This is a genomic window from Cupriavidus taiwanensis LMG 19424 (assembly GCF_000069785.1).
Lineage (GTDB): Bacteria > Pseudomonadota > Gammaproteobacteria > Burkholderiales > Burkholderiaceae > Cupriavidus > Cupriavidus taiwanensis.
In genome coordinates this window covers 345,238-402,908 of record NC_010529.1, presented here as the reverse complement: position 1 = coordinate 402,908, position 57,671 = coordinate 345,238, and the positions used below count along the sequence as shown (strand labels likewise).

Here is a 57,671-nt window from a genome sequence, read left to right as displayed (position 1 = left end):
CCATTTATAAAGACGCCATGTTCAGGGGTTGGATGTCTTGCCCATGCTAGACGAAAGATCCACTATCTCTCCTGGCACGCAGGAACGACGCTGACATCCGCGAGAAGCGCCCTACGAGCGAAAGCGTGTCCGACAGGAACGGGCGTAAGCCTTCGAGGTCTGGCTACGCTCGGCGCTGAGCAAGGTATCGTCCAAAAGCGATACCACGAAGCCGATGGGCTGCGCATTAAGTCAGTCGACAACGGACGTAGCAGCGAACGCGGCGCCGCCGTCTATTCGGCGGTGGCTCTAGCCAACCTGAATGATCTCGATTCGGAGGCTTACCTGCGGCGTATTTGCTCGCCTCCCACTTCACCCGCGTCGCCGAACTAACGCCATGGGGCAAGGTTGTACAGATCCGCTCGGACGCCGCTTGAAAGTAACCTTCCTGTCACGAACGGGTCGAGCGGTTGTCCTGGCCCATTGGAGCACTCGAGAGATTCAGGCCGTTGCCAATGAGCTGAATAGCAGACCTCGAAAAATCGCTTGGTTGGCGACACCCGCCAAAGCCGTAGATGAAAATCTGCAATCTGCCCAGTCTTCTGTACTTGCGACGACCGGTCTAAGCTGCCCGGTAGGTGAGCGATGAATATTAAGCCATGCACAGGTAGCATCAGGAGATTTTCAGCATCAGCCGAAAGGGAAATTGTTGGGGCAATGCGGTGATGAGGCGGCTCTTCCTGAACTTCAATATCGAGCATGTGTGGGAGTCAATAGGCTGATCACGACGAGGGTCGACGCGGCATGATTTAGTAGGTCGCTTCAAAGCTCGCAGAGCAAGCTAGCCGATCGAACGGGGATTCGACCACGCCAATAACTGACGTTGTAGGACTATTCGCTTTCAGGCTGTAGAGGCGGCGCAATGTTGGGTAGGCAGTGGGAATCGAAAATACTTGACATGCTTCGTGTGAGGCGGGTGCTGCATCGATAATGAGCGAAATATCCCTGACGTTGACCTTATGTCGCCGGAGCGCGTCAATAATATAGCGATTACTCAATTCTTCAACGATCCCATCCGACATCCCGGGGGGGAGAAATCAATCCACCCAAGTTACTGTAAGCATCAACAAGCCTTATAGGCAGCATGATGAGGCTTCTGGCGAGGCGGACGGGGCTTGGCGCGATCCGGTCGCACGCGATGGATACGTGTTGCGATCAAGGCCAAGGTCTCATTCAGAGCAGCCCTGGCCCAGCGCAGGCCGAGCAGAACCGCAGGCAGGACAGGTTTGAGCGCGGTAATGGCGTAGGTACGGTTGATCCGATGGTCCGAGTCAATGTCATGTTCCTGCGCGGCGGTGAGGCAGCATAGGGCGTGCAGGTTGTCACATAGGATTTTGGCGCCGAAGTCCTGCCTGGCGGCCAACTGCGAGAGGCCGGACAGATGTTCGAGTGCCATGCGGTGTTTGAGGCGTTTGAACGCCTCCTCGAGGCGCCAGCGCTGGTGATAGAGATCGCGGAAGGTGGCAGCCGGATAGTGGTGCATGTCGAGCAGATTGGTGATGAGCACGCGCACCTTGCCGGCTGGCGAGATCTGCCGGATCAGCCGGACGGTCTGCGGAGTAGCCGCACACTCATAGTCGCGCGCGTCATTTCGGGCTGGAGCCGGGAGCGTGACGATGGCCTCGTCGCGACCGGAGCGGACGAAGTGCCGCACGGCAGCAAAGCCGCTACCGTCGGCGCGCATGCAGAAAGGGATTTTTCGTTGGTTGAGCACGGCCACCAGCCAGCGGGCGGGGTAGCCGCGATCGAGCAAGAGCAAGTCGTCGGATTGCAGGCGGTCCAGATGCTCGAACAGGATCTGGCGTTCGTTCTCGTGCACGCTGTGCAGTGAGGCGGCGAGCATGATCTCGGCCCCGGGCAGGTATAGGCCGAAGGCGAGTTGATCGCGAGTGGCGGCTCGAGGCAGATGGCTGTGGCGGATGGCGAAACGCAGGTGTGAGGCGTCCGCGGCGACTAGCCGAAAGCCATGCCAGCGCGGCAAATGGTCTGACACCTGCCGAAGCAGCCAGTCATTGAGGTGAGCAAAGACATCGCCGCTGAGTTTGCTGCGAGCCTGGGCGAAGGCTTGTTCACTGACGCAACGGCGCAAGATGTTCTGGCGCGCGAGCGCGGCGAAGAATTGATCGAGTTCGGCTTGTACGCCCATGCGCAAGTTGCCAAGCATGAAGGCGATCAGTGTCGGCAGAGTGAGCTTGCGCTGACGGGTGAATGCGGAGGGTCGTTCGGGATGGCGAGCAAGATCGTGAAAGACCTTGGTGTGCAGATATTCGGTAAGCGAAGCGAACAAATCGGTCAGGGGCATGAGAGCCAAGCGAAGATCGAGAAGCGATCCTCTATTGGCCGCCGCCCTGCTTGCGCTAAACAGCCAGCGCAAGCAGGGCGGCGGCCGCTCGAACCTCGTCACATGTCAAGCGTTCGCGGGGGCAAATCGCGATTCTATTGACGGCTAAACTTGGGTGGATTGGGTCCGCACCTGGTGCATCGGGAGCACCTGCGCGGTTTCGCTCAAGGAGGCCTGCAAATATAGAAGTCGTAACTGCCGAGCCGAGCTGTCAGCGTACGCTCGAAAACCCGTTGGACTCTTCCAGGCGCTCTGCGGTACGGACAGTACCACCGACAGCGCGCAAGGCGCTCGTCTTCGGCGAGTTTCTCCAGGACGTCGATAGGAGCGCCGGGCGCCATAGAAGAAGTGGACGCGCCTCGAACCGCCGCTGGCAGGTCATGCCGGCGCGCGGGGCTGCGCAGCAGAGTGTCTTCTTCCGCGTCTACGGTGAACGTCGCGCCGCCTTCGGATCGATCTGGCATTTCATAGGGCTCCAATGCTGGCTGTCGAGTCGCATCTCCCGACACTTCTTGCGTTACAGGCCCGCCAGGCCGATGATGTCCCAGAAATCGCGCACGGCCGCGCAGGCACGTGCCTTCGTGTTCGGCGCGTCGGGCAACGCCGCGCCGTAGGCCGCAATCGCATCGTCCGCGAGCCCCGCCCACCGGGAAATCGAGCCGGCCAGCACGTCACGATTGCCTGGGGTCTCCAGGGCCATGCGGACGAGCGCGCCGGCCCAGCGCCGGTGCCGCTGGGCGTCGGCAAGCTGCGCGTCAGTCAGCAAGCCGAGCAGGGTGTCGCCGTTGTGGCGCGCCGCCTCGCCAAGCCCGCGCAAGACCACTTCCTCCATCGCCGGCTTCAATACTAGACTGCAGGCGACGAAGGACTCTGCCCAGTCCCATGCAACGAGCGCGTGTTCGGCCAGCTTGCGCCAACCCTGCCAGGCCGGATCTTGCTCCCAGCATCTGCGCTCGTCGGTGCCAAAGCCCACGTCGCTGAAGATCTGAGACAGCTCTCGCGTTCGATACGCGGTGTGGGTGAGCCAACGCAGCGAGTCGGCGGTCTGGTAGGCGGCGCAGTTCGAGATCGTGGAGGCGGGGGCCATCTGCGTCACGTAGGCCGATCCCATTTGCAGTGTGTGGAACAGATAACGTGCCGGCGTGTACAGTCGCGCCAGCGTGCCGGCCCAGGAGTGCTCCAGCATGGAGTCGTGGCCGCGCTGGGAAAATTGGTCCAGCAGACCGGACACATAGGTTTCCTGACCGTCCTGCAGAATGTTGTAGGTGCGGTAGACGAGCTCGTCGGGGTCCCGAAAGGCGTTCCAGTCAGCGTGTTTCAGCGGCGAGGCGTTGCGGTGACGCTTGAACCACTGCGCCATCTCGAAATTCGGATCGAGTTCGAACGGCGCGTGGGGGTTGTCGGTCGTGTAGTGCAGATTCGTCGAGACGATCTCGTACTCGCTTGGTTTGCGCCGCCGCGCGGCCAGGTGGCTCCAGGTCTTTAGCGGCTTGAGGACGTCCGGTTGAGTAGTCATGCTCGTCTCCGGTTACAGCGTCTTTTTGTAATAGAAGAGGACGTAGTCGTCCGTGGTCTCGATGCGGCCCGCGAACGAGCTGAGGTTGACCTCCAGCTCGGACATCCTGAACGGGCGGCCCAGCGTATCCTCCAGCGTAGCTCGGCGCAGGATCAGTTCGCCGTCGGTGTCGATGCGCACGTATGCGAGCTTGTCGTCGACACGGATCTCCTTACCCGGATTGTCTTCCCGCGCGGCCTCGATGACGCCGGACGTGATGCTGCTGGCGCGAAGCACGGGGCCGACGCGGTTATTTCGGTACGCCTCGGCGGTGTTGTGATCCCTGCTCATGATCGATTCCTTTGCAATATCAGCAATTGGCGAACAGTGGTTCGACGCCTTCGACAGCGATAAGTATGTCGTCACCATCTACCCTGATGGCATACTCTGCGAGACGGGATCCACTGGGGTTGATGCCCCTGCCTGTGTTGGCGTCGAATGTCCACTGGTGGGCCCGGCACATCAGTACGCGCCCGTCGAAATTTCCCTCTACGAGCGGAATGTCCTGGTGCGGGCAGATGCCTTGGAATGCGCGTGGCGTGCCGCTTCGTGGGCGGACAAGTACGATGACGTGGCTGTCCACCACGACCTCGGCCATGTCGCCTTCCCACAGCTCGTCGAGTGTGGAGACTGTCTGGAAATTTTTGGTGTCCTTATGCATCGCAAAAAATGAATTCGAGTGACTCCATCGGCTTGATATCGGTGTCGCCGAGCCGGGCGTCGCGGGGATAGAAATGGTCGCTCCCCTGGCGCCGCACCCGCAAGACCTTGCCGGGCTGAGGCGCTACGCGACGGCCGACTGAATGGTGCGCGGCGGCCGCCGCTACCTCGTCCATCGAGTTCTCCGTATCGACGGCGACGAGCTGCAGCACGAAGTCGTATTGAAAATTCGAAATCACTGGAAACAGTGCCATGTCATTATCCATCTGATGGCCGCATCAGGCGGTCTTGTTCTGTTCGCGCTGGCGGCGGTATGCCGCCACCCATGCGCAATGGTGTGCGTCGTCGCCAATCTCGCCGGGGGCGAGGTTCATGTACAGGAGTGCCCCCCCCAGGTCGGGCGGCTGGATGTGCCCGGCGAGGAAACGGTCGACCAGGGTCAGGTGGTCGCGGTAACGCACGGGGTCCTGTTGGAAAACCCAACGGTCGATCTCGGAATTGAAGTGGTACGTGCGGCCGTTGTACTCGAGCGGATAATCCCTGACGTTCCAGCCACTGCCCGGCACCGCGCAGATTGGCAACTGGCTCATGTTGCACACAATGGGCAACGTCTCGGGGACGGTGAGCTCCTTCCTGCCCGCGAGCAGGTTGTCGATGATGACGTCCCAGGCCTTGCCAAACGTGTCATTCCAGCCGGAATACTTTTCTTCGAGCCAATCACGGCAGTCCGGCGTCATGCCGGCGGCCGGATTCCACCAGATGGTTGGCCTCCAGAACCAGATGCTCAGCTGGTAAGCATGGTGCTGGTAGTCGAACTCATTGATCATCTGGTCCCAGTACCAGGGCAGGTCGAGACCGAGGTCTATCAGGGTGCGCTCGAACTGGCCGACGATCCATTCCGTCACGAACGCCTTGAATGACTCCTTGCGATGCTGCAGCGGCGTAGCGTAGTCCATCGACGTGCCGGTCAGCAGGGAGAACAGGCGCCATGCGCGTGCAATGGCCACGTCCACGAGCTGCTGCGCCTGCTCCTTGCGCCCGTTGGCCAGCAGGATCTGCAGTGCCGGGCCGCCGATCTGCGCGTGCCGTGACTCGTCCGTCTGGATGCTTGAAATGAGGCTGGCGAACGTAAAGTCGCCGGCTTCCGCCGCATCGGCCGCCAGCCCGAGGAACTGCATGTTGGTGAAACCGGTTTCGAAGGCAAACGTAAGCATCACGGCGATCTCGATCGCGCTGCGCGACATGAATAGGTCGTCGAAGGTACTGCGGGCAGCGATCGCGGCCCATTCGTTGGTGTGATAGGCCTTGTGCGCCCAGTCAAACTGACGATCCTTTGGGCAGTAGTCGTGCGGAAAGTAGAGTTGCAATTGCCCGTGACGGTTCTCGTCAAGCATGCCAAACGTCGCCATGTTGCGCATCCCTGGCGCGCGGCCGAAGCGGGCCATTCGTGCCTCGGCGCTCATCGCTGCGTATTCGCCGAGCGCGATGGCGCCGTAATGTGCCTTCAGGATAGACAGCCAGCCGGGATCGGCGTTCTCGAACATGCGGCTGCGCTCCAGCGCGGCCTTCACGGAGTAGGCGCCAGCGTCCTTGTCGCGCTGAATGCGGACATATTCTGGATACGATGTCTTGTAGGGCTCGTCATAGGTTTCCCAGACTTCCATGGGCACGCCCTGTGCCCCTGCCATGACCTCCGGGAAAAGGTCGGACTCGGCGACGTACGTCGGCGTCCAGTTCGTTGTGCGGGCAATGTCGTACCACGCTGCGCGTTCCAAAAGCGCCATGGGATATTCTCCTTGGTGGATGTCATGTCCTTCTTGCTTTGCAGTCCCGGTTGCGAAAGGCCGCAGATCCGGAGCGCATTCCCTTGTGCAAATGTAATGCCAGCGGGCATGGCGATATAGTCATGCTGCACTGCAAAGCAGTGGGAGCGTAAGGAATGGCGGGTACTCCATTGGATTTCGAGGCCCGGATCTGGGCGTCGCAACAAGGTGCCAGTTCCTTGTGGATTTCCCTACGACACCTACGAAGGCATCAAAATCCACCACTGGGACAAGGGGAAAGACTCATTCGGCCCAACCATGGACGCCTACTGGAAATACCAGGTGCATCGAATTCAGCCGAACTTGAGGAGCGCTTCATGAATGTCAGCTCGACGTTCGAAGCGAATGCGAAGACGACGAAAGTTGTGAAGCCACGCTTGGGTACGTTCGACAACCCAGCGGAACTTGCCCAGACCACTACCGTGCTCAGTCCGGCGTTTGGCAAGCACCGGCTTGATGCCGCGCTCGCGAAGCCGCTGACGATGTGGCTCGGAGTCATAGCCTCGGTCTGCGTAGATGACTTTTGGCTTCTGAAGCGGTCGGCCGCGCACGCCGCGAATGGGCGGGATCGCGTCGACGAGCGGCAGCAATTGGGTGACGTCGTTGCGATTCGCCCCGGTCAGGATTGCGCTGATTGGGACGCCATTTGCATCGACGAGGATGTGGTGCTTGGAACCTGGTCGCGAGCGATCCGTGGGGTTCGGGCCAGTTTTTCGCCCGCCCCAACGGCTCGCACCGACGATGAATCGACGGCTACTCGTGAGAAATCGAGTTCGTGGGCCTCGCGAAGCTTCGCCAGCAATAGTTCGTGCAATCGCTTCCACACGCCAGCCTTCTGCCAGTCGCGCAAGCGCCTCCAGCAGGTCGGACCCGAACCGAATCCCAACTTGGTCGACAGGTCGCACCAGCGTATGCTGGTCTTGAACACGAACAAGATGCCGTTCAGCGCAGCTCGATCCGAAACCGGAAGGCGGCCTGGATATTTCTTGCGTCGCGGCTTCGGCGGCGGCAGCAAAGGTTCGATCAGTGCCCACAGCTCGTCATCGATGATCGGCGCGCTCATCCCCTCGGTTCCCATCGTTCAGATGGCCAAGGTTAACAGCTTGCCGAAAAGGTTAACAGCCCCCTCGGGGTCTTTTTGAAACGGTCTCTAAGCATGCGCGAGATTGACAGGCTCAAGACCGTCCAGGCGGTCATGGATGGTCAGTTGCGGCCTGGCGTGGCCGCCGAACGATTGGAGATCACTGACCGGCAGCTGCGGCGGTTACTGGAGCGCTACCGGCTGGAAGGCCCAGCCGGGCTGGTCTCGCGCAAGCGCGGCCGACCCAGCAACAACCGTCTGTCTGGCGAGCGCGAAGCCGCAGCGCTCGGCCTGATCCGGGAACACTATGCCGACTTCGGCCCGACCCTGGCGGCCGAGAAGCTGCGCGAAGCACACGGGCTCACTCTGGCGAAGGAAACGGTCCGGCGGCTGATGATGGTTGCCGGCCTGTGGGTACCGCGCAAACAGCGCCCGCTCAAGGTCTATCAGCCTCGTAATCGGCGCGCCTGCTATGGCGAACTGATTCAGATTGATGGCTGCGATCACCGCTGGTTTGAGGAACGCGCGCCTGCCTGCACGCTGCTCGTTTATGTCGACGACGCCACCAGCCGGATCATGGAGCTGCGCTTTACCCATTCGGAGGCCACGTTCACGTACTTCGCGGCGACCCGCGCCTACCTGGAGCGCCACGGCAAGCCGGTGGCGTTTTACAGTGACAAGGCCAGCGTTTTCCGGGTCAACAAGCAAGGAGCAACTAGCGGCGACGGCCATACGCAGTTTGCGCGGGCCTTGTTCGAACTGAACATCGAAGGCATCTGCGCCAACAGCAGCCAGGCAAAAGGCCGCGTGGAACGGACACACCTGACCTTGCAGGACCGGCTGGTCAAGGAGCTGCGCCTGCGTGGCATCAGCACCATGGAGGCGGCCAATGGCTTCATGGCGGAGTTCATCGCCGACTACAACGCGCGCTTTGCCAAGGTGCCGCGCAACAACCACAACGCCCATCGACCGCTGCGACCGGACGAGAATCTGGATCTGATCTTCGCGTGGCGCGAGCCACGCTGCGTGTCCAAGAGCCTGACGATCCAGTACGACAAGATGCTCTACCTGCTGGCGGACCCGCCGGAGCATCGCAAGCTGGCTGGCTGCTACATCGACGTCTATCACTACCCAGATGGCAGGATCGAGCCGCGGGCTAATGGCGCCGCCCTGCCCTACACCACCTATGACCGGCTGTCGGAAGTGGACCAGGGCGCGATCGTGGACAACAAGCGCCTGGGACATGTGCTGCAGTTGGCGCAATACGTGCAGGAGAAGCGCGATAACACGCGTTCGCTCTCTGTGCCTGGCACGGAGGGGGTTCCGCGCAAGCGTGGACGGCCGCCCGGCAAGAAATCGCAGCGGTCGCTCGGCCAGAACGATATGTTGGAAGCGTTGCAAAGGCTGCAGGAGCAGCCGTGGCCGCTTAACGGAACGGAAAACTGATTCAGCTTGCGCTGGCAGTTCAACAGGGCTCAGGCAGCACGGCTTGGACTCAGTCACGTCAGGACAGCACTACCGCCCTACGCTCACCCCAATAGCCGATCAACCGGACATTTCAACTTAGCCAGAGACCGGACATTTCAATTTAGCTTTGACAGCACGTGTTGGCCCCAAATAGTAATGTCGCATTTGAGCCAAATAGAAATGACGTACCCCCTTGCCCAGGCTGGCATGCTGGCGGCTTTCCGTCTGTCCGAGACTGGAGGCCGCGATGCGCAAGCCCGAGACCATCACGACGACGATGCGCGAACTCGATCGGCTCAAGGTGATTCAGGCCGTGGTCGACCATGGCCTGGCGGTCTGGCGCGCCGCCGAGAAGCTCGGCTTGTCGCGGCGCCAGGTGGAACGGCTGGTGCTGCGCTACCGCGAGGATGGTCCGAGTGGCCTGGGCTCGCGTAAGCGCGGCCGTGACAGCAACCGCCAGCTGCCGTCGGGGCTGGAGTCCCGCGTGCGCGGCCTGATTCGCGGCAGCTACGCCGACTTCGGCCCGACGCTCGCCGCCGAGAAGCTGCGCGAGCGCCATGGCATCGACCTGGCCACCGAGACGGTGCGCCGGATCATGATCGACGCTGGTTTCTGGGTCCCGCTCAAGTGCCTTGACGACCAGGTCAAGCGGAACTGTCGCAGCAGCTTAAGGAAGACGACAACGCTCTGCGCCTGCTTGCCATCCCGGGCATTGGAGCCATTACCGACAGCTTGTTGGCCGCTGAACTGGGGGATGCAAAGAATTCTCGCTCCGGGCGTGACATTGCCGCATCGATAAGGCTAGTGCCGCGGCAATACAGTACTGGCGGTCGCCCGGCTCTGCTCGGTATCAGTAAGCGAGGCGACAAAAGCATACGTTGCCTGCTGATTCAATGCGCATGCTCTGTAATGACACGTCTTCATCGACGAACGGATGGGCTTGGGGATTGGCTTCGGAAGATGCTCGTACGGCGCCATCCAAACGTCGTCGCGTGTGCCTTGGCCAATAAGCTTGCAAGCATAGCGTGGGCGTTGCTGTACCGCCGCAGTGATTACCAAATCCCCGTGGCCGCGGCGAGCTGAAGGTGGGCTGACCGCGCAGGATTATTTGTTAATTCAGGCTTTGCGACGTTGACATTGATGACCCAACGGCCCAGTGGCCCGGTGGACACCCTGACAAATTGTATAGCTACCACAAAGTGCGGACATTTTTAATACTACCGGGCGCGACTTTCATCGTGGAGCGGGAGAGCAATCTCCAAGCAGACTCTGGATAGATTTAGGCAAGCCACAGATCATCGACCTCAACCTTGCAAAGATCGGGCTGACCATAGATTTCAATTTAGCTTTGACAAATGGTGTTGGCCTTTCGCGGACATCATGCCGCCGCTCTCCGCAATCGTGACTGGGCGGACCCGGACGACCGTGACAGTTCCGGCAATATCCAGCCACAGCGCTTCGAAACCCCGACAGGTATTCGGCGAGGTCGGCTGGGCGGCGCAGCAAGCGAAGACGGCACAGCAAAGGAAAAGCAAAGACTTGGCGAGCCTCAACGTACACGAGGCTCGGCATCACCGCACAGAGATTGCTGGCGTCCTGGCTGGTAAACATCGGGACAGTAAAGCCGTTCCACATGGTGCCGTTCCAATACGCCCACACAAAGGCATGGTCTGGCAGCCAGCTGCCCCTCACGCGAATGCGACGCCATGTGCGTTTCGTACCGCTTTGTTTAAGGGATTCGATCATAGTGTGCTCCAAAGAGAGAAAGCGGTCTTTTGAGGCATCCCCTTATACGGAAGTAGGACCGTCTCCGCGGCGAGGCTTGGAGCTTGAAGTCCCGGGAATTTCGAGGTAAGGGGGTTGTTAACTTCGCCAGACTCGCGTTTACTCTCGGATTTTCGCGCAGCAATGAGCAACGAGTCGGGGGCATGGGTGGACGAGGAATTCGAGAGTCTGGATCTTGGTGATCCGGGGCGGGATCGGCGCGCCAAGGAGCTGCTCAAGCGGTTTGCGGCTCTGCCGACGGCGAGCATCCCCGGCGCATGCGATGACTGGTCGCAAACCATCGCGGCATATCGGTTTCTCGGCAATGAGCAGATCGATTGGCGGGACGTAATGCAGCCGCATTGGGAGCGCACTGCAGCGAGGGCCGCGCAGTTTCCGGTGGTGCTGTGCATCGCTGATACAACCGAATTGAACTTTAATGGCCAGGAGATCGACGGGCTGGGTCCGTTGACCTATGAAGCCCAGCGGGGCATGTTTTTGCATCCGACCTACGCGGTGACGCCTGACCGCGAGCCGCTGGGGGTGATCGATGCCTGGATGTGGGCTCGGGAGCCCAAGGACGCCGATGGCAACCGGGGCGGGATCAAGGAAAGCGTACGCTGGATTGAAGGATATGAACGGGTTGCGGAGCAAGCCGCGCTATTGCCGCAGACACGGCTGGTGTATGTGACAGACCGCGAGGGTGATATTGCCGAGTTGATGGCGCGCGCCCAGGAACTTGGCCAACCGGCCGACTGGTTGATCCGCAGCCAACACAACCGCAACCTGGCCGAGGGCGGCAAGTTGTGGGATAGCGTCGACGCCAGCCCGGTACTCGGGGAAATCACCTTTATCTTGCCAGGGCGAGCAGGCCAGAAGGCGCGCGAGGTCAAACAGGAACTACGCGCCCAGCGTATGAAGCTGCCGGGTCTGGTCGGAGCGGAGTTCACCTGTGTGGCGGCAAGGGAGATCGAAGCGCCCGCAGGCGTCAAGCCAGTGGTTTGGCGATTGGTGACGAACCGAGAAGCGCAGGACGCTGATGCGGTCAACAAACTTGTTGAATGGTATCGGGCAAGGTGGGAGATCGAGATGTTCTTCCATGTCCTGAAGACCGGCTGCAAGGTCGAGGCGCTACAGCTATCGCACATGGATCGTGTGGAGCGGGCCTTGGCGTTGTATATGGTGGTGGCATGGCGCATTGCCCGCCTGATGCGGTTGGGCAGAACCTGTCCGGATCTGGATGCGTCGCTGTTCTTCGATGCCGACGAGATTCGGGGGGCATACGTGCTCTCCAAGAAAGCTCGCCCGAAGACACCGGTCACACTCAATCAGATGATTCGGTTGGTTGCTTCCCTGGGCGGGTTCCTTGGGCGGAAGAACGATGGCGAGCCCGGCGCCAAGACGATCTGGATCGGCATGCAGCGAACCATGGACGCCGCGCTCACTATTCAAACACTGAGGGAAGAGTCATGACTTCCGTATAAGGAAATGGGGTAGACGTGGCCATTATTATTTCGCCATGCCTGCAGGGGCGAATCTCCGTCTCAATGCAGTTCGTGGTCGCGCGCGTCAATTTCAAGCGGTGCATCAAAATAGCCAAAGGTCGCAATTTCGGCTAGGTATGCAAGGAGAAATTTCTCAATTGAACCAGCCTTTTCATACTGATGAACATGCCGGAACTCATGTGTAAGCAAGCGCCGTGTAGCATGACCTTCCGCAATCAATATGGCGTATCCCAGTGTCAATCCAACCGTATCCGGACCGAACAATCCTGTTGAGCAGACTACGTTTCGTAGTGTTTCATCTTGGGGCATCGGGAGACTATCGACCATTGCGATATGGATGCGTTCCGGCATAGCAACACCAACGGCACTAGCGACCGATAGACCTTGTTCGGTTAGAGCGCTCCCGTTCCGAATTACAGGGTCGGTCATGCTCTTTGCCCATGCTATTGCCGCGGGCAATAGTGATGGCAGTAAAGCTAATATGTTGTATGTCATGTTCCACCTTCTCGGATTGTGCGGAATTTTTGTATCTTGCATTGCGTAAGCCGCTTTTTCGATTCCACTTGGATGTTGAACGCAGAACTCAAACATCGACTCACCTAGTACAACGAATATGCTGGCATCGACAGCAGCGACATAGCTTGACAAGCGTCAATGCGCGCCTATTTATCGAGTTTCCTCGTGCGAAACGGGCCAAATCGATGCCTACGAGACCCCCGGTAATTGCGCGTCACGAAATGAACAAAGTGATGGCGCGAATTGTCGGCTTGAATTCCAATTCTACCGCATTGCGAAAAAATTCATACACCACTTGCAGAGTGGCAATCACAATTTGCCAATCTACACTGAGTGGCATAGATTTCGCTGGATGCTACTACATGCTAACATGACGTGTCTCACCACGGTCGAATGACATCTCATACTAAATTCAGAAATATATAGAATGACAGTCGGCATCATTGCGTTAGGAATTACCCGCAAATGCTACAAAAAACGCATCGCGAAAGGAGCGAAGATATATGACGTACAAGCAGCGCGTGTTGCATTTTTTTCGGAGCATAGCTCAGGCAGCGCTGATATCTATCATGCTAGCCTCTTGCGGTGGTGACGGTGATGATCCCACGGCCTCGCCCGACCCGCAGACGATGACCACCACCACCTCGGCTCCGGTCGAGAAGAGCTGCTCGAACTGCAGGGCGCTGGACGCACACACCAATTCTGGTAGCGGCATAGGTGTTTGGGAAAGCGTTAATAGCACATCCTCGGCTGTGGAAGTTCCCATCAGCATCTCAGGGCTGAACGGGCAGGATGTAACGCTCGTTTTCACTAATCAAACCGGAACTCCACAAGTTATGCCGACAATTGCTGTGGCGGCGCGGAACTATTCCTTCGTGGCCGAGCAACTACGATTGGATGACAGCACGGAAGCGCTTAAGAGCAGAATATCGAATTTTAATCGAGACGGATGGAGAGTGCACGCCAAAGAGCAAAGTTATGCTCCACGCTATTCTTTGTCGCCTAGTAGACTGGATAACGGTAGTGTGAAAATCTGGTATCTAGCGGACGATACGACTCGCTCCACAACATTGGTTCGTAAACTCATGACAGCTGACGGCACCATTGTCAATTTCTGGGTAGAGACAACTGAAATCGATCCAACAAAGGTGAGTCAAGCGGTTCTCGACACGCTAGCAGGCGATTTCGTCTCCCCTGGCAACGGATATTCAATCTGGGGATCGCTCGGTGGATCTCTCAACCGTCATCTCGGACTGCGCTTTTACAAGCATCTTCTTACCAACGTTAGCAGCACTGATTCGATGGCGGTTCTCGAATCTTCAGTTCGAGACACGGCAGCAACCTCCGGCTTCCAACAGGAATTTCGCCACTTTGCCGCGACATCAGGTGCACTAATGAAGGAACCCGCCCCAGTCGGCTTTGGCTTTCCTTTGCGGGAGGAAGACGGATTCGTGTTGCCTGAAATTAACACGGGCGCATTTCTAAATGATCGTAGTCAGTTCTCAATGGTGCCCGCGGAGCTCCACCCCTATGCCAACGTGCCAGTAGTCCGGGAGCATGTGAAAGGTATGTATAGCGAAACGGTGAAGATTCCGCCCCACTCCTCACTGTCCGTCGTGATTCAATGATGCGAAGAGAGTGCCGTCAACCACATCTTCTATGGACCTATGACTCACATGATTGCTTTGCTAGTTGCCCTTAGCGTTGCTGCATGCGCTGTGGGACCAACCGAGGGACAGCATCTGACGTTGGTCGGTGAGATCTACATCAAGGGCAATGAGCCCTTCCCAAAGATCATACTTGAGACAGCGACCCATGAAAGCTGGGAACTGGAAGGTGTACCATTGACTGAGGCGCGATTGGTAAGTCGTCGCCACGTAACGGTACGTGGCGTCGTAATAAGATCGCCGTCCCGGGGAGTGTGGTTACCTTCGTTACGAGTAAAGAGCCCGCCACAAGTGGCTGGGCCATAACGATCTTTATCCCACTTTTGCTTTAGTGTATCCCCTCAGTAATCTGTCGCGGTAAGCAACAAGAGCATCTGATGCCGGTTAGTAGAGGCGTAGCACCAGTTTTCATCGTCAAATTACAGACCATTAGCGCCATTACTCGATGCCGCTCTACTTGTTTGATTGTGTTTATGATCGATTCAATATAGAAAATTTACCAATCATTATCGGAAGCATTGGAATGGCTTCGCGCGATCTTGAATCTATCTTTGGAGTATGTTTATCTTGGCCCCAATTACCACCACCTCGAATTTCGATCTCCCCGATGACATCGCGAAGCTTTTGGTTGACCCAAAGACTTACTCAGACCGTGAGCTATTGCACTCCGTCTATACGTGGGCTCGTGCCAACAATCCATTCGGTCGTGCCGTTATTGAGGGCTTCGACCCATTCTGGGTTGCAACGAAGTATGCCGATGTCAGCGCCATTTCACGTGACAGCAGCCTATTTCGCAACGGTGACTATTCTGTTGTTTGCCGACCAAAAGCCGCAATCGACTATATAATTTCGGTCACTGGGTCTCCGCATATTGTCAAGGCGCTAGTTCAGTTCGATGGTGATGAGCACAAGAAGATGCGCGCGCTGGCGCAGTCATGGTTTATGCCTGACAGCCTGCTCAATCTGGATGAGCGTATCCGACGACTGGCCCGTTGCTGTGTTGACAAACTTGCGCATTACGAAGGGGAGGTCATAGATTTTTCTAGAAATATTGCGCTATATTATCCTTTGCATGTAATAATGGACATTCTAGGAATTCCCTCTGAAGATGAGGCCAAAATGTTGGTCCTGACGCAAGAATTGTTTGGTGGGGAAGATCCAGAACTCAATCGAGGGAAGGCAGAGGTCGCTTCGGGTAAAGATGTCTTGGCAAAGAACCTACTAGCAGTAGTAGAAGACTTTCGGCATTATTTCGATAAGCTGACATCGGACAAAAGGACGAGTCCACGTAACGATATGGCAACATTGCTTTCCAACGCGGTCGTAAATGGTGAACCGATTAGCGATGCCAACCGCTTGGGCTACTACATTATTATTGCCACGGCGGGACACGATACCACATCATCGTCCTCCGCGATCGCAATGTGGGCACTTAGCCAGTTCCCTGATCTGCTTCCTCGACTACAAGCCGATGCGGCGCTGATTCCGCAATTTGTCGACGAGGCGGTGCGCTTTGCGTCACCGGTGAGCCACTTCATGCGTACCGCGTCTGCGGATACGGAGATCCGAGGACGCACAGTTCACAAAGGCGATTGGATAATGCTGTGCTACGGCTCGGCGAATCGAGATGAAGATGTCTTTGATAAACCATTCGAGTTCAGCATTGATCGAAAGGAAGTCCACCATCTGGCATTTGGAACAGGGCCTCATATTTGTCTGGGCCAGCACTTGGCCAAGATGGAAATGCGCATCCTGTTTGAGGAAATGATACCGCGCCTTGAACGCGTGGAGTCAGCTGGGGAGCTCGAGATGGTCGCATCCAGCTTCGTCGGTGGGCCTAAGCATCTTCCTTTGCGCTGTTTCATGCGATAGAGTGATTTTTTGGTTCATCGAGGAATAGCGAGGAAGGCTGCGCCGGATCTTGAGGAAGAAGTATTCCTCGTCGCGATATCCGTAGGCCCGGCGCTTGATCATTTTGATAGTGTTGTTAATGCCCTCGACGACGCTAATGTTCAGCGCATGGCGGCATCGGGCCACAATGCCGTGCCAATACGCTCAGGCGTTGCGCGAACTGCTGTAATGGGTCGACGCCGCTTTGCTGCGCTTGTTCAAACCAGTCGCTCCATGCCCGCTGCGCCCATCCAGGCCGACGGTAAAACCACAGGCGCTTGAGGTCGTCGCGCAGAATGTAGACGGTCATCAGCGACCGGGTCGCGGCCAAAATCTCATTTAGATGGACCGCCTGGCCGGCGCTCAGATTGCTGCGATTAGGCAGCAGCAAGCGTGTGGACTTCAAGAGACGTCGGGTGGGTCGGTCATGCCTGAGTTGATTGGCCTGATCGACCCGGACCTGATCGATGACCTCGCGTCTTTGGCAACAACGTGGAACAGGTCGTAGAGAGGTGGCGGCGGAAATTCGGACAGTCGGCTAAGTGGAAGAGCTGGGGCCTGAGCCGGCCATAATGGCGGGCATAAAGGATCCAGAAGATGACGAAACGAAGCAGACGGACCCACTCGGCAACCTTCAAGGCCAAGGTGGCCATGGCCGCGCTCAAGGGCGACAAGACGCTGGCGGAATTGGCCCAGCAGTATGACGTGCACCCGAGCCAGATCACGGAGTGGAAGCAACAGTTGGCGGAGCACGCCGCGGACGTGTTCGGCGGCGGCAAAACCAAGACTGCGGCCGAGCCGCCGGTGGACGTGAAGGCGCTGCATGCAAAGATAGGCCAATTGACACTGGAGAACGATTTTTTAGAGCACGCGCTCGGCAAGGCGGGATTGCTGAGCGGAAAGCGATGATTGACCGCGATCACCCGCTGCCGGTGAGCCGCCAGGTCAAGCTGGTCGACATTTCCCGATCGAGCGTCTACTACCAGCCGCGTCCAATCAGCGACGCGGATCTGAGGCTGATGCGCCGGATCGACGAACTGCATCTGGAGCATCCCTTCGCGGGCGCACGCATGCTGGCCCGCCTGTTGCGACGGGAGAGCATCCCGGTCGGCCGCCGGCACGTGCGCACGCTGATGAAGCGCATGGGCATTGAGGCGCTGTAGGCTGCCCGTGTCTTTTACCCTGAGCTATTGGCAACAGTGGTTTTCATCCTCATGGCCATGGTACTGCTCGTCCGGCCTTCCGGGTTGTTTGGCAAAGAGAATTAATGGAGCCTCATATGATTAAGAAACTCGTTCTTGTGGCGGCCCTAGCAGGCCGCTGAAATACCTCCAGCGGACGTCAGCGCGACGACTGGCTGAAGCGTTGCTTTGAGGATCCCATCCAATCCCACATTCATGCGCGGCGCAGATACCTTCACGGAAAGCTTGTTCACTATGCGGAGGCTGGAGGATTTCGTGCCGCAGTCCCATCCGCTGCGCTCGATCCGGACTATGGCCAACCAGGCGCTGGTGAAGATGGACCGGCTGTTCGCGCAGATGTACGAGGCCGATATCAAGGGTGGCCGCCCCAGTATCGCGCCGGAGAAGTTGCTGCGGGCCATGCTGCTGCAGGTGCTCTACAGCATTCGCTCTGAGCGCCAGCTCATGGAGCAGACGCAATACAACCTGCTGTTTCGCTGGTTCATCGGGCTGTCGATGGACGACTCAGTTTGGGTGCCCACGGTCTTCACCAAGAACCGCGAGCGACTGATCAAGCATGATGCGGTGATCCAGTTTTTCAACGAGGTGCTGGCCATCGCGCAGAAGAAGAACTGGCTGTCGGGTGAGCACTTCAGCGTGGACGGCACGCTGATACAGGCGTGGGCAGGCCACAAGAGCTTCGTGCGCAAGGATGGCGACGACCAAGACGATGACGCCGGCGGCAGCTTCAAAGGTCGCAAGCGCAGCAACGAGACACACGAATCCAAGACCGATCCCGATGCCAAGCTCTACCGCAAGGGCAAGACATCCAGTGAGCTGCGCTACATGGGTCATACCCTGAGCGACAACCGCCATGGCCTGGTGGTTAGCGCCATGGTGACCAAGGCGGACGGACACGCCGAGCGGGAGGCCGCAAAGGTCATGCTTAACGATGCCAGGCAGGTGATTGAAGACCTGAATGTGGAAGTCACCGTGGGCGCGGACAAGGGCTATGACGCGCACGAGTTCATTGAGGCCTGCCTGGAAATGAAGGTGACGCCCCACGTGGCGCAGAACACATCGGGTCGTCGCTCGGCCGTTCCTGATGCCATTGCTTCCAGCGCCGGTTATGCCGTCTCGCAACAGAAGCGCAAGCTGATCGAACAGGGCTTCGGGTGGGTCAAGACCGTGGGGCGCATGCGTCAGGTGATGGTGCGCGGTCTGAAGAAAGTCGATCAGATGTTTGTGCTGAGCATGGCCGCCTACCACCTCGTGCGCATGCGCTCGCTGGGACAAATCCGTCCGCAGTTGCAGTAATCGCGCTAATGAGGCCGGAATGGGCGCCAAAACGCGGAAAAAGTCGAGGCAGTGACGTCCGGCTTCCGGATTGTGAAAAACAGCGCTCCCCGCCTTGCGGGGAAAAACTCATCGCTAGCGCGATGAGTACTTCAGCAGCCTGCTAGGCATCGCTTTGCTCCTGCCCAACTTCGTTTATCCCGTTCTCCTTATGAAGATCATGTGCTTCGCGCTTTTTGCATGTGCATTCAATCTTCTAATGGGATTCACCGGTCTTCTTTCTTTCGGCCATGCAGCACTATTCGGTGCGGCCGGGTATGTGACCGGATACGCAGCCCGCGATCTTGGCATCCCAATGGAAGGAGCCATCGTACTCGGTATGGTGGTTTCTGCCATTCTTGGATTCCTGATGGCTAGTCTTGCGATCAGGCGGAAAGGGATTTACTTCACGATGATCACGCTTGCGCTGGCTCAGATGGTTTATTTCGTCTGTCTCCAGGCGCCGGTTACTGGGGGTGAAGACGGCATGCAGGGGATCCCGCGTGGCAAACTCCTTGGCGTTCTTGATCTTGGGGACGATACGACCATGTACTTCGTTGTACTGGCAATATTCGTGGCCGCCCTCGCATTGATTACCCGGATCGTCCAATCTCCGTTCGGGCAAATCCTCAGGGCGGTCAAGGAAAACGAGCCTCGATCCATCTCCCTTGGCTACGATGCCGATCGATACAAGCTGATGGCCTTTGTCCTGTCTTCCGTCCTGACCGGTTTGGCAGGCTCTGTCAAAGCGATCGTGCTCGGCTTCGAGACCTTGGTCGATGTGCATTGGGGCCTGTCAGGCATGGTCGTACTCATGACGCTAGTTGGCGGAGTTGGCACCCTGATAGGGCCCATTGTCGGCGCTGTTGTCATCATGGTGCTTGAGAATGAGCTAGGCGAAATTGGTGAAGCGCTGGCAACAGCTACTCATATCGAGTGGTTCGATGCCCTGGGCGAATCCGTCACGATAGTCACCGGCTTGACGTTCATTTTCTGCGTGCTCCTATTCCGGAAGGGTATCGCCGGCGAATCCAACGCATTCGTCGCGAGAAGGCAGTCGCATGCGATAAGGTCACACGTCCGTCGACGGCGTGACTTGGCTCATAAGCCGGTCAACACGAGGTAGCTGCTGCTGCTGAGATTTTCTGAAGGGCTATCGCATGGTAGGTGCGAGCACCAAAGCGTAGAGAGGAACATACGATGCGTGTATTCCAAGTTGAGCAGGACTGGTCCATCGAGCATCTCCAGATGGCGTCCAAACCGATGCCTCAGCCAGCCACAGGGGAGGTGCGTCTCAAGATGCGGGCTGCGGCTTTGAATTATCGCGATCTCATTATTCCTAGCCACGGTTACGGGAAGCGAATGAAAGATCTGCCACTCATCGTTCTAAGCGATGGTGTGGGTGTCATTGATGCCGTAGGCGCTGGGGTAACTCGGTTTCAGGTAGGTGAGCGTGTATGCCCGATCTTTTATCAAACGTGGGTGGACGGTGCACCAAACGCCGAACGAATGCAATCTAGCTTGGGTTGCGAGCAGGATGGAACCATGGCGACCCATTTGGTGATACCCGAGGAAGGGGTATGCCGTGTGCCCGCCTACCTCTCTGATTTTGAAGCCGCAACGTTGCCTACTGCGGGTGTAACGGCGTGGCGAGCCCTGATCACCGAGGGGCGACTGAAGCGAGGGGAAACCGTCCTCGTGCAAGGGACTGGCGGAGTCTCTCTGTTTGCGCTCCAGATTGCGAAGTCACTGCGCGCGGTCGTGATCATTACGTCTTCCAGCGACAAGAAACTTGCCAGCGCGAAGTCGCTTGGAGCGGACTACCTGATTAATTACGAGAAGGAGCCACAATGGTGGCGCACGGTGAGAGAGCATACGCGGGGCGTCGGCGTCGATCACATTGTTGAAGTCGGGGGGGCAGATACGCTAGCCCAGTCCGTGCGCGCTGTCCGGACAGGAGGAACAATCAGCTTGATCGGTGTCCTTTCCGGTTCTGATCCAAAAATTCCACTCGGCCAGGTTGTAACGCGGCACATCAGGTTGCAAGGCATCACTGTCGGCAGCCGTGCCGACTTGGAAGCAATGCTAACCCATTTCGAAGCGACCAGATTGCGCCCCGTGGTCGATCGCATATTCCCATTCGAGGCGCTTCATTCAGCAATGCATTACCTCGCTTCAGGCAAGCATTTCGGAAAAATCTGTATTCGCCACTCGGTGTGATGTCGTCGGCTCGAATGCGCAATAGCAGGCTGCTGAAGTACTCATCGCGCTAGCGATGAGTTTTTCCCCGCAAGGAGGGGAGCGCTGTTTTTCACAATCCGGAAGCCGGACGTCACTGCCTCGGCTTTTTCCGCGTTTTGGCGCCCATTCCGGCCTCATTAGCGCGATTACTGCAACTGCGGACGGATTTGTCCCAGCGAGCGCATGCGCACGAGGTGGTAGGCGGCCATGCTCAGCACAAACATCTGATCGACTTTCTTCAGACCGCGCACCATCACCTGACGCATGCGCCCCACGGTCTTGACCCACCCGAAGCCCTGTTCGATCAGCTTGCGCTTCTGTTGCGAGACGGCATAACCGGCGCTGGAAGCAATGGCATCAGGAACGGCCGAGCGACGACCCGATGTGTTCTGCGCCACGTGGGGCGTCACCTTCATTTCCAGGCAGGCCTCAATGAACTCGTGCGCGTCATAGCCCTTGTCCGCGCCCACGGTGACTTCCACATTCAGGTCTTCAATCACCTGCCTGGCATCGTTAAGCATGACCTTTGCGGCCTCCCGCTCGGCGTGTCCGTCCGCCTTGGTCACCATGGCGCTAACCACCAGGCCATGGCGGTTGTCGCTCAGGGTATGACCCATGTAGCGCAGCTCACTGGATGTCTTGCCCTTGCGGTAGAGCTTGGCATCGGGATCGGTCTTGGATTCGTGTGTCTCGTTGCTGCGCTTGCGACCTTTGAAGCTGCCGCCGGCGTCATCGTCTTGGTCGTCGCCATCCTTGCGCACGAAGCTCTTGTGGCCTGCCCACGCCTGTATCAGCGTGCCGTCCACGCTGAAGTGCTCACCCGACAGCCAGTTCTTCTTCTGCGCGATGGCCAGCACCTCGTTGAAAAACTGGATCACCGCATCATGCTTGATCAGTCGCTCGCGGTTCTTGGTGAAGACCGTGGGCACCCAAACTGAGTCGTCCATCGACAGCCCGATGAACCAGCGAAACAGCAGGTTGTATTGCGTCTGCTCCATGAGCTGGCGCTCAGAGCGAATGCTGTAGAGCACCTGCAGCAGCATGGCCCGCAGCAACTTCTCCGGCGCGATACTGGGGCGGCCACCCTTGATATCGGCCTCGTACATCTGCGCGAACAGCCGGTCCATCTTCACCAGCGCCTGGTTGGCCATAGTCCGGATCGAGCGCAGCGGATGGGACTGCGGCACGAAATCCTCCAGCCTCCGCATAGTGAACAAGCTTTCCGTGAAGGTATCTGCGCCGCGCATGAATGTGGGATTGGATGGGATCCTCAAAGCAACGCTTCAGCCAGTCGTCGCGCTGACGTCCGCTGGAGGTATTTCAGCGGCCTGCTATGCGCACACAGCGCGGCCAGAACGGGTGCGAAAACGCGAGAAAGACAGCTTGAATCGGCCTATCTCTCCCGCATTGCGAAAGCTGAAGTCCTTGGCTTGTGCAACATCAAGCGCAAACCTCATTGATCAGATGGTATGGACGCCTTCCCCCTGGCAACGGCGCACCTAGTTGCAAGAGCCCTGTGAGGATCCTCCGCTGGCGATAGTTCCTTTGTGCCAAAGTGGGGGGAGACGTCGAGTGGGCAGCGACCCTAAGCAGGAGGCGATCCAAAATGGAACTTACCGTCATCGGCATGGATATTGCCAAGCACGTTTTCCAACTACATGCTGTGAATGTCAGCACCGGCGAAGTTGAGCGTATCAAGCTGAAGAGAAGCCAAGTCACAAACTTCTTCACTAGGCGTGAGCGTTCGCTGATCGCCATCGAGGCTTACCGACAAAGAAATCGCTACGCTCGAACGGAGAGGTGGCGGCGGAAATTCGGACAGTCGGTTAAGTGGAAGAGCTGGGGCCTGAGCCGGCCATAATGGCGGGCATAAAGGATCCAGAAGATGACGAAACGAAGCAGACGGACCCACTCGGCAACCTTCAAGGCCAAGGTGGCCATGGCCGCGCTCAAGGGCGACAAGACGCTGGCGGAATTGGCCCAGCAGTATGACGTGCACCCGAGCCAGATCACGGAGTGGAAGCAACAGTTGGCGGAGCACGCCGCGGACGTGTTCGGCGGCGGCAAAACCAAGACTGCGGCCGAGCCGCCGGTGGACGTGAAGGCGCTGCATGCAAAGATAGGCCAATTGACACTGGAGAACGATTTTTTAGAGCACGCGCTCGGCAAGGCGGGATTGCTGAGCGGAAAGCGATGATTGACCGCGATCACCCGCTGCCGGTGAGCCGCCAGGTCAAGCTGGTCGACATTTCCCGATCGAGCGTCTACTACCAGCCGCGTCCAATCAGCGACGCGGATCTGAGGCTGATGCGCCGGATCGACGAACTGCATCTGGAGCATCCCTTCGCGGGCGCACGCATGCTGGCCCGCCTGTTGCGACGGGAGAGCATCCCGGTCGGCCGCCGGCACGTGCGCACGCTGATGAAGCGCATGGGCATCGAGGCGCTGTACCGTCGCCCCAACACGAGCCGCAAGCATGCGGCGCACAAGATCTGGCCATACCTACTGCGCGACCGGACGATCGATCGCGCCAACCAGGTGTGGGCGCTGGACACGAGCTACATTCCGATGGCGCGGGGCTTCGTGTATCTGATGGCGGTGGTGGACTGGGCGAGCCGCAAAGTACTGGCCCACCGGGTGGCGATCACTCTGGAGAGCTGCCATGCTGTCGAGGCGCTGGAGGAGGCCTTTGCGAAATACGGCACGCCGGAGATCGTCAACACCGACCAGGGCAGCCAGTTCACCGCGACGGGGTTCACAGACGCTGTGCTCGACCGCGGCATCCGACTGTCGATGGACGGCAAGGGCAGTTGGCGCGACAACGTGTTCGTCGAACGCCTTTGGCGCAGCGTCAAATACGAGGAGGTCTACCTGAAAGCCTACGACTCGGTCAGCCATGCGCGCCGCTCTATCGCTAACTACCTAACTTGGTACAACCAACGACGGCCCCATTCCAGTCTGGCGGACCAGACCCCGGATGAGGCATACTTCGCCACGCTGCCAGCGATCAAATCGGCAGCCTGACTGCCCCAGCGCTTCCACTTAAAAACTCCGGATCTCTGTCCGAACAAACGGCGCCACCTCTCGGCGGCTCAAGGTTGCCCTTCGCGACAATCACGAATGCCGGATGATTGCTGAAATCCCCGGCGTGGGATTGCTGACCGCAACGGCGGCGGTAGCTGCCATCGGCGATGCCAAGACTTTCCGCTCTGGGCGCGAGTTTGCCGCGTGGCTAGGCTTGGTGCCCAAACAAACTGGCACCGGAGGTCATGTACGCCAACTAGGGATAAGCAAACGTGGCGACACCTATCTCCGCACCTTGCTCATACACGGCGCCAGATCCGTGGTCACTCGAGGTGCGGGAACCGCCTGGCTCGACGAATTGCTCAAGCGACGTCCCTTCAACGTCGCGGTCGCTGCGGTAGCTAACAAACTCGCCAGGACCATCTGGGCAGTATTGGCCAGGCAAGGGAGATATGAGGCACACCTGCCCATAGCTGCATCATAGCCTCCCAAGCGGATACACCAGGACTGATCAACCCTTCTCAAGGAGCGCAAGCAATGATCGCATGATGGCTAACAGGTTGGACCGGGACGAGGAAGACCCGATAGGGAACGTGAGCCGCAAGGCTCGATAATCAGCTGGGGACCTCGTCAGCGAATTCCATATGGGCCAGCAGGCCTTAAGGCCTGCAACAAACGGGCCGGACATAAGCGTGCTGCCTCTACCTGTCGACCACCATGTCAAATCGAGCTTGCTATCCGGGAGGCGTCCACATAAGCACTTCCCTAGCGCTTGACCAACGCAACGAGATAGATGCACGGGTTGTTGCCAGGATTGATGAAGGTGCATGGTGCGGGAGGACCGAGTTGCAGACAGTCGCCGACTTCTAGCTCATGTACCAGTTGACCTTCCTCAAACACCAGGGTCCCTTGCTGTACCCAGATCTGCTGGTGCTGGAAGATGAAGGCCGATGACGGGTAAGAAATCCGAACATTGGCTGGAAGCATGATTTCCACGAGTTCCAGCATGCCACCATTGCGCGGCGACACCGCGCGTCGGGTATAGCCAGTCTCGGGATCGGTCCAGACTTGCTGATCGGCGGCACGGCAAAGGCGATTGCCAAACTGTTCGGCCAGTGCCAGCAACATCGAGAGCTGCAGGCCAAAGGCTCCGGAGAGCCGACCCAGGACTGTTGCGGTCGGACTCGCTTCACCACGCTCGATCTTGCTGATCATGGCCTTTGACACGCCGGCGCGCTCAGCGAGTTCGCCCATTGACCAGCCTCGCGATTCGCGCTCGATGCGCACGCGCGCTGAAATCGCGCCTGTTGGGTCCACAGGCGACCGGGTGGAAGAGGAGGAGGTATCAATCATGGCCGCCATTATACCGACCTCGCGATCGCGTCCTTCTGTCCTAGGTTGCAAATCGGCCTCGCCAAGTGTGGCGGTTAAACACTGGGGCTATTTGGTGTTCTATCGTCCTCTATAGTAAACCTATTCGGCTTTCCCTGCACAAGCTGGCTCTGCTTCTGTCAAGTGAGGGTTCCTCCCCAGATTCGGTCATCTGTTCTGCAACAAATCCCTGAGCATTGCACTAATGCTAACCCCCCGCCGAACGTCGGAAGACTTTGGTTTCACGCATGTCCTGAGCCGTTCGACAAACAACTATTGTGGATTTCAGCACCCATCGTATGACTGTACCGCCATGTCATTTCGTTGGCATCCGGTACTGAGTGGCGCTTGCAACTCGCTACTTCGCTATGCGACTCCGTTGCACGGACGGCGCGTCAGTCGTAAGAGATCAACGCCTCTCGGGGCGTCCCTATGGCTGAGTGGCGAAATTTAAGCAGCTCGCGAATCTCGATCTTCAGCAAAACCACTGCGCTACGGCTGATGAAGTGACCCGCAGCATACGGCGGCATCCATCGATGCCGCATACCCCTGCATGAGAGCTTCCTCCGTGTTGGGGCCGTCGTCAGCCGGTTGATTGATTGCCTTCTCAAATACTGCAATTTCCGTGGCGCCCGTAAGTTGTATGTCGATACACCTATCGAATCCGAGTCGATGACCCGCCTTCATCATCATCGCTGGCGTGGCCCATTTGACTTTCACGCTTCTCGCTCAGCGCGCTTTCCAAGTCCCTGGACGAAATGTCCCGAGCGAGGCGTTGTTGGTCGTCAAGGCAACGTCAATCGTGCACGAAAGCAGTTGCTCAGATCGCGCCGAAAGAACTGAATGCTTAAAACATACAGAACGCCGGATCTCGCGCGCGCTTCCGCGTGAATGCCATTACAATGATCCTACAGTTCCATGGGTGATGGTGAGGTTCCGTATCGAATCGCCTGATCGGCTACACTCAGAGGTCACGGGCTCTTTCGCACGCCAGTGCATTTTCTCAAAAGGGAATGTGAGGGACTCAGTGCCATCATTCGTTAAAGTCGGCGACGCCCAATCTCGATGAGATACTCATTGCCACATCGCGTACGGGTTTCGCAAAAGTTTCCGAATAGCGAGACGTGGGCATTGTAAGTGTGACGGCGCCAGCGAGTTCTCTTGCAGCATTGAAAACAGGAGCTGATATGCCGCTGAGCACCGGTACGCGATCTCCGACTAGCATAGCAATGCCATCTTTACGAATCCGATCGTAGATTTCCCCTTGCGCACCGGAATAGGCCAGCAATACGCGGCCGCCAGCGCCGCGATCAATTGGGAGAATCTCACCCGCCCGTATATGATCGCGAACCAGCTGTGGGGAGTCAACTCGATAGAGGCAGAGACGGAACTCCTTTTGTCGTACATAAAATGCAGCGCTCTCCTTGGTTTTTTCTGTGAGTTCACGCAGCGCCGGCATAACGATTTCTTCGAGCGAAAATGACGACGCGTAGATTGCATAAAGACGCGCGATTTGTGGGCCGAGGCAGTAGGTTCCATCTGTTTTACGTTGAACATAGTCCTTGTGTTGCAAGGAGGCTAGCAACCTCAGTACGGTGCTTTTATATAGCCTTGTCTGTTTCGCTATCTCAGTCAGTGAGAGCGAAGCAAATTGTGGTGTGAACACGTCAAGCAAGGACAAAGCGCGGTCCACACTTGAGGCACCTCCGGGCGCAGAATTTTGGTCAGAAATTGATGTGTTTTGTGGCTTGCGTGGCATCGTTGGATAAAGAGAGATACAGCTGTTGACCTCGTAAAGGCGGTACCTTAAACTGAATCAAGTCGTCATCATTACATACGGAAAAAACTTGCCGTGTCAACAAAATGACGCTCTTATTTAGGTAGAAGGGTGGTGGCGCCATGGCTTGAGGCTATCTGTCGACACGCACTCAGCAAATTTCGTGCTCACCTTCATGAGCGAAGAAGCTAAGCGCTGGAGCGAGCTTGCAAAGGAACCTACAAAATGTGTGGCAACGATCTTGAAGGGAATCGCTGATCAATGAGGTTTGCGGTTGATGTTTTACACGCCGTGGCTTTTCTTGCTTGCATTCTGCAGACTTGTGGGCCGATGGCCTCACTATGGACGCGCGTAGGGCCCTTCAGGCTGCATTCGGTACTTAGCACCAAAGGAAAGCCGGAACGGATTCTGGTAAGCCTGACTGGAGCGATCCCGACAAATCTCACATTTTGTCCGACAGCGCTGGCGGAGGTGCCGTAAATCTTTTGTGACTGAGTCGGAAACTGGACTGACCCTTCGGGATCACACCGTGAACTGACGTAGCTTCCTCAAAGGGTTACGATCGCTCCATGATCAAGCTTTGCCAGCCGTTCGGGCGTTGGAGGTGTTGATTCCTAAAGCCTTTGCAGACTGGGGGCATTGTTTAACAGGTTCCCGCCGGCACCGACCAGAAAACAATTGCAGATGGGAACGAGGTCATTAAGCGCCAATCGATGGCAATCATCCGCGTCGGGTGATGTGCTTGACGCATGAATGCGAGCAAAAGCAAGAATTGAGTCGACGCACTTGCGGTGCTGTGGACCATAGCAAGGCGCTGTCGAATAATGGAAATGTAATACCGACCCAATGCTCATTAAAAAAGGAGAGTTTGGATTCAAATGAAACGCTATAAATTGTTCATCGACGGCCGTTACGTCGATCCAGTAAGACTGGAGTGGTTCGATACGGTCAACCCGTACACCGGCGAGGTATGGGCACGCATCCCTAGAGCTACAAAGGAAGACGTTGATATCGCGGTAGCGGCAGCTTCGCGTGCCCTGAAGGCGGGACCTTGGGCGATGATGACAGCCACGGCGCGCGGCAAACTAATGCGACGTCTCGGTGATCTGGTCCTTGAAAACGCCCAGCGCCTGGCAGAAACTGAGGTACGGGACAATGGCAAGGTGATGACTGAGGTGCTGAACCAGCTTCGGTCGCAGTCGGAGTGGTGGTGGTACTTCAGCGGCCTAGCTGACAAGATAGAAGGCGCTGTTGTTCCTTTGGATAGGTCCGATGCCTTTGCTTTTACGACCCACGAGCCAGTTGGCGTGGTCGGTGCCTTGACGGCCTGGAACTCGCCTTTGCTTTTCGTAGCGATGAAATGCGCGCCCGCCTTGGCAGCAGGCTGCACCGTGGTCCTGAAGCCATCAGAATTTGCTTCGGCGAGCACACTGGAGTTCATGGAGTTAACCCAGCACGCCGGCTTCCCGAGTGGAGTATTCAACGTTGTCACTGGATTTGGTCCGGAGACCGGGGCTGCGTTGGTGGAACATCCTGACGTCGCCAAGGTGAGTTTTACTGGATCGGATGCCACCGGGGCAAAGGTATACGCGGCTGCTGCAAAGTCTATGAAACGGGTTTCAATGGAATTAGGTGGCAAGTCGCCCAATATTGTGTTCGAAGACTGCGACTTCGCACAGGCAGTAAGTGGAGTTGTGTCGGGGATCTTTGCAGCGACCGGTCAAGCTTGTGTGGCAGGGTCCCGCTTGCTGGTGCAGAATAGTATCAAGGACCTTTTCGTCGATCAACTTGTCAGCATGGTTGCATTGGCGCGAATCGGTGATCCAAACGCACCGGAGAATAGCATCGGTCCTCTAGCAACACCGGAGCAGTATAAAAAGGTTTTGCGGTACATCGACATCGCCAAGTCAGAAGGTGCTCGCTGTGTAATAGGAGGTGAGGCTATGCGGGATCTCTCTGGTGGGCAGTTTGTACAGCCCACCGTTTTTATCGACGTAAAGAGCGACATGCGCATCGCGCAAGAAGAGGTATTCGGCCCCGTGCTCTCGGTCATGGGCTTCGATGACGAAGCGGACGCAGTGAGGATCGCCAATGATGTTATTTATGGGCTCGCCGCCGGAGTATGGACAGCTGATATCTCCAAGGCGCTTCGTGTTTCAAAGGCGCTCAGGGTCGGCACAGTGTGGATTAACGCCTATCGCGCGATGAGCTTCAACCTCCCTTTCGGTGGCATGAAGCAATCCGGTATTGGCCGTGAGAACGGTATCGAAGCTGTGCGCGAGTTCCTCGAGACCAAAAGTGTCTGGGTTTCAACTAAGGCAGGGACGCCGGCTAAGAAAGTCAGCGCAAATATGCAGTAGCAAATTGGCCCCGCAGTAGGAAATTGGCCTATACATAGGGAATGAGGGTAAGATAAAGGGAGAAAACAAAAATATCGATTTTTTTGTTGATCGTTTAGGTGACGCGATATTTTTTCATTTTGAAGCTAATGGTAAACTCTAACAGGGCCATCACGAAGCTGAATCATGACCACAAACGCTTTTACCCGCCAGCAATTAGGCAGCTATTTTGCGTCTTTTCTCGGCATGGAAGGAGGAAACCCGTCCGCTGCAGTTTGGTTTTGCAATTATTCGCCGAGAAGGGGCTGCATATCGCTAGTCTCGCCTCTGATGCCGAAGCTTGAATGTCCAGCTTGGGACGCCGCCTTTCGAGCTCAGCATGCAACGGCGATAGTCCGGTGGCAGACACATCAGCGGATCGCTCGTATTATGTCAGCTGCTCGTCAAATGGTGCTGTTTGGCGACGAAGATGGTGGTGACTGGAAGAAATATCTTTCAGATCTTCTGTACCGACCGCAAGGCTGGGAATTCATGCTCAGCCTATTTCCGCTCCCAATTCGTACAGACGATGGCCAGAGCTGGAGGCGACGCTTTAGCATGCAACCTGAACTCACTTCGAAAGTCGCTTACATGTCTCTTTGCCGTGATGGAGGACGCTTTCGCTTCATCGAGGCGTTACGTCGGCGCGAGCAGCCGAAGGTGGTGGTGTGTCTAGGCGAGCGTCATGAAGATGATTATGTGCATGCCTTCGGTATGCGCGGGCTTTCATATAAAGAGCACACTCTGAAGCCGGCGGACCAGGTCCGAATACTTCATGTCTACGACGACACAGGCACGCAGCTCGTGCTTTGCCCTGCATTAGCCGGTTCCGCTGGTATGTGCTCTGATGCCCTTCTGAAGGCACTGGGAGGATACATTAGCCAATGGCTGGCGAAGGAGGATTTTGAGATGTGACGTACAGATGTATAAGGAAATCATTGCTGACACGCCTAGCTTCACGACCAACCAAAGGCCAATGCGCGGTTAGGCATAGACCAATTCAAAATGAGCCAGATATTCCGACTAAGCATGCCGCTATATTAGCTGTAAGCCTGTTCCGTTCTCCGGGGGTAACCCAATTATTAGGCCAATCGATCGCGACAAACTGATGGGAAATTTTTTCATCATCATGACGAACATTAGTCGTTGCGGCTAGCTAGTCTGTCTTCCATCTATTCATTTTCCGTGTGAGGCAAAAAAATGATATCGAAGCGACGCATGCTTCGATAGTGCACGGCAGGTTTTCTTCAAAATCGGGGCGGATGAGGGGAGTTGGAATGAACCGCCCATCTAACGCTAAGCCAAAGCCTCGAAGGCAAAAGGGGCTCTCGCTTGATCGGCGGCGTCGCTGTGCCAGAGTGAGAACTGGATCCAACACTCAAGGTGGAGGAGAGTACGCGTACCCGGCAGAGCAACCAAATGCCGGGGCTGCTGGGGTGAGGCTTGCACTTCGGTACGCTGTCCTTCCGGGCCAAGAGCGCTGGGCCGTAGTTCGCTCGCGTCGTACCGCTCTTGCTGACACGGCGCTGGAGCGGCAAGTCCGTGCGCTTGGCGAATTCGATGAATAGAAGATCCTACTGGTTGCGCGTGACCTACATAGTGGCTAAGGTCTGATCCGGCCGCGCAGATTGTGGACCAGATGTCCGGCTTGGGCCCTATTACCGCTACTGCCTTGGTCGCACCATTCTCTGCCCAGCCACTCGCACAGGCAGGGCATTCGCCGCAAGCCTGCGGCTATTCCGGCACAGACCGGCACGGCGGTCATGTATCGCTTGGGCACATCAGCAAGCGCGCGGCAACGCTTCTGCGACGACAGGTGGTCAACGCAGGACAAACGATGCTCACGCGCACCAGATATCCTTAGGCACGGGCACTGCCCATGCTGCAGCGGCGCCTCAAGGACGTCGTGGTGGCACTGGCCTACAAGATTGCCGAAAAGCTTTACTGGCCCATGGGCGCCAATGGCCTGAGTTGGGGGCGTCGCCCGCCTTCACCAGCTCTTAACAGGCCGCTGAAATACCTCCAGCGGACGTCAGCGCGACGACTGGCTGAAGCGTTGCTTTGAGGATCCCATCCAATCCCACATTCATGCGCGGCGCAGATACCTTCACGGAAAGCTTGTTCACTATGCGGAGGCTGGAGGATTTCGTGCCGCAGTCCCATCCGCTGCGCTCGATCCGGACTATGGCCAACCAGGCGCTGGTGAAGATGGACCGGCTGTTCGCGCAGATGTACGAGGCCGATATCAAGGGTGGCCGCCCCAGTATCGCGCCGGAGAAGTTGCTGCGGGCCATGCTGCTGCAGGTGCTCTACAGCATTCGCTCTGAGCGCCAGCTCATGGAGCAGACGCAATACAACCTGCTGTTTCGCTGGTTCATCGGGCTGTCGATGGACGACTCAGTTTGGGTGCCCACGGTCTTCACCAAGAACCGCGAGCGACTGATCAAGCATGATGCGGTGATCCAGTTTTTCAACGAGGTGCTGGCCATCGCGCAGAAGAAGAACTGGCTGTCGGGTGAGCACTTCAGCGTGGACGGCACGCTGATACAGGCGTGGGCAGGCCACAAGAGCTTCGTGCGCAAGGATGGCGACGACCAAGACGATGACGCCGGCGGCAACTTCAAAGGTCGCAAGCGCAGCAACGAGACACACGAATCCAAGACCGATCCCGATGCCAAGCTCTACCGCAAGGGCAAGACATCCAGTGAGCTGCGCTACATGGGTCATACCCTGAGCGACAACCGCCATGGCCTGGTGGTTAGCGCCATGGTGACCAAGGCGGACGGACACGCCGAGCGGGAGGCCGCAAAGGTCATGCTTAACGATGCCAGGCAGGTGATTGAAGACCTGAATGTGGAAGTCACCGTGGGCGCGGACAAGGGCTATGACGCGCACGAGTTCATTGAGGCCTGCCTGGAAATGAAGGTGACGCCCCACGTGGCGCAGAACACATCGGGTCGTCGCTCGGCCGTTCCTGATGCCATTGCTTCCAGCGCCGGTTATGCCGTCTCGCAACAAAAGCGCAAGCTGATCGAACAGGGCTTCGGGTGGGTCAAGACCGTGGGGCGCATGCGTCAGGTGATAGTGCGCGGTCTGAAGAAAGTCGATCAGATGTTTGTGCTGAGCATGGCCGCCTACAACCCATTTCCTTATACGGAAGTCATGACTCTTCCCTCAGTGTTTGAATAGTGAGCGCGGCGTCCATGGTTCGCTGCATGCCGATCCAGATCGTCTTGGCGCCGGGCTCGCCATCGTTCTTCCGCCCAAGGAACCCGCCCAGGGAAGCAACCAACCGAATCATCTGATTGAGTGTGACCGGTGTCTTCGGGCGAGCTTTCTTGGAGAGCACGTATGCCCCCCGAATCTCGTCGGCATCGAAGAACAGCGACGCATCCAGATCCGGACAGGTTCTGCCCAACCGCATCAAGCGGGCAATGCGCCATGCCACCACCATATACAACGCCAAGGCCCGCTCCACACGATCCATGTGCGATAGCTGTAGCGCCTCGACCTTGCAGCCGGTCTTCAGGACATGGAAGAACATCTCGATCTCCCACCTTGCCCGATACCATTCAACAAGTTCGTTGACCGCATCAGCGTCCTGCGCTTCTCGGTTCGTCACCAATCGCCAAACCACTGGCTTGACGCCTGCGGGCGCTTCGATCTCCCTTGCCGCCACACAGGTGAACTCCGCTCCGACCAGACCCGGCAGCTTCATACGCTGGGCGCGTAGTTCCTGTTTGACCTCGCGCGCCTTCTGGCCTGCTCGCCCTGGCAAGATAAAGGTGATTTCCCCGAGTACCGGGCTGGCGTCGACGCTATCCCACAACTTGCCGCCCTCGGCCAGGTTGCGGTTGTGTTGGCTGCGGATCAACCAGTCGGCCGGTTGGCCAAGTTCCTGGGCGCGCGCCATCAACTCGGCAATATCACCCTCGCGGTCTGTCACATACACCAGCCGTGTCTGCGGCAATAGCGCGGCTTGCTCCGCAACCCGTTCATATCCTTCAATCCAGCGTACGCTTTCCTTGATCCCGCCCCGGTTGCCATCGGCGTCCTTGGGCTCCCGAGCCCACATCCAGGCATCGATCACCCCCAGCGGCTCGCGGTCAGGCGTCACCGCGTAGGTCGGATGCAAAAACATGCCCCGCTGGGCTTCATAGGTCAACGGACCCAGCCCGTCGATCTCCTGGCCATTAAAGTTCAATTCGGTTGTATCAGCGATGCACAGCACCACCGGAAACTGCGCGGCCCTCGCTGCAGTGCGCTCCCAATGCGGCTGCATTACGTCCCGCCAATCGATCTGCTCATTGCCGAGAAACCGATATGCCGCGATGGTTTGCGACCAGTCATCGCATGCGCCGGGGATGCTCGCCGTCGGCAGAGCCGCAAACCGCTTGAGCAGCTCCTTGGCGCGCCGATCCCGCCCCGGATCACCAAGATCCAGACTCTCGAATTCCTCGTCCACCCATGCCCCCGACTCGTTGCTCATTGCTGCGCGAAAATCCGAGAGTAAACGCGAGTCTGGCGAAGTTAACAACCCCCTTACCTCGAAATTCCCGGGACTTCAAGCTCCAAGCCTCGCCGCGGAGACGGTCCTACTTCCGTATAAGGGGATGCCCCTAGCCTGCTTACTCCGCCATGGATATCGTCTGATTCAATGGTGGGTGCGATTCACGCGCTGGTGTCCATGGTCTGTCGGGGCTGCGAACCATTGAACTAAGTGTAAACGAGTGGTTGACTTTGCCTCGATGCCCTTCCTAGTATGAAACATGAATCATGTATCATGTTAAAGGCGGAGCGAAAGCCTGTCATAAATTAAGCAGTTGTCCTTAAAGTGCGAACCGGCTTGTTGCAGACCCCTTGGGTCAGGGCATTGCTGTGACTCGAAGAAATCAAAAAAGGGAGACACTATGCTGAGAAAGCGTTGGCGATACTTCGCGACCGGGTTAGTCACTCTTGCGACGATGCTGGGAGCGTTTTCGCTGCATGCAGCGACGGCGGGTCCCGGAGCGTGGAGTAGCGAGCAGACGTGGGCATCGGATGCCGTCAATGGTGGAAACCTGACCGGCTATTTCTATTGGCCGGCGAGCCAGCCTTCCACGCCCAATGGCAAGCGAGCTCTAGTTCTAGTGCTACACGGATGCTTGCAGACTGCCTCCGGCGACGTGATCAATAATGCCAGTGGGACCGGGTTCAACTGGAAATCGATTGGCGATCAATACGGTGCTGTCATTCTTGCGCCTAACGCAAGCGGCAACGTGTACTTCAAGCATTGCTGGGACTATGCGAATGCGTCGCCAAGCCGAACCGCTGGACACGTGGGCGTACTGCTGGATCTAGTCAACCGCTTTGTTGCCAATGCCCAGTATGCGATCGATCCCAATCAGGTATACGTGGCGGGCCTATCCTCTGGAGGCGGCATGAGCATGGTCCTGGGCTGCATCGCCCCGGACATTTTTGCCGGCGTTGGCATCAATGCCGGTCCGACGCCGGGAACCACGACGGCCCAGATCGGCTTCGTACCTAGTGGCTATACCGCGACGACGGCAGGCAATAAATGTAAGCAATGGGCCGGATCCAACGTGGGTAAGTTCACCAGCCAGATTGCCGGCGCCGTATGGGGAACCTCGGACTACACGGTGGCGCCGGCATATGGCCCGATAGCAGCCTCGGCCTTCCGCCAGCTCTACGGCGGCAGCTTCACCCAGGGATCTAAGGTATCGATAGCAGGGGGCGGCACAAACACCCCTTATATCGATAGCAATGGCAAAGTGCGCACCCACGAAATATCGGTCGCGGGCATGGCACACGCATGGCCCGCTGGAACTGGCGGCAACAACACCAACTATGTCGATGCCACGCATATCAACTACCCTGACTTCGTGATGGACTTCTGGGTTAAGAACAATTTGCGTGCTGGAAGCGGGTCTGGACAGGCGGGTTCGTCGCCGACTGGGCTGGCGGTCGCCGGGACGACCCTCAACACAATATCGCTGTCGTGGAATGCCGTAACAAACGCCAACAGCTACAACCTTTACCGCAATGGCACGAAGGTGGGCTCGAGCACGTCGACGAGCTACACCGATTTGGACTTGATAGCGGGTACTACGTACAGCTACACTGTGACGGCGATCGACGGCACAGCAGGGGAAAGCCAGCAATCTGCTGCTATCTCGGCAACAACAAAGACGAGTTTTTCTTGTACGGCGACCACCGGCACAAACTATGCGCACGTGCAAGCCGGTCGGGCACACGATGTCGGGGGGGGGGCTTACGCGAATGGCTCGAACCAAAGCATGGGATTAAATAATCTTTTCTATATCAACACTCTGGCTGAGACAGCCGCCGGATACTATGTGATTGGCAATTGCCCATAAGCAGCGGCACGATTGGAGTTGGGGGAGGCAATCTGTCAAAACAAACTTCTGAGAGAACTCATTGAAGCTATGTACGCGCCGTTCGGGAGGCGACCCCAGCTGCATTGGAAGCTTCCCCGATTCGCTACGTCCAATCCGCGCTCTGCACACGCTTCTGCAGGTCGGCCTGAAGCTTTCGATCAGCTTTGGCGAGGATCCCTTCGGCTCAGCCCAGGGAAATCAGTTTGGTTATAGCGTAGTCCTTCTGTCCAGCTTCGCTAAACGTTGGCACGTCGGGAGTGTCAGCGTGTATGCCGTATCGGTGACGGCCAGTGCCAGCCTCTGGCTGTGGGACTGCGGCCGGCGTTGGCCCTGCAGTCAATAAGGGAATGCTTGAGGCGGCTCCACGAATGGAGCGACCCCCTGAAAAGCCGGACACAGTCCCCACTTACAATAGCTGGTTGGGTGCGCTTGCGAAGCATGAGGCTCGGTATATCGGGCGCAATGCATTCGTTTCATCATTGTCCAACCACGAGTCTTGATTCCACGGTAGCGGACCCGCCGTGCGACCGGCGGTAGGCTGGGAGCGCGCGTGTTGCTGGCAACGGCGGCGTGCGAAGGTGCTCTGACAATGTAGTCCGACAGTGGGCAATATCGCGAGGTGTTGCGTAGAGGCTCCGAGCAGCGATGTGGCTCAGACGCTAGGCTGGCTGGTAGGAGCAACACATGTGAATCGCAGATAAACGATGCCCCGAGGCGATCTGCGAGGAGGCGTCACAACCCTCTATGCGGTTTGTCACACAGCGAACGGAGTCGCAACAAGTTCTATTGGCATTGCACCGTGTTAGGGATTCGATTATTCGCGACAGGCTGGGCACTACTAGAACGTGCATTTCTTATAGAGTTCGACATAAGCCTGCCGCTGGGCGGCACCGTGATGAAGCGCCTGCCAGCCGTCATTGCAGAACATTTGCTTCCGCCGCAGCTAGTAGGTAAGCGAGTAGCCAGTACCGTCTTGACGGCCGCAGCAGTTACGCTGGCGTAACCAGTTGCTCAGTGACGACCCACGGCATGAGTTCGTCGACGCGGTTGATCGGGTGATCCGCGATGCGTGCGAGCACGAAGCGTAGGTAAGCCTCGGGATCGACGCCGTTGAGTTTTGCCGTGCCGATCAGGCTGTAAATTGCAGCGGCGCGTTCCCCACCTGAGTCAGCACCCGCGAACAGGTAATTACGTCTTCCGATGGCCACCCCGCGCAGCGCACGTTCGACCGGCAGGTTGTCGATCTCCAGTCGTCCGTCGTCGCAATAGCGCGTGAGCGCCTCCCACCGGTTCAGTGCGTACAGGATCGCTCGACTCGTGTCAGATTTGCGCGAGAGCGTCTCCAACGTGGCTCTCAGCCACGCGTGGAGTTGATCGAGTAGTGGACGCGCTTGCGCCTGTCGATACGCCTGGCGCACATCGGGTGGTTTGCCCCGGATCTGCTCTTCGATCTTGTAGAGCGCGCCGATGCGTTCCAGGGCCTCGGTATTCAAGGAATTGGGGCGAGCTGCATACAATTCGTAGAACTGCCGCCGGGCATGGGCCCAGCACGCTGCTTCGGCAACCCGTCCCGTTTCGTAGATCGCCTGGTAGCCGCCGTAGGCATCGGCCTGCAACGTCCCGTTGAACGATTCAAGATGCTGCTGCGGGTGGATGCCCTTGCGGTCCGGCGTATAGGCAAACCAGACGGCCGGCGGAGTAGCATCGCCCGACGTCCGGTCGTCACGCACATACACCCACAAGCGTCCAGTTTTAGTCTTGCCATTGCCTGGCGCGAGCACCGGCACTGGCGTATCGTCGGCATGGAGCTTCGTCGCCGCCATGACGTGTCGACGCAGTGTGTCGACGAGTGGTTGCAGCAGCGCCGCACTGTGACCAACCCACTTCGCCAGCAACGAGCGATCCAGCTCGACGCCTTCACGCGCATAGATCACCGACTGTCGGTAGAGCGGCAGGTGATCCGCGAACTTCGCGACCAGCACGTGGGCCAGCAGTCCCGGGCCAGCCATGCCTCGCTCGATGGGGCGGCTCGGCGCAGCAGCCTGGGCGATGTGATCGCAGCATGAACACGCCAGCTTGGGTCGCACATGCCGGATGACCCGGAAGCTCGCTGGCACATATTCGAGCTGTTCGGAGACATCCTCGCCAAGCTGCTTCATCGGCGCACCGCATGCCGTGCAGGTATCACGTGATTCGGGCCAATGAGTCTGGAACTCGCGCGGCAGGTGTTCTGGCAACGGCTTACGTTGTACCTGTTCCGGTGCCGTACGCGGCGTCCTGTGGATCTCGATGGGTGCGGCACCTTCGTCGGCCTCGAGTTCTTCTAGGCGAAGTTCGAGCTGTTCGATCTGGCGGTCCAGCTTCTCCGAGCGACGGCCGAACTGCATGCGGCGCAGCTTTGCAATCAGCAACTTGAGATGCTCGATCTCCGCCTTGTCCGTTGCCGTCGCTGCCTTCTGCGATTCGACCACGTCTTGCAGATGCCCGATGCGGGCATCGCGCTCCAGCAAGAGGGCTTTGAGCGCTTCGATGTCGTCCGGGTACGCGTTCGCCGTCGTCATGCCAGCAGTCTACGCGCCGGCACTCAGGTTTACAACGCCGAGATCGGCTCCGCCGTGCGCACCGGCTGTCGCCTGGGCGGCGACAATCATTTTGTCCGGCGTAGCGACAAACATCTTGGCCGGTGGCGGGAACTCGGAGGCGGCGTAGCCGCCGGAGAGTTTCCGCCACCGGCGGCGCCGAGTTGGCCGGGTTCTACGATGGCTGATCGCATCAATAAGCGGTCAGTCCATGTCTGGAACCCGTATTACCGACCAACAGGTTAGCCTCTACATGTCCAAACGCAAACAGCATACCCAGGAGATTGCCGCTGCCAAGGCCGGCATCAGTGTGCGCAGTGCCCGGCGTATCGAACGTGATAGCCAACTGCCTTCGCAGAAGCCCCGCCGTTACTGGCGCTCGCGGCCCGATCCATTCGTCGAGGTCTGGGACACCGAGGTCGTGCCGATGCTTGCTAGCGAGCCGCGCCTGCAAGCCATCACCATTCTGCGCAAGCTCCAGGACGACCATCCCGACCAATACCCTGACAGCATGCGCCGCACGCTCGAACGGCGCATCAGCAAGTGGCGGGCTGTGTCTGGACCGGCCAAAGAAGTCTTCTTCCCACAGGAACACGCGCCGGGGATCCGGGCACTGTCGGACTTCACCGATATGCAGGCGCTGGGCATCACCATCTCCGGCGTTCCATTCCCTCACCGCCTGTATCACTTCGTGTTCGCGTTCTCGCGCTGGGAGTACGCCCAAGTGGTTGAAGGCGGAGAGAGCTTCGAGGCGCTGTCCTCGGGCTTGCAGAACGCGCTCTGGCAGGCCGGCGGCTGCCCGCGAGAACATCGCACCGACAGCCTCTCGGCGGCGTTCAAGAACCTGAAGGAGCAGGAGGACTTCACAACGCGCTACGAAGCCCTGCTGGACCACTATGGGATGACCGGCACCCGTAACAACCGCGGCCTGGGCCACGAGAACGGCAGTGTGGAATCATCCCACCGCTATCTGAAGGAGGCTGTCGACCAGGCACTGATGCTGCGCGGCCACCGGGACTTCGAGGATCGAGCCGCCTATGAGGCGCTCCTGCGCGAGGTCGTGATGCGTCGTAACCGGCGTCATGCAGCGGCGTTCCGTCTCGAGCGCGAGCAGTTGACGGACCTGCCTCCCCGGCGCACGACGGACTTTGCCGAAGAGGAAGCGCGTGTCACCCGTTGCAGCACATTCACCGTGCGCGGCATCCTCTACAGCGCGCCGTCCCGCCTGATTGGTCACCGTCTGAAGGTGCGTGTGTACGGCGACCGACTGGACTGCTACCTGTCCGGAGCCATGGTGTTCAGCACTCCTCGGGGCTCCCACGCCGCGCACAGCACCCGCCGCGCTATCGACTATCGGCACTTCATTGAGGGGCTCAAACGTAAGCCGCAGGCCTTCAAGGGCCTGGCGTTCCGGGACGATCTGTTCCCTCGGGAGGCCTATCGGCGAACCTGGGAGCAGCTTGATGCCCGGCTGTCGCAACGCGACGCGTGCAAGACGATGGTTGGCCTGCTTGAGCTGGCGGCCATGGACGGTATCGAAGCCGTGCTGGCCGTGCGCCTGGAAGCCATGTTGGGCGATGGTGATCTGCCGGATCTGGAAGCGCTGCGCGAGGAGTTCTCGCCGCGGCAAGCCGATCACCCCGTCATCCATGTCCAGATGCCGGCGACCAGTTGCTACGACGCCCTGCTGGGCCAGGGGGTCGCAGCATGAACGCGCCGCTCCCAATTGATGCCGCCCGCCTGACGTTGATGCTCAACGAACTGCGCCTGCCCACCATTGGCCGGCTCTGGCCAGAGTTCGCACAGCGCGCCGACAAGGAAAGCTGGCAGGCAACCCGGCTGCTTGGCGCCTTGCTCGAACACGAACTGGCCGAACGGGCCAAGCGGCGTATCGAACGACACCGAACCGAATCCCGCCTGGATCCAACCAAGACGCTGGCTGCCTTCGACTTCAGTGCTGTGCCCATGGTCTCCAAGGCGCACGTGATGGCACTGGCGAGCGGTGATTCCTGGCTGGAGAAAGGTGCCAATGTGTTGATCTTCGGCCCGCCGGGCGGTGGGAAGAGCCACCTCGGATCGGCCATCGGGCATGCCCTGATCGACGCTGGGTACAGGGTACTGTTCACGCGTACCAGCGAGATCGTCCAGAAGCTGCAGGCAGCCAGGCAGAGCCTGCAGTTACCTGCAGCCCTGGCCAAGCTCGACCGCTTTGACCTGATCATCCTGGACGACCTGTCGTACGCCCGCAAGGACCAGGCCGAAACCAGTGTCCTATTCGAACTGATCGCCGAGCGCTATGAGCGGCGCAGTCTGCTGATCACGGCCAACCAGCCGTTCTCAGGCTGGGACAACGTGTTCCCTGACCCCGGCATGACCATCGCCGCGATTGACCGACTCGTCCACCATTCGACGATCTTTGAAATGAACGTCGAAAGCTACCGTCGGCGCACCGCAAGCGACAAGCAGTCTGCTCGCCGACGACAATCATCCAGCGACAACGACAATCACCGCGACATCGATAACGGAGCGACAACCATGACCTAACACTCACCGACAATCATCCCGGCCAACCGGCCAAAATGATTGTCGCTGGACCGGCCGTCCTGCTTGACGCTATCTAGTCGCCAGTCGATGCCTTCCAGCAGCATTGAGAGCTGCGCCTGGCTCAGGCTGACGACACCTCCATCCGCACGAGGCCAGACGAAGCGGCCGCGTTCAAGCCGTTTCATCAGCAGACACATGCCATCACCGCTCCACCAAAGCACCTTGACCAGATCGCCTCGTCGGCCACGGAACACAAACACGTGGCCGCTGAACGGGTCCCGCTCTAGCACGGTCTGCACCTTCGCGGCCAGGCTGTTGAAGCCAGAGCGCATATCGGTCACACCAGCAGCCAGCCACACCCGCGTTCCAGCGGGAAGGCCCGGCATCACGAACCCACTCCCAGCAAGCTCGCCAGCACGAGCTGCAGGACATCAGGCTCGGGCTTGCCTTCGAAACTCACACGCATGCCACGACATTCGATGACGAGCCCGGTCGATCCAATCGGCTCCGGCCTCGGCGGCGATGCTATCTGAACGGGCAGGAATAATTCCGAAGGCTCGGATGCTGACGTCGCAGCTCGCTCATAATCCCGCCGCCACTTCGACACGAGATTCGCGTTCAGGCCATGCGAGCGCGCAACTTCTGCCAGTGAGCTTGCCGGGTCCAGCGTTTCCGCCACGACCTGCGTGCGGAATTCCTTCGAGTAGTTCTTGGAGCCTCGCCGGCGACCCCGCGCCTTGATTTCCATTTCTTCTGGTTCCCACCAAATTCTGGTGGGAACCAGATTGCCGCCTATGGCTCTTCATGAACAGACGGTGCTGGGGCCACGCTTACGATCATTCAACCACTGGTGCCAATGCTCGATCGGGAGCTGGCTTGTCACGATGGTCGAGCGGGTACCGACGCGGTCGTCCAGAACTTCCAGCAGATCGCCGCGAGCGCTTTCAGAAGGCTCCTGTAGGCCCCAGTCGTCCAGCACCAGAACATCGATGCGTGCGAGTTGCGCCAGGCGGCGCGTAAAGCTCCCGTCGCCGTGGGCGATCTGCAGTTCCTCGAACAGTCGAGGCACCCGCAGATAGAGAGCAGAGAATCCCTGTCGACAGGCCTGCTGAGCAAACGCACAGGCCAACCAGGACTTGCCGGCACCGGTCGCCCCGGTCAGGATGAGGCTCTGAGCGTTGCGGATCCAGTCGCAACTGGCCAGGGTAGCGACCAGCCGCTGATCAAGGCCGCGACTGCCGTCATAGACCACATCCTCGAGGCATGCCTGGGTGTGCTTGAGCTTGGCCGAGCGCAGCAGCCGCTCCAGGCGCCTGGTGTCGCGCCAAGCAATCTCCCGGTCGACCAGCATGGAGAAGCGTTCTTCGAACGGCAGGCTGGAACTGGCGGTCAGGGCAGACTGTTCCTCGAAGGCCCGCGCCATCCCGTCGAGCTTGAGGGCCTTGAGCTGGCCGACGGTGTGTTGCATCAGCATAGTTTTCCTAATGGTAGTAGTCGGGTCCGCGCACGTTGTCGTGCATGGGGGAATGCCACTCGGTTTGCGATACCGGCAGAGTGGCTTGCCGGTCCAGATGGTTTTCAAGGATGGAGACCACAGACTTACGCGTGAGCGAGCCAATGGCGACGGCGCGAGCGCAAGCGGCTTCGAGCCGCTCCTTGCTGTACTTCTTGGCCAGACTCAGCAGACCCAGGCAGGCGCGATAGCCCATCTCGGGATGGCTCTTGTGGGTGAGCTGGTATTCGACGATGACGGCGACGTTGGGCCCAATCGAGGCTGCCCAGTTGAGCAGCCGGCCGGGCGTCCATTCGAGGTGCGCGCGGTGGGCCACCGGCATGTGTTCCTTGACCGTGCTGTGGCTGCCCTTGCGGGTATTGCGCGCGTGCAGCGCCACCCGTTTGCCACCGTACAGGATCTCGATGGTGTGGCGGGTTACGCGAGCCTCGACCGCCTTTCGCACCAGGGCATGCGGCACGCTGTAGTAGTGACCGTCGATCTCGACGTGGTAGTCGACGTTGACGCGGCATTGTTTGAACGTTGCAACTTCGTAGCGCCGCGGCGGCAGCGGTCGCAACACTGGCCGGTCCAACCGCTCGAACCACTCCCGGCGCGTGCCAGGCAGCTTCTTGAACGTAAGCGCATTTCCTTATACGGAAGTCATGACTCTTCCCTCAGTGTTTGAATAGTGAGCGCGGCGTCCATGGTTCGCTGCATGCCGATCCAGATCGTCTTGGCGCCGGGCTCGCCATCGTTCTTCCGCCCAAGGAACCCGCCCAGGGAAGCAACCAACCGAATCATCTGATTGAGTGTGACCGGTGTCTTCGGGCGAGCTTTCTTGGAGAGCACGTATGCCCCCCGAATCTCGTCGGCATCGAAGAACAGCGACGCATCCAGATCCGGACAGGTTCTGCCCAACCGCATCAGGCGGGCAATGCGCCATGCCACCACCATATACAACGCCAAGGCCCGCTCCACACGATCCATGTGCGATAGCTGTAGCGCCTCGACCTTGCAGCCGGTCTTCAGGACATGGAAGAACATCTCGATCTCCCACCTTGCCCGATACCATTCAACAAGTTCGTTGACCGCATCAGCGTCCTGCGCTTCTCGGTTCGTCACCAATCGCCAAACCACTGGCTTGACGCCTGCGGGCGCTTCGATCTCCCTTGCCGCCACACAGGTGAACTCCGCTCCGACCAGACCCGGCAGCTTCATACGCTGGGCGCGTAGTTCCTGTTTGACCTCGCGCGCCTTCTGGCCTGCTCGCCCTGGCAAGATAAAGGTGATTTCCCCGAGTACCGGGCTGGCGTCGACGCTATCCCACAACTTGCCGCCCTCGGCCAGGTTGCGGTTGTGTTGGCTGCGGATCAACCAGTCGGCCGGTTGGCCAAGTTCCTGGGCGCGCGCCATCAACTCGGCAATATCACCCTCGCGGTCTGTCACATACACCAGCCGTGTCTGCGGCAATAGCGCGGCTTGCTCCGCAACCCGTTCATATCCTTCAATCCAGCGTACGCTTTCCTTGATCCCGCCCCGGTTGCCATCGGCGTCCTTGGGCTCCCGAGCCCACATCCAGGCATCGATCACCCCCAGCGGCTCGCGGTCAGGCGTCACCGCGTAGGTCGGATGCAAAAACATGCCCCGCTGGGCTTCATAGGTCAACGGACCCAGCCCGTCGATCTCCTGGCCATTAAAGTTCAATTCGGTTGTATCAGCGATGCACAGCACCACCGGAAACTGCGCGGCCCTCGCTGCAGTGCGCTCCCAATGCGGCTGCATTACGTCCCGCCAATCGATCTGCTCATTGCCGAGAAACCGATATGCCGCGATGGTTTGCGACCAGTCATCGCATGCGCCGGGGATGCTCGCCGTCGGCAGAGCCGCAAACCGCTTGAGCAGCTCCTTGGCGCGCCGATCCCGCCCCGGATCACCAAGATCCAGACTCTCGAATTCCTCGTCCACCCATGCCCCCGACTCGTTGCTCATTGCTGCGCGAAAATCCGAGAGTAAACGCGAGTCTGGCGAAGTTAACAACCCCCTTACCTCGAAATTCCCGGGACTTCAAGCTCCAAGCCTCGCCGCGGAGACGGTCCTACTTCCGTATAAGGGGATGACGTAAGCGACCGAGAAACGGCGTCCTAGTTTTGTAGGGTGAGTCTTGGCAGGCTTGCGTCCGCAAACACTTTGCGGACGCAAACCATGATCACTGACGATATTGATCGTTGACTGCTTTCCACTGCGAGTAGTGCGTGTCCGGCGCAATGGGAAACGCGATTACGAGCCGGTGGCCAAGCGGCGTTTGATTGAGCTGTGTCTTCGGCCTGGCGCATCGGTGGCAGGCATGGCGCTCAAGGCTCAAGTCAATGCCAATCAACTGCGCAAATGGATTCGGCTGCATCGGGAATCGAGGGCAGTGGAACACGGTTCGCTGGCGGCGTTCGTGCCGGTTGTTCAGGGAATCCGATCCCCTGAAGTCGAAGCTGTGGTCACTGCGCCGCGTCGCACGACGGCCGTGGCAGTTGAACCGCAACCTCAGCCGTCGCGATCAGTCGCGCTGCTGAGTGCGAAGTTGCCAAACGGCGTAGCGATTGAGCTCGCATGCGGTGAGCGTGACGGTGAACTCGTAAAGGCGATGATCGAAGCGTTGGGGGCGAGCTGATGTTCCGCTTCGACGAAGGGCTGAAGGTCTACCTGCACCGGGAAGCTGTGGATTTCCGCAAGAGTATCAATGGTCTGTCGGCGCTGGTCGAGCAGTCGCTGGGGCTCGATCCGTTCGCACAAGCGGTCTACGTGTTTCGCAATCGACGAGCCGATAGGATCAAGCTGCTTGGCTGGGACCGGAACGGATATTGGCTCTTTTTGAAACGACTTGAGGCAGACCGTTTTGCTTGGCCGCGTGGGGCGGCAGTGGCGACGCTCTCGGTCGAGCAACTTCACTGGCTGCTGGACGGCATCGACATCAGTGCCGTCCAGCGGCACCCGCCGCGACATTACCAACGGGCCGTGTGAACGCTGCATGACATCGACGGTCAAATCCGCCATGTCGTCAACGCCTGTCACGATTACCGCCGCGGAACTCCAGCTCTTGCGCAATGCCGCCAAGGAGCGCGATGCGCTCAAAGGCAAACTGCGCGTGGTGACGGTCGAGCGTGACCTGCTGCTCGAGAGGCTCAAGGCCTTCCAGCGCAAGCTGTTCGGCGCCACGAGCGAGGTTCGGGGATCGCAGCAGAAGGACCTGTTCCTCAATGAAGCCGAGACGCTGGCGCCAACGGCGGCGACACTTCCGGCACAGGAAGAAGAAGGTACGCCAGAGATTGAGGTGGCCGGTCACAAGCGCAAGAAGCGCGGCCGCAAGCCGTTGGACCCGGCGCTTCCCCGCGTGCCAATGCGCCACGAACTGCCGGAGTCAGAGCGGGTGTGCCAGCATGATGGACAAGCTCTGGTTGAGATTGGCGTGGAGATCAGCGAGCAACTCGACATCATCCCCCAGCAGGTCCGAGTGATCCAGCACCAGCGTGTCAAGTACGCGTGCCCGTGCTGCGACGGCAGTATCAAGGTGACGCCCGCCCCCGCACGCATCATCCCCAAGGGCTTGCTGACTGAATCCGCGCTAGCCTGGTGCATCACCTCCAAGTACCAAGACGCGCTGCCACTGTACCGCCAGGCCGCCTTGCTGCACCGCTTCGGCGGCGACCTCTCGCGCAGTACATTGGCCGCCAGCGTAGTACGTGTCGGCGAGGCCGTGCAGCCCATCATCAACCTGATGCGCGACCATCTGCTGGACGATGACCTTGTGCACGGCGACGAAACTACCGTCCAGGTGCTCAAGAAGCCCGGCAAGCTTGCCCAGACCAAAAGTTACCTCTGGGCGCAGATGAATGGATCAGGCCCGCCGGTACGGCTGTTTGCTTACAGCCCAACGCGGTCAACGAAACATGCTGCGGAGCTCTATGCCGGCATCAAGCCAGGAACGGTGTTGATGACCGACGGGTACGACTCATACGACAAGGTCGCGCACGCGAATCGACGGATCCATCTTGGATGCTGGGCTCATGCCCGTCGTTACATGATTGAGGCCGAGGAGGCTCTGCCCAAGGAGCAGCGCGGTGGCGAACATCCAATCACGCAGTTCATCGCGCTCATCGCCAAGCTCTTTGCTGTCGAGGCTCGGACTCGCGAGATGAAACCAGAGCAGCGCCAGCAGATCCGTGCCGAGCAGAGTCGGCCTGTGCTAGACGAAATCGAAGCCATGCTGTTGCAGCACCTGCACACCGTGTTGCCGCGAAGCAAGTTCGGCGAGGCACTACACTACTTCCATAACCAGTGGCCCAAGCTCGTCCGTTACGTCGAGAACGGCGCCTGGCCGATATCGAACAATGTGATTGAGAATTCGATCAGGCCGTTCACCGTAGGGCGCCGGAACTGGCTCTTCTGTGACACCGTGGCTGGCGCGAACGCAAGCGCGAATCTGTACTCGATCATTGAGACCTGCAAGGCCAATGGCGTCGATACGTACCGCTATCTCGTCGCCTTGTTCAAGGCGCTGCCGCTCGCGAAGACCGCTGACGACTACGAGGCCTTGCTGCCTTGGAATCTCAAGACATCCGCTGTTTAGCCGACCTCGTATCCGGCCGCAAGAGGCGTTGTTAGTCGACCGCTTACGATGCACCGTACGACGATCAACTCCCAGTTGCCTGGCCACCGCCTCAATCGAGCAATTGCCTTGCGGCAGCAGGCGAGACATCATTTGCCGCACATTGACAGCTATGCAATCCGTGCGCAGTGCCAGCATCGTGTCGAGATGCGTGCGCGCGTGAAAGGCCATGGACGGATCGTTGGCTTCAAACGTGGCATCCTGATCGTTCGTTCACTGGCGGCTCGCCATGGCGGGCCGTACCATTGGCTCGATGGCGGATTGCGTTAGCAGGCTGCTGAAGTACTCATCGCGCTAGCGATGAGTTTTTCCCCGCAAGGCGGGGAGCGCTGTTTTTCACAATCCGGAAGCCGGACGTCACTGCCTCGGCTTTTTCCGCGTTTTGGCGCCCATTCCGGCCTCATTAGCGCGATTACTGCAACTGCGGACGGATTTGTCCCAGCGAGCGCATGCGCACGAGGTGGTAGGCGGCCATGCTCAGCACAAACATCTGATCGACTTTCTTCAGACCGCGCACCATCACCTGACGCATGCGCCCCACGGTCTTGACCCACCCGAAGCCCTGTTCGATCAGCTTGCGCTTTTGTTGCGAGACGGCATAACCGGCGCTGGAAGCAATGGCATCAGCAACGGCCGAGCGACGACCCGATGTGTTCTGCGCCACGTGGGGCGTCACCTTCATTTCCAGGCAGGCCTCAATGAACTCGTGCGCGTCATAGCCCTTGTCCGCGCCCACGGTGACTTCCACATTCAGGTCTTCAATCACCTGCCTGGCATCGTTAAGCATGACCTTTGCGGCCTCCCGCTCGGCGTGTCCGTCCGCCTTGGTCACCATGGCGCTAACCACCAGGCCATGGCGGTTGTCGCTCAGGGTATGACCCATGTAGCGCAGCTCACTGGATGTCTTGCCCTTGCGGTAGAGCTTGGCATCGGGATCGGTCTTGGATTCGTGTGTCTCGTTGCTGCGCTTGCGACCTTTGAAGTTGCCGCCGGCGTCATCGTCTTGGTCGTCGCCATCCTTGCGCACGAAGCTCTTGTGGCCTGCCCACGCCTGTATCAGCGTGCCGTCCACGCTGAAGTGCTCACCCGACAGCCAGTTCTTCTTCTGCGCGATGGCCAGCACCTCGTTGAAAAACTGGATCACCGCATCATGCTTGATCAGTCGCTCGCGGTTCTTGGTGAAGACCGTGGGCACCCAAACTGAGTCGTCCATCGACAGCCCGATGAACCAGCGAAACAGCAGGTTGTATTGCGTCTGCTCCATGAGCTGGCGCTCAGAGCGAATGCTGTAGAGCACCTGCAGCAGCATGGCCCGCAGCAACTTCTCCGGCGCGATACTGGGGCGGCCACCCTTGATATCGGCCTCGTACATCTGCGCGAACAGCCGGTCCATCTTCACCAGCGCCTGGTTGGCCATAGTCCGGATCGAGCGCAGCGGATGGGACTGCGGCACGAAATCCTCCAGCCTCCGCATAGTGAACAAGCTTTCCGTGAAGGTATCTGCGCCGCGCATGAATGTGGGATTGGATGGGATCCTCAAAGCAACGCTTCAGCCAGTCGTCGCGCTGACGTCCGCTGGAGGTATTTCAGCGGCCTGCTATGCGTTCATGGCGAATTTCATCGCTTCCTATAACTCGCTGTTTGCCAAGGCACCGGCACCAAGTTGGGCGCCATTCTTTGCACATTACCTTTCGTGGATGATGGCCTCTGCCAAGATGACTCGTAATCGGAGTTAGTCCACGACAACTACGCTCCACAAGAGGATGGCTATCTCGCGTAAAGTTCATCTTGCAGGCTCGTTCGCTTTTTTGGGGTCGCCTTTCGTGGAGAGCAAATCACCGCCAGCCTGATGGGCAACTGAAGACGGCGTTCTGTCTCGCCAAAATGGACGCAAGCACGCGCCGAAATCGTCGAGGTACGTATAGATCACCGGCACCACCACCAGCGTCAGGATCGACGAGGTGATGATGCCGCCGATCACGGTCTGTCCCATCGGCGCGCGCTGCTCGGCGCCTTCGCCCAGGCTGAAGGCCAGCGGCACCATGCCGAAGATCATCGCCAGCGTCGTCATCAGGATCGGGCGCAGCCGCACGCGCGCGGCTTCGACCAGCGCGGCCTCGCGCGACAGCGGCTCGCGGCCGTCGACCCCGTGGCGCGCCTGGTTGGCGAAGTCCACCAGCAGGATCGCATTCTTGGTCACCAGCCCCATCAGCATGATGAAACCGATGATCGAGAACATGTTCAGGGTCGAGCCGAACAGCAGCAGCGCCGCGAACACGCCGGCCAGCGTCAGCGGCAGCGAGGTCATGATGGCGATCGGCTGGAAGAAGCTGGCGAACTGCGAGGCCAGGATCATGTAGATGAAGATCACCGCCAGCGCCAGCGCCGACACGGCGTAGCCGAACGACTCGTTCATCGACTTGGTCGAGCCGCCGAAGCGGTACTTGTAGCCGGCCGGCCAGTTGACCCCATCCAGCGCGGCCTTGACGTCGCGCGCGACTTCGCCAGCCGAGCGCCCGGCCACGTTGGCGGTCAGCTCGACCTCGCGGTTCAGGTCGCGCCGGCTGATCTGGTTGGCGCCGGTGGTGGGCACCAGCTCGGCGATCTGGCGCAGCGGCACCATCTTCGGCGAGTCATCGGCATTGGCGTGGCTGCTGGCGATCATCAGCGCGCTGAGGTCGGCCATGCCGGTGCGCGCGTCCTTCGGCAGGCGCACGCGCACGTCGTAATTCTCGTCGTCGGGCGCGCGCCAGGAGCTGATGGCATCGCCGGCCAGCAGCGGGCGCAGCGCATTGCCGATCTGCGCCACGCCCACGCCCAGGTCCGAGGCCAGCTCGCGCCGGATGCGGACTTCGATGGTGGGGCGGTCGTCCTTCATGCTCGAATCCAGGTCGGTCAGGCCGGGAATCGCCGCCATGCGCGCGCTGGCTTCGCGCGACAGGCGTCGCAGTTCGTCGAGGTCGTCGCCCTGGATCGATACCTGGATCGCCTTTTGCCCGCCGGCGCCGTCGGGCATGCCGACCATGGTCAGCGTGATGCCGGCAATGCCGGCCAGGCGCTGGCGGATCAGCGGGTTGAGCTGCGCGGTGGTCAGGGTGCGCGCGCGCCGCTCGGTCAGGCGCACCGACACCAGCGCGTTGTTGCGGCCCGAGGCGTTGCCCGAGTTGATGGTGGCGTAGGTGTAGGCCACTTCGGGGAAGGCCTTCAGCGCGGCTTCGACCTGCCGCACCTTGGCTTCGGTGACGTCGAGCGGGGTGCCGACCGGCGTGGTGAAGCCGACCTGGGTCTCGCCCAGGTCGGCATTGGGCACGAACTCGGTGCCGATCAGCGGCACCAGCGCAAAGCTGCCGAAGAAGGTCGTGGCGGCGATGACGGCGGTCGCCAGGCGATGCTTCAGCGCCCAGCCCAGCATGCCGGCGTAGCCGTCGCCGAGCCGGTCCATCCTGGCCGAGAACCAGTCCAGCAGCCGTCCCACCGTGCGTCCGTACCAGCTGGCCTTGTTGCCGGTACCGTGCAGGTCGGGGTCATGCCAGACCGAGGACAGCATCGGGTCCAGCGTGAACGAGACGAACATCGAGATTAGCACCGCCGCCACCACGGTGATGCCGAACTGGTGGAAGAAGCGCCCGATGATGCCGCCCATGAAGCCCACCGGCAGGAACACCGCGACGATCGAGAAGGTGGTGGCCAGCACCGCCAGCCCGATCTCGTTGGTGCCGTCCAGCGCCGCGCTGCGGTGGTCCTTGCCCATCAGGTTGTGGCGCACGATGTTCTCGCGCACCACGATGGCATCGTCGATCAGCAGGCCCACGCACAGCGACAGCGCCATCAGCGTGATCACGTTGAGGGTGAAGCCGCACAGGTACATCACGCCGAAGGTGCCGATCAGCGCGATCGGCAGCGTCAGCCCGGTAATCACCGTGCTGCGCCACGAGCCGAGAAACAGGAACACGATCGCCACGGTCAGGAAGGCGCCTTCCAGCAAGGTCGAGCGCACTTCCTTCACGCTGCTGCGGATGCCGCGCGCGGTGTCGTTGACCACATTCAGCTGCACGCCGGCGGGCACCAGCTTGCGCACCTCGTCGGTCATGCGCACCAGGCCGTCGACGGTATCGACCGTGTTCTGGCCCTGCGCCTTCACCACCGACAGGAACAGCGCGCGCTTGCCGTCGAGCAATGCCAGGCTTTCCTGTTCTTCCTGGCCGTCGCGCACGTCGGCGATCTCGCCCAGCGTCACCGGCTGGCCGGCGCGGCGCGCGACGATGATCTGCCGGAACGCATCCGGCGTGGGCACGCGGCCCTTGATCTGCACCACGGTCTCGGTCGCCGCGGAACGCAGTTCGCCCGCGGGCAATTCCTGGTTCTCGTTGCGGATCGCGTTCATCACCTGGTCGACGCCGATGCCCAGCGCTTCCAGCTGCGCCGGACGGATGCGGATCTCGACCTCGCGCCTGGTGCCGCCGACGAGATTAATCGCGCCCACGCCGCGTACGGTTTCCAGCCGCTTGCGCACGATCTGGTCGGCGATGGTGGTCAGCTCGCGCTGGCCGCGGCCGGCGCCCGGCGCGTTGGACACCGACAGGTAGAAGATCGGCGCGTCGGACGGGTCATAGCGCAGCACGCGCGGTTCCTTGACCTCGTCGCGGAACTGCGGGCGGATCAGCGCGATCTTGTCGCGCACGTCCTGCGCGGCCTGGCCGACATCGACGCTCAGGTCGAACTTGATCACGACGACCGAAGTGCCCTGGTAGGAGTGCGAAAAGATCTCGTCGATGCCGGAGATGGTATTGACGATCTCCTCGACCTTGCGCGTGACGTCGGACTCGACCGACTCCGGCGCGGCGCCTGGGTATTCGGTCTGCACCACCACCACCGGGAAGGTGATGTCCGGGAACTGGTCAACCGGCAGCCGCTGGTACGAGAATAGCCCCACCACGATGAAGGCCATCATCATCATGGTGGCCAGCACCGGGTTGCGGATCGACAGGCGGGTGAACCACATGGGGCGCGTCCTCTATGCTGTCAGGTCTTGACGAGCCTGACCTGGCTGCCGCTGCGCAGCGTGCCCAGGTTGTTGCGCACGATCTCGGCGCCGGCGTCGAGGCCGGCGACGATTTCGACCATGCCGCCGGCTTCGTCGCGCAGGCCGAGTTGCACCGGGCGTTCCGCCAGCGTGTCGCGCTCGATGGCATAGACGAAGGCGCGCTCGCCCTCGGTGCGCACCGCCGACACCGGCACCGCCACCACCGCGGCGCGCTGGCCCAGCACCAGCGCGCCGCGCGCGAACATGCCGGCGCGCAGTTTCTGGTCGGCATTGTCGACGCGCACATAGACCATGATGCTGCGCGTGCCCTCGCTGACCGCCGGGTTGATGCGCACCAGCTTGCCGGCAAAGCCGCCGGCGCCTTCCACTTCCAGCGCCACCGGCTGGCCCACCGCGGCGCGCGCCACCTCGGCCATCGGGATCGGCGCTTCCAGCTCCAGCACGCGCAGGTCGACCACATCGACCAGGCGCGTATCCGGCGACACCTTCTCGCCAGGCTGCACCGCGCGCGCGGCCACCATACCGTCGAGCGGCGCCTTGACCACGGTGTCGGCCAGCGCCTTCTGCGCCACCGCCAGCCCGCCTTGGGCAGCGTCGAGGTTGGCGCGCGTCACCGCCAGGTCGGACTGGTACTTGTCGAAGGCGGTCTGCGAGATAAAGCCCTTGCCGACCAGTTCGCGGTTGCGTTCCCAGGTCTGGCGCGAATTCTCGAACTGGCCGCGCGCGGCCAGCATCTGCCCGCGCGCCTGCGCGGCCCGGGCCTCGTATTCGGCCGGGTCGATGCGCACGATGACCTGGCCGGCGCGCACCGGTTCGCCCTCGCGCACCAGCACCTGCTTCACCTCACCGGAGACCTTGGCCTTGACCGAGGCCTGGTTCAGCGCGCGCAGGCTGCCCGACAGTGGTAGCGACAACTGCAGGTCCTGGCGCGCCACTTGAACCAAGTCTGTCTGCAGGAATTCGACGCCGCTGGCCTCCTCAGGTTCAAATATCCGATGCGAACTTCTAGCGGTGCGCACGTAGGTCACAATGCCCAGCACTAAAAAAGTGCAGCCAATAGTGACTAGGAGGTTCTTTCGTTTCATGTCGGCCTTTTGGACGGTTACTGGCTTTGGCGGCAACCCCTTACCCATCCTTCAAGGCTTGCCCGAACATATCGTCGCGGAAATACTCTGCGACACCTCGGGACTTCTTTTGCGTCACTCACGCTCAGTCCCTTACCAAAGGGGTGATCACGATAAGCACCCGCCAGCACACCGCTCTTAGGCCTGCGACTTGGTACCCCCAACGAGAACGCACAACGGTGCAAGCCCGGTGAATTTAATGACCCGCTATACACAGAACCTCTCATTCCAAATTATCTGCCGCACCATAATAATCTGTCCGTCAGTCAGACCCGAATTGCGCGTAGGGATTCTCTGATAGATCATCAATCTGATGGCGCACGGTAAAGCGCAACCTTTTAGGGCTGTCGAGCGCCGAGTATAGAAGGTTCTCATTAACGCGCAATCCCTCGTAGGTACTTCCGTATGCTTCCTTTGTGCTGGAATTGGCTTTCAAGTGGCCGGCCTGCTCAATCACCTCCCATTCGTGACGCAGGGCAAGATCGGACCCGACCGCAAGAGGCCGGGATCACTAGAACCTATGAGGAATCGCCGGAATACATGTAGCCACAACGCACATCCTTGCGGCCGCGGCCCGCCCACAACGCGGGCGAACCGAATTCAATCTGGACACAATATGAATGCCCACGTCAGAGACGGATCCCTTCGTTGCCAACAACTCGCGGCCGGCTTCACACTACCACAGCATTGAGTTGCTTTTCAGGTTGCAGGCCGCAACGTGTGGCTTGGCCCGAGGGCGAGAGCCGCACGCTGTCGCTCTATCCGATGCTGTCAGCAAGGTCATGCATTGCGAGGAGTGCGCGGCGCGGTGTCATCAGACTCACAGACGTTAGTTCGCCGAGTCAGGGATCTGCCGCTGTTCGAGTACCGCGTTGTGCCGCACTTCCCGCGGCGTGGGGTGTGGTGCGGCCAGTGCGGCGGCCCCCGGCTTGAACGGCTGGAATAGCTCGGGCGCGATCAACGCGTCCCACAGCCCGGCTGGCACAAGCTGCGGCCATTTGCTTACGCAGCTGCACGGTGCAGGCCGTGGGCGCCTTCTACGAACTGGGCTGGCGTACCGTCAAATCCATCGACAAGGCACGCCTGCGCGAGCCTGTGGTCGACCAATCCCTTATCTGGCTACGGACGATTCACCCTGCGCAAGCGACATCGCTACACCACAGTGGTCATCGATCCGATCGGACGTGCTCCGGATCGGAAAGGGCCACTCGCGCGAGACGGCATCAACGTTCCTCGAGCAACTCCTAACCGGACGCGGCCAAGCGCGTCGCGGCAGTCGCCCATCGACATGACGACCGCGTACGAGCTGGGCTTCGGAAGCGCCTATGACCTGTTCCAACGTCGTGGCCAAGTACGGGCGCGAGGCCCTTGGCCGGGTTCGCGTCGACCAGGCCAATCGCCTGCGGCACGATCACAGTACCAGGCGGGTGCTCAAGTCCACGCGCTGGCTGCTGCTGCGCAACCCGCAGAATCAGAGTGCCCCTCAGGAGGTACATCCGCTGCCGGCAGCCGTTAAACACGGAGGGGATCAGCAACACGATTAAGGTCATCAAGCGCCATGTCTACTGCTACCCAGACCAGGAGTATTTCTTCCTCAAAATCCGCGGGGCCTTCCCCGGAATTCCTCGTTGAACCAAACAAAATGCCTAAACAGGACGGCAACCTTGGCATGTTTGTCGAAATGGTGTTGCCATGGTTTCGCGGTCACCAATGTAGCAGCAAAAGTCTGCTTTACGACAAAATCGTCGTCTTTCCAACCAATAGTCGCCGCCATTGATCATATAGCGACATACCAATAAATAAAGTAAAGAGTGCCTTTACTATATAAGCAAACGGATCATTGCTAATTGTCTCGATCAAAATGCGCACAGCCTATCGAGACCCAGCCAAAGCCCGCAGCCAGTACCGAAGGCCCGAATAGTCCACTCATGCCGGGCGCGTTGAAGGTCCACGCCACCCCTCATAGACATTCAACGGCCCACGATCGGCTTGTCATTTCCTTCGAAGTCCCCGCTCTCAATCAATCCATTGAGTTGTGAGCATTTATGTGTTTAGGTTTGGCACGCATGTTGCTCTATGTACTTGCGGCGCGTCGATGTGGAAATTTACCTAATGCCACATAATTTCGCTGCATTTGGACCACAAATCACACCAAAAATACGGAACATATTATTAGCCTGGAGATCAATAACTTGGACAAATCAAACTCCTCCATGAGGATTTTCCCAGACGCCGCCCCCTTCAAAAACACAAAAGCGAAAACATTAATCGCACTCAGAGCAGCCGCCTCTAAATTCGACGTTTATCCGCTTCATCGTGTGACGCATGCACAATGGAGCACAAGTTCCACAAAGATTGTCAAATTAATAAAAATTTCTTTCGGAATATCGGATCCTCTAGCAGTTAGATCTAGCGCAGCATCCGAGGATAGTCTGGAGCAATCCAAAGCCGGCCAGTACCTTTCTGTATTAAATGTCCGTACCGATGAGCAACTGATTCAAGCAATAGATGATGTGTTCTCTTCGTACGGCACCCTATTGCCATCCGACGAGGTGTTCGTCCAACCGATGGCCAAAGATATCGCGGTAAGTGGCGTTGTCATGACATGCGACCCTGAATCTGGCCTTCCATACTATATTGTTAGCTACGATGAGAGCGGCGATACTACAGTTGTGACTTCTGGTGGAAACGGCACCCGCACTTACATATTTGTACCGGGCCACGATGCACCGGAGCCTCTCCGGCGTTTGGTGCCAGCAATAGAAGAAGTGATCGAAATTGTTGGCATTAAAGAGGTAGATATCGAATTCGGGATCTCGAATAATGGAACCGTGGTGATCTTCCAGGTACGGCCCATAACAGCCCCGCGGAGATGTGGATACAGCGCAGGCCACCTTGCCATGCTTCTCCAATCACTGAATGGCGTTGAAGCGTCGATTGAGGACGTCAACAGCTTCAATAACCGCCAGGGACTCGTAGGGGAAGTTCTTGGAGTCATGCCGGATGTGAACCCCGCCGAGTTGATAGGAACTAAGCCACGGCCATTGGCCGCCTCCCTCTTTCGTCACCTGTTCACTAATACCGCGTGGGCTTCCGCGCGGGCAAATTTCGGGTACCGAGATTTGCGCGCAGTTCCCCTAATGCATATGATTGGCGGCACACCATATGTTTCTGTATCAGCAAGCGTCGCCTCTTTTCTACCGGCCGCATTGCCCAATTCCATAGCAAAAAAAATCATCACCGATGCTCAACGCAATTTAATTCTTAAGCCAGAGCTTCATGACAAAATAGAATTTCGCGTTGTTCCAACTTGCCTCAAACCAAGAATGAGGGACGGTCATTGGCGCGAGCTATTCCCAAGCCTTTCTGAGAACGAATGGGCATCGTACCTAGACCTGCTACGTGCTTTAACGAACCGCATTATCACTGGCGATGACCTCTTTGATCGTGCTAGACACGGCATCGAAGCGTTAGAATCCACTGCAAAATTTACAAATTGGAATGAGGACCACGGATTGCTTGATGTCCTGTCGCTGATCGAAAAAGTGCACGTGCATGGCACAGTGCTATTCTCTGAGATTGCGAGAGCGGCCTTCGTAGCGACGGACATTCTCAAGTCATTAGAGTCTGAGAAATTGCTTCGCCCGGGGTTCCTGGATGCCGTCGTGCGCGCCTCCGACTCCGTTGCAGCCCAACTAGTAAACGATTTTTTTGCACTACAGCCTGCAGAATTTTTAAATTTGCACGGCCATATTCGCCCTGGCACATACGAGATCACCGTTCCTCGATACGACGATCCTATTAGTAAATACTTCGACTGGATGAATCGCACCATCAAAGAGGAGACGACAGAAGTATCCGCCATTGACTTAGCTCTGTCACCTGCCCAGATATCGGCCCTTTCTTCCGAGTTCGATCGAACCGGCTACGCTTTCGATTGGCCGATATTTGAAGCCTTTGCAATGAAGGCGATTCAGGGCCGTGAACGCGTCAAACATTCTTTTAGCCGTCTAATTTCGGACGCCTTGGAGATGCTCGCACTCGTTGGAGCAAATCTTGGTCTTAGCAGAGACGATCTGTCGTTCCTTACGATGCCCGACATTGCATTCTCTTTAGAGATTCGCTCCAATCCTTCGACCTTTCTGCGGTCTGCAGTCGAGAGAAATCGACAGCACTGGGAAACAACCAGATATCTCCGCCTTCCTGATCTTTTGT

General features: G+C 58.8%; 40 protein-coding genes and 10 pseudogenes (1 of these 50 running past the window's edge). 28 read left to right on the top strand and 22 right to left on the bottom strand.

The genetic code is table 11. The annotated features are described in order from the left end of the window. Positions 1 to 1,102: 1,102 nt before the first annotated feature. From RALTA_RS28185 to RALTA_RS29835, 7 genes are all read right to left on the bottom strand, one after another. A complete protein-coding gene (locus RALTA_RS28185; protein ID WP_012354743.1) occupies positions 1,103 to 2,341 on the bottom strand; it encodes an IS4 family transposase in 1,239 nt (412 codons plus the stop codon). Positions 2,342 to 2,897: 556 nt separating this feature from the next. Then, complete coding sequence (locus RALTA_RS28180) at positions 2,898 to 3,896, bottom strand: aromatic/alkene monooxygenase hydroxylase subunit beta (RefSeq protein ID WP_012354742.1); 999 nt, start codon at positions 3,894 to 3,896, stop codon at positions 2,898 to 2,900. A gap of 12 nt (positions 3,897 to 3,908) precedes the next feature. Continuing rightward, positions 3,909 to 4,226 (bottom strand): MmoB/DmpM family protein, encoded by a 318-nt coding sequence (locus RALTA_RS28175; protein ID WP_012354741.1) that lies wholly within the window; start codon positions 4,224 to 4,226, stop codon positions 3,909 to 3,911. A gap of 19 nt (positions 4,227 to 4,245) precedes the next feature. Then, a complete protein-coding gene (locus tag RALTA_RS28170; protein WP_018003718.1) occupies positions 4,246 to 4,596 on the bottom strand; it encodes a Rieske 2Fe-2S domain-containing protein in 351 nt (116 codons plus the stop codon). After that, the gene (locus RALTA_RS28165) at positions 4,589 to 4,849 is read right to left on the bottom strand and encodes a toluene-4-monooxygenase system B family protein (RefSeq protein ID WP_012354739.1); all 261 of its coding nucleotides are present in this window, start codon (positions 4,847 to 4,849) and stop codon (positions 4,589 to 4,591) included. The genes RALTA_RS28170 and RALTA_RS28165 overlap by 8 nt, the downstream gene beginning before the upstream one ends. Before the next feature lie 24 nt (positions 4,850 to 4,873). Beyond that, positions 4,874 to 6,379, bottom strand: coding sequence for a ferritin family protein (locus RALTA_RS28160; protein WP_012354738.1), 1,506 nt, complete (start codon positions 6,377 to 6,379; stop codon positions 4,874 to 4,876). Positions 6,380 to 6,711: 332 nt separating this feature from the next. Then, positions 6,712 to 7,481, bottom strand: a protein-coding gene (locus RALTA_RS29835) for an IS5 family transposase (protein WP_232348031.1) whose coding sequence is annotated in 2 segments (ribosomal slippage) — positions 6,712 to 7,151 and positions 7,151 to 7,481 — 771 coding nt in all. Because the reading frame shifts where the segments join, the coding sequence is not laid out codon by codon here. Between the two features lie 93 nt (positions 7,482 to 7,574). On the opposite strand from RALTA_RS29835, the gene RALTA_RS28150 reads away from it, so the two are divergent. The 4 genes and pseudogenes from RALTA_RS28150 to RALTA_RS28140 all read left to right on the top strand — a co-directional run bounded on the left by RALTA_RS28150 (position 7,575) and on the right by RALTA_RS28140 (position 12,203). Next, positions 7,575 to 8,945, top strand: coding sequence for an ISNCY family transposase (locus RALTA_RS28150; protein ID WP_012354735.1), 1,371 nt, complete (start codon positions 7,575 to 7,577; stop codon positions 8,943 to 8,945). Between the two features lie 268 nt (positions 8,946 to 9,213). Beyond that, positions 9,214 to 9,636 (top strand): annotated as a pseudogene (locus tag RALTA_RS28145) (helix-turn-helix domain-containing protein); the annotation flags it as partial. Beyond that, positions 9,618 to 10,049, top strand: a pseudogene (locus RALTA_RS29830) (transposase); the annotation flags it as partial. The pseudogenes RALTA_RS28145 and RALTA_RS29830, both read left to right, overlap by 19 nt. An 825-nt stretch (positions 10,050 to 10,874) precedes the next feature. After that, entirely contained in the window at positions 10,875 to 12,203 is a 1,329-nt protein-coding gene (locus RALTA_RS28140; protein WP_012354732.1) for an IS4 family transposase, read from the top strand. A gap of 71 nt (positions 12,204 to 12,274) precedes the next feature. Here the strand turns inward: RALTA_RS28140 and RALTA_RS29820 are convergent, their stop codons facing one another. Continuing rightward, complete coding sequence (locus tag RALTA_RS29820; protein WP_012354731.1) at positions 12,275 to 12,730, bottom strand: hypothetical protein; 456 nt, start codon at positions 12,728 to 12,730, stop codon at positions 12,275 to 12,277. Positions 12,731 to 13,254: 524 nt separating this feature from the next. On the opposite strand from RALTA_RS29820, the gene RALTA_RS29815 reads away from it, so the two are divergent. Both RALTA_RS29815 and RALTA_RS28135 read left to right on the top strand, forming a co-directional pair. Further along, positions 13,255 to 14,379: a M30 family zinc metallopeptidase gene (locus RALTA_RS29815; protein WP_012354729.1), complete on the top strand. Its 1,125-nt coding sequence runs from the start codon at positions 13,255 to 13,257 to the stop codon at positions 14,377 to 14,379. Between the two features lie 597 nt (positions 14,380 to 14,976). After that, the gene (locus tag RALTA_RS28135; protein WP_012354727.1) at positions 14,977 to 16,290 is read left to right on the top strand and encodes a cytochrome P450; all 1,314 of its coding nucleotides are present in this window, start codon (positions 14,977 to 14,979) and stop codon (positions 16,288 to 16,290) included. Between the two features lie 30 nt (positions 16,291 to 16,320). Here RALTA_RS28135 and RALTA_RS29805 read toward each other — a convergent pair. Beyond that, positions 16,321 to 16,818, bottom strand: a pseudogene (locus RALTA_RS29805) (transposase); the annotation flags it as partial. A gap of 87 nt (positions 16,819 to 16,905) precedes the next feature. Here RALTA_RS29805 and RALTA_RS29800 point away from each other — a divergent pair. The 5 genes and pseudogenes from RALTA_RS29800 to RALTA_RS28110 all read left to right on the top strand — a co-directional run. Next, positions 16,906 to 17,468 (top strand): annotated as a pseudogene (locus RALTA_RS29800) (IS3 family transposase); the annotation flags it as partial. A gap of 9 nt (positions 17,469 to 17,477) precedes the next feature. Continuing rightward, positions 17,478 to 17,576: pseudogene (locus RALTA_RS30530) on the top strand (branched-chain amino acid ABC transporter permease); the annotation flags it as partial. Between the two features lie 129 nt (positions 17,577 to 17,705). Then, positions 17,706 to 18,806 (top strand): IS5 family transposase, encoded by a 1,101-nt coding sequence (locus tag RALTA_RS28120; protein ID WP_012354583.1) that lies wholly within the window; start codon positions 17,706 to 17,708, stop codon positions 18,804 to 18,806. Positions 18,807 to 18,996: 190 nt separating this feature from the next. After that, entirely contained in the window at positions 18,997 to 19,950 is a 954-nt protein-coding gene (locus tag RALTA_RS28115; RefSeq protein ID WP_081479564.1) for a branched-chain amino acid ABC transporter permease, read from the top strand. 74 nt (positions 19,951 to 20,024) lie between these two features. Then, a complete protein-coding gene (locus RALTA_RS28110) occupies positions 20,025 to 21,044 on the top strand; it encodes a zinc-dependent alcohol dehydrogenase family protein (RefSeq protein ID WP_012354724.1) in 1,020 nt (339 codons plus the stop codon). 167 nt (positions 21,045 to 21,211) lie between these two features. Here RALTA_RS28110 and RALTA_RS28105 read toward each other — a convergent pair whose 3' ends face one another. After that, on the bottom strand, positions 21,212 to 22,312 hold the full coding sequence (locus RALTA_RS28105; protein ID WP_012354583.1) for an IS5 family transposase: 1,101 nt from the start codon (positions 22,310 to 22,312) through the stop codon (positions 21,212 to 21,214). 359 nt (positions 22,313 to 22,671) lie between these two features. Here RALTA_RS28105 and RALTA_RS31145 point away from each other — a divergent pair, with 359 nt between their 5' ends. From RALTA_RS31145 to RALTA_RS29795, 3 genes and pseudogenes are all read left to right on the top strand, one after another. Then, entirely contained in the window at positions 22,672 to 22,926 is a 255-nt protein-coding gene (locus RALTA_RS31145; RefSeq protein WP_012354723.1) for a transposase, read from the top strand. Positions 22,927 to 22,950: 24 nt separating this feature from the next. Further along, positions 22,951 to 24,089, top strand: a protein-coding gene (locus tag RALTA_RS28090; RefSeq protein WP_373429603.1) for an IS3 family transposase whose coding sequence is annotated in 2 segments (ribosomal slippage) — positions 22,951 to 23,218 and positions 23,218 to 24,089 — 1,140 coding nt in all. Because the reading frame shifts where the segments join, the coding sequence is not laid out codon by codon here. Between the two features lie 61 nt (positions 24,090 to 24,150). Further along, positions 24,151 to 24,573, top strand: a pseudogene (locus RALTA_RS29795) (transposase); the annotation flags it as partial. A 281-nt stretch (positions 24,574 to 24,854) separates the two neighbouring features. Here RALTA_RS29795 and RALTA_RS28085 read toward each other — a convergent pair. Both RALTA_RS28085 and RALTA_RS29790 read right to left on the bottom strand, forming a co-directional pair. Continuing rightward, complete coding sequence (locus RALTA_RS28085; protein ID WP_012354721.1) at positions 24,855 to 25,442, bottom strand: helix-turn-helix domain-containing protein; 588 nt, start codon at positions 25,440 to 25,442, stop codon at positions 24,855 to 24,857. 1,051 nt (positions 25,443 to 26,493) lie between these two features. Continuing rightward, a complete protein-coding gene (locus RALTA_RS29790; RefSeq protein ID WP_012354720.1) occupies positions 26,494 to 27,219 on the bottom strand; it encodes an IclR family transcriptional regulator in 726 nt (241 codons plus the stop codon). 896 nt (positions 27,220 to 28,115) lie between these two features. Here RALTA_RS29790 and RALTA_RS28075 point away from each other — a divergent pair. The 4 genes from RALTA_RS28075 to RALTA_RS28070 all read left to right on the top strand — a co-directional run bounded on the left by RALTA_RS28075 (position 28,116) and on the right by RALTA_RS28070 (position 32,804). After that, positions 28,116 to 29,597, top strand: coding sequence for an aldehyde dehydrogenase (locus tag RALTA_RS28075; RefSeq protein ID WP_012354718.1), 1,482 nt, complete (start codon positions 28,116 to 28,118; stop codon positions 29,595 to 29,597). A gap of 165 nt (positions 29,598 to 29,762) precedes the next feature. Further along, a complete protein-coding gene (locus RALTA_RS29780; RefSeq protein WP_012354717.1) occupies positions 29,763 to 30,530 on the top strand; it encodes a hypothetical protein in 768 nt (255 codons plus the stop codon). 715 nt (positions 30,531 to 31,245) lie between these two features. Then, entirely contained in the window at positions 31,246 to 31,479 is a 234-nt protein-coding gene (locus RALTA_RS31140) for a transposase (protein ID WP_012354716.1), read from the top strand. Between the two features lie 224 nt (positions 31,480 to 31,703). Next, on the top strand, positions 31,704 to 32,804 hold the full coding sequence (locus tag RALTA_RS28070) for an IS5 family transposase (RefSeq protein WP_012354714.1): 1,101 nt from the start codon (positions 31,704 to 31,706) through the stop codon (positions 32,802 to 32,804). Here the strand turns inward: RALTA_RS28070 and RALTA_RS28065 are convergent. After that, complete coding sequence (locus RALTA_RS28065; protein ID WP_012354713.1) at positions 32,776 to 34,104, bottom strand: IS4 family transposase; 1,329 nt, start codon at positions 34,102 to 34,104, stop codon at positions 32,776 to 32,778. The genes RALTA_RS28070 and RALTA_RS28065 overlap by 29 nt on opposite strands. 475 nt (positions 34,105 to 34,579) lie before the next feature. On the opposite strand from RALTA_RS28065, the gene RALTA_RS29775 reads away from it, so the two are divergent. After that, positions 34,580 to 35,992: an extracellular catalytic domain type 1 short-chain-length polyhydroxyalkanoate depolymerase gene (locus RALTA_RS29775; RefSeq protein ID WP_306414580.1), complete on the top strand. Its 1,413-nt coding sequence runs from the start codon at positions 34,580 to 34,582 to the stop codon at positions 35,990 to 35,992. A gap of 732 nt (positions 35,993 to 36,724) precedes the next feature. Then, positions 36,725 to 36,962 (top strand): annotated as a pseudogene (locus tag RALTA_RS29765) (IS110 family transposase); the annotation flags it as partial. A 40-nt stretch (positions 36,963 to 37,002) separates the two neighbouring features. Here RALTA_RS29765 and tnpC (RALTA_RS28060) read toward each other — a convergent pair. Continuing rightward, positions 37,003 to 38,574 (bottom strand): IS66 family transposase, encoded by a 1,572-nt coding sequence (tnpC, locus tag RALTA_RS28060; protein ID WP_012354710.1) that lies wholly within the window; start codon positions 38,572 to 38,574, stop codon positions 37,003 to 37,005. A gap of 229 nt (positions 38,575 to 38,803) precedes the next feature. On the opposite strand from tnpC (RALTA_RS28060), the gene istA (RALTA_RS28055) reads away from it, so the two are divergent. After that, positions 38,804 to 40,303 carry an IS21 family transposase gene (gene istA / locus RALTA_RS28055; protein WP_012354405.1) on the top strand — a complete coding sequence of 500 codons (1,500 nt, stop codon included), beginning with the start codon at positions 38,804 to 38,806 and terminating at the stop codon, positions 40,301 to 40,303. Beyond that, positions 40,300 to 41,136 carry an IS21-like element helper ATPase IstB gene (gene istB, locus RALTA_RS28050; protein ID WP_012354406.1) on the top strand — a complete coding sequence of 279 codons (837 nt, stop codon included), beginning with the start codon at positions 40,300 to 40,302 and terminating at the stop codon, positions 41,134 to 41,136. The genes istA (RALTA_RS28055) and istB (RALTA_RS28050) overlap by 4 nt, the downstream gene beginning before the upstream one ends. On the opposite strand, the gene tnpB (RALTA_RS28045) is transcribed toward istB (RALTA_RS28050), so the two are convergent. From tnpB (RALTA_RS28045) to RALTA_RS28030, 5 genes and pseudogenes are all read right to left on the bottom strand, one after another. Further along, positions 41,133 to 41,522, bottom strand: a complete 390-nt coding sequence (tnpB, locus tag RALTA_RS28045) for an IS66 family insertion sequence element accessory protein TnpB (protein WP_012354709.1) — start codon at positions 41,520 to 41,522, stop codon at positions 41,133 to 41,135. The genes istB (RALTA_RS28050) and tnpB (RALTA_RS28045) overlap by 4 nt on opposite strands. Then, positions 41,522 to 41,884: an IS66-like element accessory protein TnpA gene (gene tnpA, locus RALTA_RS29755; RefSeq protein WP_012354501.1), complete on the bottom strand. Its 363-nt coding sequence runs from the start codon at positions 41,882 to 41,884 to the stop codon at positions 41,522 to 41,524. Before tnpA (RALTA_RS29755) ends, tnpB (RALTA_RS28045) begins: the two co-directional genes overlap by 1 nt. Positions 41,885 to 41,971: 87 nt before the next feature. Continuing rightward, a pseudogene (gene istB / locus RALTA_RS28040) lies at positions 41,972 to 42,610 on the bottom strand (IS21-like element ISRme9 family helper ATPase IstB); the annotation flags it as partial. Between the two features lie 7 nt (positions 42,611 to 42,617). Then, positions 42,618 to 43,277: pseudogene (gene istA / locus RALTA_RS28035) on the bottom strand (IS21-like element ISRme9 family transposase); the annotation flags it as partial. A 14-nt stretch (positions 43,278 to 43,291) separates the two neighbouring features. Beyond that, on the bottom strand, positions 43,292 to 44,620 hold the full coding sequence (locus RALTA_RS28030; RefSeq protein ID WP_012354713.1) for an IS4 family transposase: 1,329 nt from the start codon (positions 44,618 to 44,620) through the stop codon (positions 43,292 to 43,294). A gap of 259 nt (positions 44,621 to 44,879) precedes the next feature. Here RALTA_RS28030 and tnpA (RALTA_RS29750) point away from each other — a divergent pair, with 259 nt between their 5' ends. The 3 genes from tnpA (RALTA_RS29750) to tnpC (RALTA_RS28020) are packed head-to-tail and all read left to right on the top strand — an operon-like array spanning position 44,880 to position 47,249. Then, complete coding sequence (gene tnpA, locus RALTA_RS29750) at positions 44,880 to 45,293, top strand: IS66-like element accessory protein TnpA (RefSeq protein ID WP_373429609.1); 414 nt, start codon at positions 44,880 to 44,882, stop codon at positions 45,291 to 45,293. Beyond that, positions 45,293 to 45,643, top strand: a complete 351-nt coding sequence (gene tnpB, locus RALTA_RS28025; protein WP_012354445.1) for an IS66 family insertion sequence element accessory protein TnpB — start codon at positions 45,293 to 45,295, stop codon at positions 45,641 to 45,643. Before tnpA (RALTA_RS29750) ends, tnpB (RALTA_RS28025) begins: the two co-directional genes overlap by 1 nt. A gap of 31 nt (positions 45,644 to 45,674) precedes the next feature. Then, a complete protein-coding gene (gene tnpC / locus RALTA_RS28020) occupies positions 45,675 to 47,249 on the top strand; it encodes an IS66 family transposase (RefSeq protein ID WP_167330478.1) in 1,575 nt (524 codons plus the stop codon). Between the two features lie 451 nt (positions 47,250 to 47,700). Here the strand turns inward: tnpC (RALTA_RS28020) and RALTA_RS28015 are convergent, their stop codons facing one another. Further along, positions 47,701 to 48,801: an IS5 family transposase gene (locus tag RALTA_RS28015; RefSeq protein WP_012354616.1), complete on the bottom strand. Its 1,101-nt coding sequence runs from the start codon at positions 48,799 to 48,801 to the stop codon at positions 47,701 to 47,703. Between RALTA_RS28015 and RALTA_RS30605 the strand changes: the two genes are divergently transcribed. After that, positions 48,764 to 49,024, top strand: coding sequence for a hypothetical protein (locus RALTA_RS30605; RefSeq protein ID WP_162098836.1), 261 nt, complete (start codon positions 48,764 to 48,766; stop codon positions 49,022 to 49,024). The genes RALTA_RS28015 and RALTA_RS30605 overlap by 38 nt on opposite strands. A 47-nt stretch (positions 49,025 to 49,071) precedes the next feature. Here the strand turns inward: RALTA_RS30605 and RALTA_RS28010 are convergent, their stop codons facing one another. Continuing rightward, the gene (locus tag RALTA_RS28010) at positions 49,072 to 52,290 is read right to left on the bottom strand and encodes an efflux RND transporter permease subunit (RefSeq protein WP_012354702.1); all 3,219 of its coding nucleotides are present in this window, start codon (positions 52,288 to 52,290) and stop codon (positions 49,072 to 49,074) included. A gap of 20 nt (positions 52,291 to 52,310) precedes the next feature. After that, positions 52,311 to 53,417 carry an efflux RND transporter periplasmic adaptor subunit gene (locus RALTA_RS28005; RefSeq protein WP_012354701.1) on the bottom strand — a complete coding sequence of 369 codons (1,107 nt, stop codon included), beginning with the start codon at positions 53,415 to 53,417 and terminating at the stop codon, positions 52,311 to 52,313. A 687-nt stretch (positions 53,418 to 54,104) separates the two neighbouring features. Between RALTA_RS28005 and RALTA_RS28000 the strand changes: the two are divergent. Further along, positions 54,105 to 55,088, top strand: a pseudogene (locus tag RALTA_RS28000) (transposase). A 560-nt stretch (positions 55,089 to 55,648) separates the two neighbouring features. Beyond that, positions 55,649 to 57,671 carry the 5' portion of a PEP/pyruvate-binding domain-containing protein gene (locus RALTA_RS27995; protein ID WP_197714832.1) on the top strand. 341 nt of this gene lie beyond the right edge of the window, so only the first 2,023 of its 2,364 coding nucleotides appear in the window; it begins with the start codon at positions 55,649 to 55,651; its stop codon lies beyond the right edge, outside the window.

Coding starts and splice junctions, on each gene's coding strand:
- RALTA_RS28185 (WP_012354743.1), bottom strand. CDS start 2,341: ATGCCCCTGACCGATTTGTTCGCTTCGCTTACCGAATATCTGCACACC.
- RALTA_RS28180 (WP_012354742.1), bottom strand. CDS start 3,896: ATGACTACTCAACCGGACGTCCTCAAGCCGCTAAAGACCTGGAGCCAC.
- RALTA_RS28175 (WP_012354741.1), bottom strand. CDS start 4,226: ATGAGCAGGGATCACAACACCGCCGAGGCGTACCGAAATAACCGCGTC.
- RALTA_RS28170 (WP_018003718.1), bottom strand. CDS start 4,596: ATGCATAAGGACACCAAAAATTTCCAGACAGTCTCCACACTCGACGAG.
- RALTA_RS28165 (WP_012354739.1), bottom strand. CDS start 4,849: ATGGCACTGTTTCCAGTGATTTCGAATTTTCAATACGACTTCGTGCTG.
- RALTA_RS28160 (WP_012354738.1), bottom strand. CDS start 6,379: ATGGCGCTTTTGGAACGCGCAGCGTGGTACGACATTGCCCGCACAACG.
- RALTA_RS28150 (WP_012354735.1), top strand. CDS start 7,575: ATGCGCGAGATTGACAGGCTCAAGACCGTCCAGGCGGTCATGGATGGT.
- RALTA_RS28140 (WP_012354732.1), top strand. CDS start 10,875: ATGAGCAACGAGTCGGGGGCATGGGTGGACGAGGAATTCGAGAGTCTG.
- RALTA_RS29820 (WP_012354731.1), bottom strand. CDS start 12,730: ATGACATACAACATATTAGCTTTACTGCCATCACTATTGCCCGCGGCA.
- RALTA_RS29815 (WP_012354729.1), top strand. CDS start 13,255: ATGACGTACAAGCAGCGCGTGTTGCATTTTTTTCGGAGCATAGCTCAG.
- RALTA_RS28135 (WP_012354727.1), top strand. CDS start 14,977: ATGTTTATCTTGGCCCCAATTACCACCACCTCGAATTTCGATCTCCCC.
- RALTA_RS28120 (WP_012354583.1), top strand. CDS start 17,706: ATGCGCGGCGCAGATACCTTCACGGAAAGCTTGTTCACTATGCGGAGG.
- RALTA_RS28115 (WP_081479564.1), top strand. CDS start 18,997: ATGAAGATCATGTGCTTCGCGCTTTTTGCATGTGCATTCAATCTTCTA.
- RALTA_RS28110 (WP_012354724.1), top strand. CDS start 20,025: ATGCGTGTATTCCAAGTTGAGCAGGACTGGTCCATCGAGCATCTCCAG.
- RALTA_RS28105 (WP_012354583.1), bottom strand. CDS start 22,312: ATGCGCGGCGCAGATACCTTCACGGAAAGCTTGTTCACTATGCGGAGG.
- RALTA_RS31145 (WP_012354723.1), top strand. CDS start 22,672: ATGGAACTTACCGTCATCGGCATGGATATTGCCAAGCACGTTTTCCAA.
- RALTA_RS28085 (WP_012354721.1), bottom strand. CDS start 25,442: ATGATTGATACCTCCTCCTCTTCCACCCGGTCGCCTGTGGACCCAACA.
- RALTA_RS29790 (WP_012354720.1), bottom strand. CDS start 27,219: ATGCCACGCAAGCCACAAAACACATCAATTTCTGACCAAAATTCTGCG.
- RALTA_RS28075 (WP_012354718.1), top strand. CDS start 28,116: ATGAAACGCTATAAATTGTTCATCGACGGCCGTTACGTCGATCCAGTA.
- RALTA_RS29780 (WP_012354717.1), top strand. CDS start 29,763: ATGACCACAAACGCTTTTACCCGCCAGCAATTAGGCAGCTATTTTGCG.
- RALTA_RS28070 (WP_012354714.1), top strand. CDS start 31,704: ATGCGCGGCGCAGATACCTTCACGGAAAGCTTGTTCACTATGCGGAGG.
- RALTA_RS28065 (WP_012354713.1), bottom strand. CDS start 34,104: ATGAGCAACGAGTCGGGGGCATGGGTGGACGAGGAATTCGAGAGTCTG.
- RALTA_RS29775 (WP_306414580.1), top strand. CDS start 34,580: ATGCTGGGAGCGTTTTCGCTGCATGCAGCGACGGCGGGTCCCGGAGCG.
- tnpC (WP_012354710.1), bottom strand. CDS start 38,574: ATGACGACGGCGAACGCGTACCCGGACGACATCGAAGCGCTCAAAGCC.
- istA (WP_012354405.1), top strand. CDS start 38,804: ATGTCTGGAACCCGTATTACCGACCAACAGGTTAGCCTCTACATGTCC.
- istB (WP_012354406.1), top strand. CDS start 40,300: ATGAACGCGCCGCTCCCAATTGATGCCGCCCGCCTGACGTTGATGCTC.
- tnpB (WP_012354709.1), bottom strand. CDS start 41,522: ATGCCGGGCCTTCCCGCTGGAACGCGGGTGTGGCTGGCTGCTGGTGTG.
- tnpA (WP_012354501.1), bottom strand. CDS start 41,884: ATGGAAATCAAGGCGCGGGGTCGCCGGCGAGGCTCCAAGAACTACTCG.
- RALTA_RS28030 (WP_012354713.1), bottom strand. CDS start 44,620: ATGAGCAACGAGTCGGGGGCATGGGTGGACGAGGAATTCGAGAGTCTG.
- tnpB (WP_012354445.1), top strand. CDS start 45,293: ATGTTCCGCTTCGACGAAGGGCTGAAGGTCTACCTGCACCGGGAAGCT.
- tnpC (WP_167330478.1), top strand. CDS start 45,675: ATGTCGTCAACGCCTGTCACGATTACCGCCGCGGAACTCCAGCTCTTG.
- RALTA_RS28015 (WP_012354616.1), bottom strand. CDS start 48,801: ATGCGCGGCGCAGATACCTTCACGGAAAGCTTGTTCACTATGCGGAGG.
- RALTA_RS28010 (WP_012354702.1), bottom strand. CDS start 52,290: ATGTGGTTCACCCGCCTGTCGATCCGCAACCCGGTGCTGGCCACCATG.
- RALTA_RS28005 (WP_012354701.1), bottom strand. CDS start 53,417: ATGAAACGAAAGAACCTCCTAGTCACTATTGGCTGCACTTTTTTAGTG.